Origin of the sequence: Gracilibacillus sp. D59 (genome assembly GCF_052246695.1) — a bacterium.
Classification (GTDB): domain Bacteria; phylum Bacillota; class Bacilli; order Bacillales; family Amphibacillaceae; genus Gracilibacillus.
This window is the reverse complement of the sequence record NZ_JBQQCK010000010.1, coordinates 115343-173013: the sequence shown is the minus strand read 5'-3', so window position 1 is coordinate 173013 and position 57671 is coordinate 115343. Positions and strand designations below refer to the sequence as shown.

Genomic DNA, 57671 nt, shown 5'->3' with positions numbered 1-57671 from the left:
TGAGGGCATCAAGTGATTATCCAGTCTGGAACGGCATAACAGTGGAACATACAGATACAACTAATGAGCAAGGAACATTACACAAGGTTTATTACTCGGGAGATTGGAGTTCCAACAGTCGCAATGCATGGGGAAATGACGGTGATTCTTTTGAAATTACCTTTAAAGGAAATGCTATCAGATTGTTTGGTGAAACAAATTCATCAAATGGAACAGCAGATATTTATTTAGATGGAGAGCTTGTCGGTGAAGCTAATTATTTGAATAATAGTTCCGTTGTAAAAAAGGTTTGGGAAGCAACAGGCCTAGAAGAAGCAGAACACACACTCAAAGTTGTTGCAAAAGAAGCTTATACTAGTTTTGTTCGCGCAGAAATAGAGACGGATGATCCTGTTGATTTTGAAGCTGTTACAACATTAGCTCCAAATGACTTTACTGCAATAGCTGATGATTCAGAAATAGGAAATGAAGAAAATACGGTGTATGCTTACCGTGAGAATGGCAACACATGGGGAGCTAATAGCACAAATGCTTGGGCGAACTTTAATGATAATCCTTATATCTTCATTAATTTCACTGGTACGGGAATTGATTATCTTGCAGGTGTAGAAAATGAAACAACTTACCATGTGGAATTAGATGGAGAAAGCGTCGGTAATTTTGATGTGGACGCTGATGGTATAAGATATTCTGTCAGAGGATTAGAAGAAAAACAACATACGCTAAAAGTTTCATTAGGTGACAATGAAGTAAAAGAACAATATATGGATTATCGTGGTGTAAATATTTACAGCACACCGAAAGAAAATGAAGATACGATTCTCTTTGATTTTAAGGGAAGTGGCTTCAATTTATTTGGTGCAACTCCAGATGCGTTAATCGATGTGTATATTGATGAGCAGTTGGTTGAGGAGGACTACCGGGTATATGCAAAAGGAGATAGACAAACTTCCTATAACATTCGAGGTCTGAAAAAGCAGAAGCATACAGCAAAAATAGTAGTGAAAGCTGGTAGCTATGTGTTGGATGGTATTGATGTTATAACAGGTGCTAGTCCAGCTGAAAAAAATAAAGATAAGGACAAAAGTAAAAAAGACAAGAACAAAGACAAAGATTTAGTGAAAGAAGCGGTAGACCTGTTACAAGTTTATAATATTGATGATGTCCGTGGTAATTTGACATTACCAACAGAAGGGGAGAATAACACTACTATCTCTTGGACATCAGAAGATCCATCAATCATTACAACAACAGGTGAAGTAACACGTCCTGAACATGGAGAAGGTGACGTAGAAGTAACATTAACAGCGACTATTGAGCTCAATGGTAAAAAAGAAACTAAACAATTTGTTGCAAAAGTAAAAGAAATGCCAGAGTCAATGGATTATAAAGGTTATCTGTTTAGTTATTTTACAGGTGAAGGATCTGAAAATGGTGAGCAAATTTATTTCGCCTTGAGTGAAGGAAATGACCCACTTCACTGGCAGCAACTTAATGATGGTGAGCCTGTCATTACATCAGAATTAGGTGAACAAGGTTTAAGAGATCCCTTTATAATCCGTTCTCCAGAAGGCGATAAATTTTACATGATAGCGACCGACTTAAAAATACATGGTAATTGGGATTGGAGTAGAGCGCAAACAGATGGAAGCAGATCAATTATGGTTTGGGAGTCAACCGATCTAGTGAATTGGTCAAAACAACGATTAGTTGAAATAGCTCCTGAAGAAGCAGGCAACACGTGGGCTCCAGAGATTTTTTATGATGAAACGATCGGTAAATATGTTGTTTTCTGGGCATCCAAACTGTATGAAAGTGAAGAAGACAGAAATTCAGGAGATAGCTATCAACGTATGATGTATACGACAACAAGAGACTTCCATACTTTTAGTGAACCAGAAGTTTACTTGGATTATGGTTATTCAATAATTGATACAACAATGGTAGAGCATAATGATAAGATTTATCGATTTACAAAGGATGAGCGCGGATACAATGAAGAAACTACTCCAAACGGTAAATTTATCTTCCAAGAGGTAGGAGATTCTGTACTTGATCCTGATTTTGAAATGATTACTGAGGGAATCGGCAAAGGAACAATTAGCCAGGGGGAAGGACCAGCAATCTTTAAGTCCAATACGGAAGAAAAATGGTACTTATTTATTGACGAGTTTGGTGGTCAAGGCTATGTACCTTTTGAAACAACAGATTTAGATTCTGGGGAATGGACATTAGCCGAAGATTACGATTTACCTAGTCACCCCCGTCACGGTACCGTTTTACCAATTACACAGCAAGAATATGATGCATTACTTGAAAATGTACCTAGTGAATTAGAGGAATAGTTCTTATGTTGTGGAAGAGGTTACTGTCGATCAACATGAAGTAGCGTTAAAGGTTTAACATTTTGAATCTCCTGATGCTAAGAATCAGGAAGTATAGTTTAGCAGTAAAGCTCCTAAGGATTTTCCTTAGGAGCTTTCTTAAGAATTATATTTAAATGAAAGAAATACAAAAAAATCGCAATAAATTAAAAAAATATTATATTCCATTTTACTATCTTGCTACCCATAATGATAAATATAACAGCTGTAAAGGAGGGATTTTTCATTAGTGAGTGTAAGCGTTTGCCTCGAGAGTGGTGTTAAAGCGTTACCTTTAGAAACAATCCTAATATATAAACAATAGGAGGTAAAAATGATTAGAAAAAGAAGTTTAGTTGTAATGGTGAGTTTCCTTATGCTGTATAGCTTTATTGTGTCAGAAGTAGAAGTTAGTGGTAAAGAAGAGCTAACAGATAAGGAAATAGTAGAAAGAGTAAAAGCCAGTCTCGACATACCAAATGCAGATAATATTAGAGGAAATATTACCCTACCGACAAGTAGTGATGAAGGCGCGTCAATCACTTGGGAATCAGACAATCCAGAAGTTATCAATGTGAATGAAATAGTAAATAAAAATTATAATAATACTCCACCAGGTATAGTAACAAGACAGAAAAAAGATACTTCAGTTATGTTGATTGCAACGATTCAATACGGTGAAGTAACAGATAAGAAGAAAGTCCAAGTCACTGTCAAAGCAAAACCAAAGAATAAAAAATATAAAGCTTATCTTATGACACACTTTACTGGTGAACATGATATAGGGGAACAAATATATTTTGCTAGTAGTGAAGATGGATTGAACTGGGAAGATTTAAACGATGGTTCACCTGTTCTCACCTCAGAAATAGGGGAAAAAGGTGTTAGAGACCCATATATTATTCGTTCTCCAGAGGGCGATAAATTTTATTTAATTGCCACCGATTTACGAATAGCAAATGGAAAAGGATGGGGTGAGGCGCAAACAAATGGTAGTAAATCTCTTATTATATGGGAATCAACAGATTTAGTTAATTGGTCAGAGGAGCGTATGGTAGAAGTTGCACCATCTAATGCCGGTAATGCATGGGCACCTGAAGCTGTTTATGATGAAAAAACAGGAGAGTATGTTGTATTTTGGGCTTCTACTACAGAAGATGAAAATGGTAATTTTAGTCCTCCAGACATTTACTATGCAAAAACGAGGGATTTTTATACATTTACAGAGCCTGAAATTTACATTAATCGTCCTGGTGATCAGCATATTATTGATACGACGATTATAAAAGATGAGGATACCTTTTATCGTTATTCCGCAGATGGTCAAATTACGATTGAAAAAAGTAATAAAGTATTAGGAGAATGGTCAGAAGTTGGAAACCTTGAACCATTGGGTTTAACAAATGATGATGTAGAAGGTCCGTTAATTTTTAAATTTAATGACCGTGAAGAGTGGAACTTGATGGTTGACCAATATGCAACAGGTCAAGGATATCTTCCGTTGTTAACAAATGACTTATCCAGTGGTGAGTTCAAGCAAATAGAGTCAGATGGGTATTCTTTAGGTTCCAGCCGAAAACGTCATGGTTCAGTATTACCAATCACAAAAGAAGAATACCGAGCAATTAAAGATAAATGGACAAATGAAGTAGAAAAACCAAAAGAAAAAGAACAGGAAGCCCCGATTTTAGAATATACTTTTGAGGAAACAACAATAGAAAAAATAATTCAAGATCAGTCCGGAAATGATTATCATGGAGCACTACATGGAAATGCAACTTATCAAGAAGATGAGGTCAAAGAATCTCAAGTATTATATTTGGATGGTACAGATGATACGTTTGCAGCATTTCCAACCGGATTCTTTGAAGGGAGAGATACTGTTACGATTTCGATGGATATAAAAGCGGAAACTGTATCTGGCAACTTCTTCACATTTACGATAGGAAAAGACAATCAACGATACATGTTTTTTAGAACGAGGGAAAATGAACTGCGAAATGCAATTACAGTAGACAGTTGGTCTAATGAACAAGAGGTTAAAGCAAGTACAGCTTCTATTGAGAATACATGGATGACCATTGACTTAGTGATTACACCGACAAGTATGAAAATGTATAAAGATGGAGTTTTGTTAGCAGAAAACAATGACGTATCCATTTCTATGTCAGATTTAGGTACTGATCTTTTAGCGTATATAGGAAAGTCATTTTATTCTGGAGATCAGTACTTTAAAGGGGCTTTTGACAATGTCCAAGTATATAATCGCGCATTATCGGAGGAAGAAATTCAAGATAAGTCCTTGTTATCCACTGGTATAGCATCATTTGAATTACCAGGTCAGTTTGGTTTAACGAAGATTGATTCTGTTAATCAATCGATACAAGTGTCATTTAAAGACAAAGATGTTGATTTAACAAACTTAACTCCCAGTATATCTTTACACACAGATGCAGAAATAACTCCATCTGCTAATGAACCGCAAAATTTTACAGAAGTTGTAACATATACGGTTAAAGATAAAGATGGAAATACAAGTGAGTGGACGGTTGAGGTAGAAGTATACCCAACTGCAACATTGCCAGGACTTTATGCAGATCCACAAATCTTTGTCCATGACGATACATTCTATTTATATCCAACAACAGATGGATTTGAAGGTTGGTCAGGAACGCAATTTAAAGCCTTCTCATCCAAAGATTTAATTAATTGGGAAGATCATGGTGTCATAATTGATCTTGCAACAGACGATGTAGAGTGGGCTACAGGGAATGCATGGGCACCAGGTTTTGCTGAAAGGGACGGAACTTTCTATCATTATTTCTCGGCAAATCAACAAATTGGTGTCGCGAAATCATCTTCTCCTACAGAAGGATTTGAAGATGCCTTGGGTGAGCCGCTTGTTGCTAGAGATGAGTATTCCGGCCAAGCTATAGATCCATATGTTTTTATAGATGATGATGGACAGTCTTACTTCTACTGGGGAAATGGATCACTATGGGGAGCAAAACTAAATGACGATATGGTTTCATTTGCTGAAGAACCACGAGAGATGACACCTTCAAACTTTAGAGAAGGGGTTGCTGTATTCAAACGTAATGGAACTTACTACCTCATGTGGTCAGAAAATGATACGAGAGAAGAAGATTACCAGGTGGCATATGCGACAGGTGATTCGCCCATGGGGCCATGGACGAAACATGATGTTATTCTAAGCAAGGATTTATCCCAAGGAATTAAAGCAACAGGACATCACTCGGTTTTAAACATACCAGATACGGATGATTATTATATCGTTTATCACCGATTTGCCATTCCAAATGGAAATGGATATAACCGTGAAGTAATCATAGATAAAATGGAATTCAATGACGATGGTACAATTAAAGAAGTACAACCAACATTAGAAGGAATTACGGAACCAGTCTATTTAGACACTACCAATTCCAATCTCATCAGATGACGAAGGTAAAATATAATCAAAAATAATATATTAATGACTAAAAAAGCTAGCTGAACAACCGTTTGGCTAGCTTTTTTTAAAATGGTTGTATATTTCGGTTTTGTGAGTGCCCACGAGGGAGAAATGTTCTGTACCTGTAAGTATGATAAGTTACTCTGTGATTCCATTATCAACTATGCTCTGCTCTTTTCTTACTAAAAGAAACATTGTATGATAAAATCGGTTTCATAGGCAACGTTACTTTAAGATAAGGTGAGATAAAATGAAAAAAAATGTTACCATTTATGATATCGCAAATGAGGCTGGTGTTTCGCCATCAACTGTGTCTAGAGTACTTACTGGCAAGGAGCTAGTAAAACCAGATACAAAGAAAAAAGTATTATCAGTGATTGAAAAATATAACTTCCGTCCTAACAGCTTAGCGAGAAGTTTACTGTATAAGCAATCGAAAATGATTGGAATTGTGTTACCCGATATTAATCATCCGTTCTTTTCAACTTTAGTTTTAAAAATGGAGGCGCATGCCTTATCATTAGGATATACATCATTTTTGTGTAATTCCATGGACGATTATCAGGTTGAATCTAAATATTTGCAGAACTTAGTTGATAAACAAGTAGATGGGATTATTTTTTTAGGTGGCCGTATTAATCAGGTCGAAACTAATAAAGAATTAGCAGAAGAAATGAATAGGGTAAGGGAACGTGTACCGGTCGTGTTTGTCAATGGAGAAATGGAGGGCGTGGATGCTCATATAGTGCAAACTGATGAACATGATGGAATATCAAAAGTGATCGATTTACTTAAAAACTTCAATCATCAAAAAATCGCATTTCTTGGTGGGGAAAAGGGGATTACCTCAAGAGAAATGAAATTACATGCATATACAGAGGCGATGAAAGATAAGCAATTACCGATTCATCCCAATTGGATCATGGATGAAGGTTTTGATATAGCATCAGGAGAAGAGCTGGCGAACCGACTTCTTTATCAAAGTGAGCGCCCGACAGCAATTGTTTGCGTCAATGATTTCGTAGCGATCGGAGTGATTAAAACGTTACACAAATTTGGTGTAAGAGTACCTGAAGATATCTCTGTCGTAGGTTTTGATGATATTTATTTAGCGAAGGATTATCCTCCGGGTATAACATCTGTCAGTCAAAATTATGATTTGTTAGGTCGCATAGCTGTAGAAGTACTTGTAAAATTAATTAACGGTGAAGAAGCTGAAAAACGATCTACAGTTCCTACAAAAGTCATGTTAAGAAATTCATGCCAGCTATTAAAAAAAGGAGGAAGTTGACAAAACGGAAAACATAACTTAGTATTGGATTTGTAAAGGTTTCCAATATTCTGAAACCCATTTCATAATAACAATTATAAATAGATATTGCATGAGGGGTATTTTAGGATGTTAGTAGTCAGTAAGACTCCTGATGATCATAGTATCACATCATCATTACTGAAACCCATTTCATATACAACTTAATATATAAATAATTAAATAGGGGGATATATAATGTTAACAACAAAAGATGGACAGTTTTTTTTGGATAATAAAGCCTTTCAAATATTATCAGGTGGCATTCATTATTTTCGAGTAGTGCCTGAATATTGGGAAGATCGATTACAAAAATTAAAAGCTTTAGGATTAAACACCGTGGAAACGTACATCCCATGGAATTTGCATGAACCGAAAAAAGGAACCTTTGATTTTTCTGGCTTGGCTGACATTGAAAAATTTATAGAAACAGCACATCAATTGAATTTATACGTAATCTTGCGCCCTGCGCCATATATTTGCGCGGAATGGGAAATGGGAGGTTTACCTTCGTGGTTACTAAAGGAAAAAGATATCGTGTTAAGAAGCAGTCATCCTGGTTATTTACAACATGTCGAAGAATATTATAATGTGTTACTGCCAAAATTTAAAAAGTATTTGTATCAAAATGGTGGCCCTGTAATTGCGATGCAAATAGAAAACGAATATGGTGCATATGGAAATGATCTGAACTATTTAGAGTTTATTAAAAAGCAATATGAAAACCATGGTCTGGATACATTTTTATTTACGTCTGATGGACCAGAATTCATTGAACAGGGGTCCTTACCGGATGTCACTACCACACTTAATTTTGGTTCAAAGGTGGAAAGTGCCTTTGCTAAATTGGAAAGCTATAAACCGAATTCACCAAAAATGGTAGCAGAATTCTGGATAGGATGGTTTGATTATTGGTCTGGGAAACACCATACAAGAGATGCACAGGACGCAGCAGATGTCTTTCGAGAATTAATGGAAAGAAATAGTTCTGTTAACTTTTATATGTTTCAAGGAGGAACCAATTTTGGCTTTATGAATGGTGCCAACCATTATGATATTTATTACCCTACCATCACCAGCTATGATTACGATAGTTTGTTGACTGAAAATGGAGAAATAACGGAAAAGTATACTAAGGTAAAAGAATTCCTATCTGATTACATCGAAACTCCAGATGATTATGTAAGTAAGATAGTAACTAAGAATTATGGGGAAGTTAAATTACAAGAATCAGTAAGCTTATTTGATACACTTTCTTCGATTGGTCGTAAAGTGGAACATGTTGCACCTTTGAAAATGGAAGAAATCGATCAATCATATGGTTATATTCTATATAAAACAACGATCAATAGAAAAGGTGAATTAACGTTTAATGCGGATGCTATTCAAGATCGGGCATTTATCTATATCAATGGTGTTTATGTAGATACTGTGTATAAAAATGATAAGCAAATGGAAAAAACACTTCATTTTCCGCATGAAGAAAACGTATTGGAAATATTCGTAGAAAACATGGGAAGGGCTAATTATGGTGAACATTTAAGTGATCCAAAAGGTCTCGTCAAGAATTTATGGCTAGGTAATCAATATTGGTTTAATTGGGAAATGTATGCGATTGAATTAGATTCATTACCTAATGATTACACAGGAAACGATACTAGATATCCGCAATTCTTTCGTGGGAATGTAACAGTAGAAGAGCAAGCAGATACATTTGTTGATCTGGAAGGGTTCACGAAAGGAAATGTTTTTGTTAATGGGTTTAATCTGGGCAGATATTGGAATGCTGTTGGACCGCAACGAATATTGTATTTACCAGGACCATTATTGAACAAAGGTGATAACGAAATAATAATTTTGGAGCTGGAACATACTGCATCCAATTCAATTCAGTTAACGAGTGAACCTAAGTTATCTTAAGAACTCTACTCAAAAGCTGATGACGAATAGAGCTAGCTAAACTATCTGTTTAGCTAGCTCTATTACTGTTCGAGTACAATTTATTAAAAGGTCCCACAGTCTTATGTTGTTAAACAGGCGCTCTACACTTTGCTTATAAGTGTTTATGATGAAAGTTATCTTGTGCAAGCCACCAGCTGCGGCTGACCGTTTCGCTTTCCAAGGGGCATGCTCTTCAGCTAACTTTTGCAGGAGGAGTTCGCTCCTGCAAAAGTGGATCTTCAGATCATGCTATTCCCTTAGGAGTCGAAACGGTCGGCCTCCGCTGTATAGTTTGCTCTGCAATGGTAATGACCGTTATCTTTTTGAACAGACTAAAAGGATAGTACTATATATAGCAAGAATAAGCGTCGAACTGCTACCACTTGTATTCAATGTATGCATTTTATGTAGCGCAGGCGTCCACTTCGACTCCAAGGGGATCAGCGCGATCTGAAGATCCACTTTGCAAAGTGATCTTCTTTGCAAAGTTAGCTGAAGACGCGCCCCCCTGGAAAGCGAAGTGGGCAAGCCGTAGCGGTTGTAAAGCCTATTATTCGTTTCAAAATGACCACTTTGAATCACCATTATACATTTAGTGAGTATCATCCGCCTTATATATCAACAACTAATCTTTGTCTGCTAAAATGACCGGGCTTTCCAAGTTTTTCTTAAAAGTCAAATATCTATTGATAAAAGTAAAAATAGTGCTATTTTTACATAAATGAAAGCGTTTATAATTTTGGTAAGGAAAGGGGGAGACCAGATGCAGTTTGATACATCAAGTGGTATTTTCAAAATTTGTGAATGGCTTTATCGTCTTGCGCTGCTTAATATGCTAGCTATTGGTTTTACCTTACTAGGAGGGATTGTACTAGGGGTTTTCCCAGCAATCACTGCCATGTTTGCATTAAACGATAAATGGATGAAAGCCGAAGAGTTTCCTGTAATAAAAGAATATTGGAAAGTATATAAGCAACACTTCGTAAAAAGCAATGTACTTGGAGGTCTCATTTTAGTCACTGCAGTAGCATTGTATACTGATTTTGCATTAGTTCAAAACTTTAGCGGAATCCTTTATTATTTAATTCTTAGCAGTAGCGCAACCGTATTAGTATTAAGCTTTATTGTTTTATTATATGTGTTTAGTTTAATGATTAAATTTCCGGACGATGGACTGATGAAACAAATCAGAAGAGCAATACAAGTAAGCACACTTTTTCCATTACAAACAATTTGGATGGGGTTATCATTACTTAGTTTCTTATTTATCTGTTGGGTGATGCCAGGCATTGCCTTTTTGTTCTTGGGAAGCGGCTTAACCTTTATTGCCATGTATTTTAGTAAGTTCGCTTTGAAAAGATTGGACAAATATAATAGATTACCATTCGACGGAAGACTTATAGAAGAAAGAGGTGTTCTTCATGGCGAGTAAATCATTTACAACAGCAGAGGAACTGCAAAAATCACCAAGAACTATGAAAAAAACAAGAAAATCAAAAATTGAAAAAAGTGAAAATTTTGTCGGTTTTTTATTCGTTTCACCAATGCTATTAGGGATATCCGTTATTGTGTTATTCCCAATTGTAGCAACATTTATCTTAGCATTTGCAGATTGGAAATTTGTCACAGGAATTGATCAGTTACAATGGGTAGGGTTCGATAATTTTGTCGCATTAGCCAGTGATGAGAAATTTATTAAATCGGTGATCAATAATGCGATCTTTATTTTAACCGTCCCGATTACCATGATGTGCGCACTTTTTTTAGCGGTTATTATTGATAAAAATGTCTATTTGAAAAGTTATTTTAAAGTAGCTTTTTTTATGCCATATATATCTAGTGTTGTAGCAATAGCTGTTGTATGGCAGGTGCTATTTCATCCTTCTCAGGGGCCAATTAATCAAGTGTTAATGACATTTGGAATTGAGAATCCACCAACATGGATATCAGATCCAAATTTTGCTTTAATTTCGTTAATGATTATTCACATCTGGATTTCTATAGGTTTTAGTCTAATCGTCTATATTGCAGGTTTACAGTCAATACCTAAAGAATTATATGAAGCTGCAGATATTGACGGCGCTAATAGTTGGTATAAATTCAGAAATATAACGTTTCCTTTGATATCACCTACTTCCTTTTTTCTACTTATAACAGGGATAATTGCTTCATTTAAAGTATTTGACTTAATTGCTGTATTAACAAAAGGTGGTCCATTGAACTCAACTACTATGCTTGTTTGGCATCTATATGAAAGAGCATTTTTAGAACTTGATGTCGGATATGCCTCTGCGATAGCGGTCGTTTTATTCTTATTCGTATTTTCAATCACGATTATCCAATGGATCGGCCAGAAAAAATGGGTGAATTACTAAGAGAAAGGATGTGTTTTGATGGAAAAGCAAAGAAAATGGGATACCAAAAAAATCATTAGTACAATTATTTTATTCTTTTGCAGTTTGGCATTTTTACTACCATTTATTTGGATGATTTCAACGTCCTTAAAAATAGAAGCAGATGTTTTTAAATATCCAATAGAATGGATTCCTACACGATGGAATGCGATTTCCAATTACCAGGAAGTATGGTTTGGTGAACATCCATTTTATTTATATTACTGGAATTCGATAAAGGTTGCCGTATGTACTACCGCCATTTCAGTAGTTGTTTCTTCATTAGCTGCTTATGGATTTTCTAAAGTACGATTTCCGGCTGGAGCTTGGTTGTTTATTATAGTGTTAGCAACTTATATGGTTCCGCCACAAGCAAGCTTGGTACCGCAGTTTATCCTCTACCGTTATTTAGGCTTGTTTGATACACATATAGGTTTAATTTTATTAGGTAGTTTTAGTGTATTGGGAACATTTATGCTACGTCAATTCTTCATAGGTATTCATAATGATTTTATTGATGCAGCAAAAATCGATGGGGCAGGACATTGGCGGATCTTTTGGAAGATCGCGTTGCCCATTGTACGACCAGCAGTCGCTACTTATGCGATTCTTCGTTTCATATGGACATGGAATGATTATCAAAATCCATTAATTTTCTTACGTACTGATGCACTGTATACGATTCAATTGGCGATGCAAAAATTCACAACGATAAATGGTAGTTTCTATACCTTGATTATGGCAGCAGCCGTATCAGCTATATTGCCTCTTTTAATTGTCTTTATATTAGGTCAAAAACATGTTATCGATGGCATTGCTTTAGGCGGTGTAAAAGGATAAAGTAAAACTTGGCTAGCCGTCAAGTACTGGCGAAATCCTACGATCTCCTTTAATTGATTTTTCTTTCTAATAGTGAAAAGTAAAAATTGTGTTGTCATAGGTAAAAATAGTGCCATGTATTCATGTTATTAATCTGTTAGCATCAAATGTGTAAGGGTTTTCAATAATATTAGGGGGTATGAAAATGAAAAGTAAGATGTTGCTCTTATTATTAAGTATGACATTATTCCTTGGCTTGATGGTAGCTTGTAGCAGTGGTGATGATGAGACAGCTGCAGGTACTGATTCAGAAGAAGGAGATAACACGGAACAACAAGAAAGTGAAAATGAAGAAGAAGCGAGTTCTGAGGAGCCTGTTAAAATCAAATTCCATACGCACGGGAATGAAGCGTCTTATAACTGGTCTGAAACCATTCCAGCATTTGAAGAAGCATATCCAAACATCGATGTGGAAGTTGTTATTTTAAGTGAAAAAGGAGATACAAACGAAGCATTACAGAAGTTAGACCTTGCTGCTTCTTCTGGTGAACAATTAGACGTTTTAATGTTTAGTGACCCTGCTTCCTATGCACAACGTGTAGATCTAGGAATGGTTGCACCAATAGATGAGTTTATCGAAGAAGAAGGATATGATGTAACAGAAGAATATAAAGTGAATACACAGTTGGGTGATAAGTATTATGCACTTCCAGGTAAATTCAATCCATGGTATGTATTGGTCAATAAGGACCATCTAGAAGAGGCAGGATTAGAAATGCCTACAGACTGGACTTGGGATGAGTTTGCTGACTATGCTAAACAACTAACAACCGACGAGCATTATGGAACTTTCTTCCACGGACCACAAAATGGTGGCTGGATGGAATTCTTAAAGTTAGCATTAGCAAGTAAACCTGAAGGAACTGAATTATTAAAAGCAGATGGAAGCTCGAATTTTGAGGATCCTATGTTCAAGAAAACATTAGAGCTCCGCTGGCAAATGGAGAAAGAAGATAAATCAGCCACACCTTATACAGATATTATGTCACAACAATTACATTATCGTGATACGTTCTTTAATCAAGATGCAAGTCTTGTTATGATCGGAAGCTGGATGAATACAGAACTTGGTGGAACCGATCAATTCCCTCTAGAGTTTAATGTAGGTATTGCGCCATATCCGAAAAATAATTCGGATGATGAAGGCGGCTATACACCAGTTACAACAGACTATATGGCTGTAGCTTCTAATTCTGAACATAAAGAAGCAGCATACAAGTTCATTCGTTGGTATACAACAAAAGGGCAAGTAGTTCAAGGTAAAAATATACCATCCTGGAATGGTGTAGGTGATGATGAGTTAGAGAATATTGTTAATACTATTTTAAGTGATACTAATAATCCGGAAAAAGTAGATAAAGAAGCCTTAATTTCTGTACTGAAAAACTCCAAGGCATCTAAACTAATTGCACCAGCTCCATATCAAGCTGAGATTTATCAAATGGCAAATGATGAATATGAAAAATTAATTTATGAAGAACAGAATATCGATGAAACGATTAAAGCGATGCATGAGCAAGCGCAGGAAATTATCGCAAATAATCAATAAATCTTGAATTGATTTAGTTGAAGCGTTTACAATTACGATAAGGGACGTTAATTTCGTTATCCCCTGACATTCTTTAAATAAGGAGGATGATTATGTGGACTAAATACCGGAGATTAACGTCTCCTTCTTTTCGTTCAAAGGTATTCCTCGCATCTTTTATTTGTATTGGAGTCCCAGTATTACTGACATTATCTATATATAGCTACTTAACAAGGGATGCGGTAGAAGAACAGGCGATGCAGAATGCTAAGAAAGAACTAGATTTAACTGAAGAAAACGTTTCAAGAGTCATAGATGATGTGATCAATGCATCTAATTTTGTGCAGATTGACTCTGAACTAAATACGATACTGAAAAATAAATCGAATCTTACACTAGATGAAATCGATAATCAGAGTTATGCGGAATATTTAGAAGACCGTCAAGTTAGGAAAACAATTGAAAATATTACACTGTTAGGCGAAAAATCGTATGTAACGATATTGTTGAAAAATGGCCAGTATTATACGAATTATTCTACTGGTCAGTATGATCCTAATTCGCTTTATCAAGAGCAATGGTTTAAGGAATTGTATTCTTTAAACGGATTTGAATCTTACTGGTCTGGCGTGGAACCAACAATGCTGACATATGAACGAATCCAGAGTCCATACCAACTCTCTGTCGCAAGAACATTACGTGATAGCAATAGTGGAATTTACGGATATGTTATTGTCACATTACTGGAAACGAAAATTCGAAATATCTTAAACAATCGAAATCCATCAGAAGAAATTATGCTTGTAGATGATCAAAATCAGGTATTATCACACAAAGATCCTGAGCTAATTGGTGAGAAGGCACCTATTTTGGCCGATATAAATCTAACTGATAGTTCGCAAATTGCTGATTGGAATGGACAAAAATATGTGATTACTAATCAATCATTAAGCTTTAATGATTGGAAACTTGTGTCTGTTATCCCATATAAACAAGCTACTTCCAATATTAATTCGATCTTTTCCGAAGTGTTTTTGTTATTAGCTGTTTCTTTTGCAATATTTTTTGTTATCTTAGCTTATTTAATGAACAGAATCACTAGACCGTTAAGACATTTAGATAAAGTAGTGAAGAAGGTACAAACAGGAGATTTAAGTGTTCGATCGAAAGTAAATAGTAATGATGAAATAGGTCAGTTCTCTCATTCATTAAATCATATGCTCGATCGAGTTAACACGATGATTGATGAAGTAAATCAAACCCATAAAAGAAAGAGAAAAGCAGAATTGGCGATGCTTCAGGCTCAAATTAATCCACACTTTTTATTTAACGTGTTAAATTCGATAAGAATGAAAGTTTTTAAGTTTGGTGACAAGGAAAGTGCTGGCATGATTCAGTCACTTTCAAAGCTGTTACGGTGGACAATCGACTATAAAGAAGATCAAATCACTTTATTTGATGAAGTAAGCTTAATGAAAGATTATGTTAATTTGATGAATATGAGACAAAAAAATAAAGTGGTTTTAGAGGTAGATGTTACAGCAGAAGCCTATCAACAATTAGTGCCAAGATTTTTATTACAACCCTTGATTGAGAATTCGATCATTCATGGCCTGAACCAAGGAGAAGGTAATATTATCATAAAAGCAAATATTAATGATGAGGTGTTTCAACTTAGCATACGTGATAATGGAGAAGGTATCGGCAAGCAACAATTAGATAAGTTGAATGAGGCATTAAGTTCATCCAAAACGACTAAACGTTCCAATAAAGGGTTTTCCAGTATAGGTATGAACAATGTATACGAACGTTTACAGCTTTCTTATCAGGTTAGTCCGGAAATGATCATGGAAAGTAAGCCGAATGTAGGTACAATCATAACAATTAAGATTCCTTTAGGTGGTGAAGGTCATGTACAAAGTCATGTTAGTTGATGATGATTATCCAACGATTGAGTTTTTATCTGAAGCGATTCAGTGGGAGACACTAGGTTTAGAATTAGTGAGTACACATGAGAATGGACTACAAGCCTTTCATTATGCGAAAAAAGAGCTTCCAGACATCTTAATCACGGATATAGGTATGCCGAAAATGGATGGAATTGAACTAACAAAAGAAATCAAACAATTAAAACCAAATATACAAGTAGCGATTATCTCCTGTCATAACGAATTTTCGTATGCCCAGCAAGCTATTAAATTGGATGTAAAGGACTATATTTTAAAGGAGTCACTTAATCCAGAAGACTTAGAAAACATTCTAATGTCTTGTAAAAGGCGATTAGACAATGATACCTCCAAAGTGGTAGAAGTAAAACAATTAAGACATAAAGTAAAAATGAATTATGATATGGAAAATCAAAAGCTTTTACGTGAGTTTGTTCAAGGTTCATCCAATAAATTGTTGGATATTTTGGATCAGCGTGTACCTTATATTCCAGTTTATTTTTATATAAATAACTATTATAAAGTGAGGAAAAACTTTATATCTGATGATACTTTGCAATTCGCAATCTATAATATTATGAGAGAAATAATAGATAAGAAGGCAATTGACAAGCTTTTATGCATCCATTATGAACAAAATAAAGGTTTTCTTTTTTATCCTGATTACTTAACGATAAAATATGATATTTTTGGTGAATTACGTGCATTATTGAAAGAATTGCAACAATCATTGAATTATTATTTAAATATACAAGTAAGTTATTTGATAGGTGATAAAAGTGAGGTATCGTTGTTACATTCAGAAATTATGTCCTTACTTAATAGTGAAAAACAAACTTTTCTCACGCAAAATAATTCGATTAATGATCTAGAGAAAAAAACGTCAGCTTATCATGGACAAGAGATTTTTAATTATTATCAGGATGTGACAAACGAATTAAAAAAAGCGATGTTTCAACGTGATCTGTTATTGTTTAAGGTAAATCTGTCCAAATGGATAGACTTTTGTATTTCGAAGCAGTATGAGCCAAAGGTTGTTAAAGAATGGTTTCTTCGAATGATTTTAGATTTAAATATGCGATTACGGACGATTCCGTATTTTCAATCAAATTATCATGTCGAATCGATTCAAGAAGAGGTTTTTTTGTTAGATACCATATATGAACTGCAAGAATGGCTTAACAATTATGCGGAAAAATGTTTGGAAGAAACAACACAACAATTGAAAAACAATTATCATAAAGATGTCGTTAATGCATGTTACTATGTTGCGGATAATATCGAGAAAAAACTATCCTTAGATGAAGTGGCAGAATATTTATATTTAAATGCTAGTTATTTTAGCAGACTTTTTAAAAAGGAAATGCAGATAACTTTTGTAGAATATGTTAAGCAAAGAAAAGTAGAAAGAGCCAAAGAGTTATTAGAATTAACCAATGATTCCGTTGGTCATATATGTGAGCAGCTCGGATATGATAACCAAAGCTATTTTATTAAAATATTTAAAAAGCTGGAAGGATGTACACCCCTTGAATATAGGGGACTTAAATGGAATGGGGCAAATGCTAAATGAAGTCGAGTTGGAAATGTAAGGTCATAGCACAATTGGAGAAGGATGCGGAGCAGTTTCTCAACACACCCGCTATCAACATCAACTTCGATACTTACCGCGAATTTATGCGCAATGGTGATCGACAAGCATATGAAGCACAGTATTTTTTACGGCGAAAAAGATTAACGACATTTGGTTTGCTCCAACATCTTTATCCGTTAAAGAAATTGTATTTAGATGCGATAGAAAATGAAATATGGCATGTGTGTAATGAATTTACTTGGTGTCTACCTGCACATCTGGATCACCTATTCGAGGAGCAAGACTATAAAACTTACAAACAAACGAATCAACTGCAATATACTGTTGATCTTTTTGCTGCAGAGACAGCTTTTACTTTAGCTGAAATCATCCATTTGTTTGGTGAACAACTGGACGATTTTCTAGTGGAAAAAGTAAAAATCGAGATCGATCGACGAGTGTTCACACCTTTTTTAGAGCGTACTTTTCATTGGGAAACGGCGACACATAATTGGGCATCAGTGTGTGGCGGATCGATTGGATCAGCTGCATTATATTTATTAAATAAAGACAGGCAAAGTCAAATTATCGACAGAGTGATGCAGACAATGGGATATTATCTAGCAGGTTTTGAAGAAGACGGGGCTTGTACTGAAGGTTATGGTTACTGGAAATATGGTTTTGGTTATTTTGTTTATTTTGCTGATCTTTTAGAGCGTTACCGAAACATCAATTTATTCGAAGATCCGAAGATTAAAGCTGTTGCATTGTTCCAGCAAAAGGTCTTTTTAGCGGGTAATGATGTGGTGAATTTCTCTGATGCAGAACCAACTGCCACTCCGACGCTAGGATTTACACATTATTTGCATAAAAAATTCCCCGAAGTACATCTTCCATTGGAGAGGGTTGCTTCAGCGAAGATTGTCGATCACTGTGGCAGATGGGCACCCGCAATCCGCGAATTATGGTGGTATGATCAAGAGCTGAAGGGAAGAAATTGGCCGACAGATAGTTACTTTATGGAACATTCGTCTATCTTTCTATCCCGTATAGAGCAATATGCATTAGCTGTGAAAGCAGGACATAATGATGAACCACACAATCATAACGATGTTGGCCATTTTATTCTGTATGGTCGTGGAAATGTTTTCTTACGGGATTTAGGATCTGGCCAATATCATAAAGACTATTTTAATGACAAACGTTATCAGTTTATTTGCAATAGTGCAGAAGGTCATTCAGTGCCTGTTATTAATGAATCCTATCAGCAAGAAGGTAAGCAATATTCTGGTAAAATCACACAAGTGAACCAAAACAATGATCATGATGATATCGAATTAGATTTAAGCAGTGCATACTCGGAACAACTGGAGTACGTTCGAAGGCTTCAATGGTATAAGAAAGATAGACCGAAGTTAGTGTTGATCGATAATTTTGCATTTAATGAATCACCAACGTCCTTGGTTGAATCTTTTATTGCAGAGGATCTTCCTTTTGACTTGCAAGATAATAAGATTTGTTTAAATGGTGATGAGGAAACATTGGAAATATTATACGAAAAGGATAAAGTAATCCCTAGTGTGGAAAGAAAATGTTTCCGAAATCATCAGGGGGAAATCGAATATTATTTACATATTTTATGTGAAGTTGTTGGCGTCAATCAAAATTTTTCGCTAAGATTCGAATTTAATTTCGAGGAGGGACATGATGGAGCAGAATCCATTACAGACGAAGAAAGATATTGAGAGATTACTGATGGATATGTGGGAACCACTAGCACCTTACTATGATGAAACATGTTCACGCATTCGGGTTGGACAGACAGCTGCAGCTTATTCTGAAGATGTAGCTGGTTTGGAATGTTTTTCAAGAGTCTTATGGGGAGCGGCACCTTTATTAGCATCTAATGGCAGTACAGATTTATGGCCAAAACATTTGCAAGGAATCATTAATGGTACAGATCCACATAATGAAGGGTACTGGGGGGAAATCAAGGACTATGACCAACGAATTGTTGAAATGGCAGCTTTCGGGTACACCTTATGTTTAGCACCAGAACATGTTTGGGAGCCACTCACCAAAGTGCAAAAAGCAAATTTGCTTAACTGGTTATCGCAAATAAATAAACACCTTGCTCATGATTGTAACTGGTTATTTTTTGCTGTGATCGTTAATATCGGTTTGAAACAGGTTGGAGCACCATATGATCAGGCAACCATCGAACAAAACTTAAACAGGATAGAGGATTTTTACTTAGGTGATGGCTGGTATAAGGATGGCGAAGTAGCCCATGTAGATTATTACACTCCTTTTGCATTGCATTATTATGGACTCTTCTATGCTGCCATGATGGAAAAGGATGATCCACAACGTTCGAAAGTATATAAAGAAAGGGCAACTTTGTTTGCGAAAGATTTTCTTCACTGGTTTAGTGAAGATGGTCGTGCTCTTCCTTATGGTCGTAGTCTAACTTATCGCTTTGCTCAGTGTTCATTTTGGAGTGCTTATGTCTATGCAGGACTTGATGACATTCCTTTAGGTGTAATAAAAGGAATCATTCTCAGACATCTTCGCTATTGGTGTAAGCAGGATATTTTTCTGGCAGATGGCACATTGTCGATTGGCTATCAATATCCGAATCTATTAATGGCTGAAAACTATAACGCCCCAGGCTCCCCGTATTGGGCATTTAAGGCGTTTCTTATTCTAGCATTGCCAAACGAACATCCTTTTTGGCAAGTGGAAGAAGCCAGATTACCACCATTACCGTCGAAGGCTTTACAGGAAAAATCTTCACTTATATTGGAACGTGATCTAACGTCTGACCATGTGGTGGGTTTTACTCCAGGATATAAACACACAAATGGCCACACACACACCTCAGCTAAATATGAAAAGTTTGCTTATTCTAATCATTTCGGGTTTAGTGTTCCCAGAGCGGAATGGGGATTAGACCAAGGAGCATATGATAGTATGCTTGCCGTTAGTGAACAGGATGAACTTTATCGAGTGAAACGATCGGTGATTGATAAAGGATGGAATGATGATGTGATTTATTTTAAATGGAAGCCATGGCACGATGTTGTGATAAAAACATGGCTTATTCCTGGGGTTCCATGGCACATTCGTATTCACCAATTGGATACAACCAGACCATTGGATATTGCTGATGGAGGATTTGCGTTAGGTTTAGCAAACCAAGATCAGGACAATAAAATTACATTGAAAAATGCTCAAACCCCATTTGGAAATGTTGCTGCAAAGTCGTTAGCTGGAAAAGGAGAAGAGGTACAACTATTTCCGAACGCTAATACTAATTTGATGGCCAAAAGAACAGTGATCCCGACGATTAAAGCAAGAATCGGACCAGGTCAGCATCAGTTCATCCATGCGTTTTTTGGTTCACCTAATATATGGGATGAAAAATCACCTGTTTTAGAAAATGGTGTTATTCATTACAATAGTAAAAAATGGGTAGTAGAGGAATTGTTACAACAGCAGCCATAACTAACTGTGTGGTTGCTGTTTTTGATTGATTTGATAGAATGAAGGACAGAAATAGAGGGAAACAAGAAAAATTGTTCTTCATAAAGCCGATGAGGGACAAAAGAAGTGGAAAAAGAAAAAAACTGTCCTTCATAGAGTGAATGACGGACAAAAGTATCGGGAAATCACAAAATTTGTCTTTCAAAAAACAAATGCCAAAACTAATATGTTGATATTCTATTATTTAAACTGTTCGTAATGAACGATTTCTTCTCTTGGTATGTGCTTTTTGGGTGGTTTTGTCTCATCAGGGTATCCAAGGCCGATTATGGCAACTACTCGACGATCCTCAGGAATAGATAAGACTTTTCTGGCGTGGCTTTCACGTCTCTCTGATTCTTCTGCATCCTCTGCATGATATATTGCACCAAAAGCACCAACTAAACCTTTCTCCACTGCTTCAAGCCAGCAATATCCGGCTGCAATGGAACTATCCTGTAACCAATATTTGCTTATATCAGGTCGACCGGTAATAGCGATTGCTGCTTTTGCTTCGGCAATCCATGGCATAAATGGGGTTGTTTCTTTTAAAGTAACTAATTTTTCTGGGTCTGTCACAACGATAATATCTTTAGATGGTAGATTATTTCCTGTAGGTGCAAAATAAGTAGCATCAACAACTGCATCCAGCAATTCTTGTTCAATCTCACGATCTTTGTATCTTGTAATTTCTCTTCTGTTTTTAATTGCTTCTAATACATCCATGAAACCCCTCCTATTTCCATTTATTACATTTTATCAATAGGTTGATAGAATATCTATTCATCTGATTGAAATAGGAAGGAATTATTTATTCTTCATACGTTCCGATTAAATCGAGCACTTCTTCAACTAGAGACATATCTATAATTTTATCAAAATCTAAATCACCTTGAATTGCACCATTATCTTTATAAAATTGATACTGTTTTTTTACATCCTCTTCAAAAATGTAGCCATTTGGATTTAACCCGGTAACACCAACTTCTTTCCAAAGTTCCTCATCTTTTAGTGCCGTGTGATTGGCCATGATGGAGACAACTTCACCACCGTCATCTTTTCCTTTAACAAAGACATCATGGTAATCGCGCACTCCTCTTAAATATGCTGCCATGAAACGAACTGCTACATCTCGGCGTTCTGTTAAGAACTTTGGTGAACCTAAAACCATTGCTATTTGCGCTTCTGGAGCATAATCTGTTGCATCCAGGAAACGTTTGTGGATGCCTTTATTTTCCCCTTGTGTGATCAGAGGTTCAATTTGTAAAGCTAGATCAATTTGTTTATTGCCCATCGCTGCCATCATATTGGCAAAGTCACTCATTAAGACAAATTCCACTTCATCTGGGGAAACTCCACCATGTTTCAGCATTTCATTGTAAATATAGTGATCAACAGCATTTTTAGTTGATACGGCGATTTTTTTCCCCTTTACATCAGGATAGTCAGTAATTTCATCCTTTAAATCATCTCTTACGACAAAGGTGAAATAAGAGTTGCCTTTATTGTTATGTCCTTTATCTGCTATAAAACGTACATCAATACCTTGTGCGATAGAATTGAAGAAAGAAGCGGAAGATACCCCACCGGCTACATCAACTTCACCAGCTGCAACAGCAGGTAGCATTTCATCACTATTACCAAAAGTCGCAAATTCAACATCAATATTATATTCTTCAAAGTAACCTTTATCTTTTGCAATGTAAAAACCAGCTCCAGATGCAGATCCATCTTCTGCTATTACTACTTTTGCTGTTTCTTCTAGTGGAGATAGCGGATCGGTATTCTCGTTGTTACCTTGTTGACTTGATTCAGATGATTGACAACCACTTACAACCAAAAACGCAACAACTGTCATGATGATTAAAAATAAATACTTTTTCATCGTTATTCCTCCATTAAAATTACTCACTTTAACCTAGATTGCTTTACTTCACTTTGTAGATGCTCCCATACATCTAAGAAAATGTCAGTCATGGTTGAATCTGATCGAACTTTTTCAATGGACCGTGGTCGTTCCATCTCGATGGTAATGTCTTTGACAATTTTTCCGGGTTGCGAGCTCATCAGTAATATCCGATCACTCAGTAATAAGGCTTCGTCAATACTATGGGTAATGAATAAGACGGTTTTTTTCGTTTCCTGCCATATCGACAGTAATTCTTCCTGTAAAATAAATTTATTCTGTTCATCAAGGGCAGCAAACGGTTCATCCATTAATAAAATTTCCGGATCATTTGCGAAAGTACGCGCAATACTGACACGTTGTTTCATTCCGCCTGAGAGTTCTTTAGGGTAAAGGCGTTTGAAATTTGTTAGACCAACTTTGTGTAAATAATACGCTGTACGATCCTTAACATAAGAGCTTGGTAAATGTCTCATTTTTAGTCCGAAGGCAACATTTTCTTCAACAGTTAGCCACGGGATAATACCATTTTCCTGAAAAACCATGGATTGTAATGGTTTTTGTTTATCTGTTTGGTGAATGAATACATCTCCTGTACTCGGTCTTTCTAAATTAGCTAAAATTCTAAGTAAGGTTGTTTTTCCGCAGCCACTCGGACCTAATAAACAGACGAATTCTCCTTGTTGAATCGATAATGTGATATCTTGTAATGCTTCAATATACTTATTTCGTTTGATGAATTTTTTCGATAATTGATTAATCTCAATTTTAGACAACTTAATCCCTCTTTTCTACATTATTTCCAGGGCAATAATTTTCGTTCTATTCCTCTTAATAATAAGGAGAAAAAGTAACCAAAAAACGAAATAAGCAATAATCCAACATACATCTGCGGCAGTAAAAAAGCTTTGTAGTTCATCCAGATTAGATAGCCGATTCCTGAAGTAGCACCAATCATTTCTGCTGCCACTATTGTCAGTAATGCAATCGCCTGACCCATTTGAATACCTTCCAACATCACCGGTAATGAACCTGGAAGGGCAATTTTGAAAAAGAAGTCTTTTGCGTTGGCTTGATAATTTTTTGCAACGTCCAAGTAGATTTTATCGATATTGGCAACCCCTGCAGCAGTATTAATGGCTACTGGAAAAAAGACACTAATTGCAATTGTAATCATTTTCGAAAATTCTCCGATACCAAATAAAATCAGGATAATAGGAAGCATCGCTATTGTAGGAATTGGCATAAAAATCATAATTATAGGTGAGAAAAAATGTCGAAAATACCGATACATCCCCATTAACAGCCCAATACAGATCGCAGGAATAACCCCTAACAAGAACCCAAGTGCAATCCGAGTTAAACTAACAGTGATGTGTGTGAAAAGCTCCCCAGACTCTCCCATTTGTATAAGTGTTTGTATTATTAGAGTTGGTGCTGGAAAGAAACGTGGATCTAGTATTGCAAATTGAGATAAAATCTCCCATATTAAAAGTAAACACAATGGGGAGGAGACGGTAATCAATTGTGGTATAGATACTTTTTTTCGCATGACATCTCTTCCTCTCTTTATATGGCTATCATATGTATTCGCCCAGAAGGTGTGCAAAAAAAGTGTGTATGATAAACTGGCAAGAAAGAGGAGGGGGCCGATGAAAAAAGTAATAGTTTTTCTTATTACTATCGTGCTAACCGGTTGTCTTTCAAATGTGGAGCAAGGAGAGTTATATCTTAGTGAGCAAGTAGGTATAGATGGAGAAAGAGATATAGATGTTATTACAGATCAAGAGGTATTGAACGAAGTATGGGAAAAGGTAGAGTTTCAAAAATCTGTACCTACGATAAATGATGGTGAAGCTTTTATAATCGCTTATACAATGGAAAATTCTTGTGCGAAAAGTATTGATCACACTACTATAACAGAAGTGGAAATATTTCATATTGAAACGAAAAAGCGAGGTACCAATTGTAATGATATAGGTATCGAGAGGACTTTTGTCTTTGAAATAGACAAAGAAACGTTTACTAAATTAGAATCAATTGAATGGGAAGAGGAGCCATTTACTATACATTGAAAATTTAAGGCAATTGGGATACAGAATTCCCAATTGCCTGATAAGTTACTATTATTTAGTTATACAATGTGCTGATGGATTGTTGCTCATATAAGCGAATAATCGCTTCTGCAACAACAGGACCAACTGTTAATTGAGTGATTTTATCGATTTGTTTTTCTTCGGATAGCGGTATGGTATTGGTTACTATTAATTCTTTAATATCGGACTCAGCGATTTTATTGACGGCAATACCTGAAAGTACAGGGTGAGTAGTGCATGCATAAACCTGCTTTGTACCATGATTTTTTAACGCCTCTGCACTTGATGTAATACGACGTCCAGTATCAATAATATCATCAATAATAATGGCTGTTTTGTTTTCAACTTCTCCAACGATATTAATAGTGGAAGCATTATCTCTTGGACCACGGCGATCCACAATTGCTATCGGTGCTCTCAATTGATCAGCCAATTGTCTGGCACGTGATACACTACTGTGATCAGGCGCCACTACGACGATATCTTCTAAATGTTTTGCATCTAAATAGCTTCCGATGATCGGAACAGCTGTAATAGGGTCTACGGGAATATCGAAAAATCCTTGTGCCTGAGGTGCATGCAAATCGATGGAAATAATCCGGGTTGCACCAGCTTTTTGAATTAAATCAGCAATTAGCTTTGCTGTAATTGGTTCCCGAGCACGAGATTTTCGATCTTGCCGCGCATAACCATAATAAGGAATCACGACATTGATAGATGCTGCAGAAGCCCGTTTTAATGCATCAACCATAATTAATAATTCCATAATATGATCTTCTACAGGATCACAGGTGGATTGGATGACAAATACATCACAACCTCTGATACTTTCTTCTATATTAATTTGTATTTCTCCGTCACTAAATGTTTTAACAGATGACTTTCCTAAATCAATCCCAATATGATGTACAATCTCTTCAGCTAATGACAGGTTGGAGTTTAGGGAAAATACTTTCAATTTGCTATTATTGTATGTATCATTCAAGCAAAATACCTCCTAATAGATGTATGTTTCTTTTATTATCGCAAAAAGCGACAAGTGAAACAAGTTATCTATCTTTGTTCATTGTTTGAATCAGTGTCATAATTTGCATCGTTTGTTCTTTTAGAAGTGTAGAGGTATTGTCCATGCATTCAGCGAGACTTAATGGCTTGTTAACAATCGAAAAACAGCCTGCAAATTGTTCTCTTAATTTTGCAGTATTACCACCTAAACTACCGGATAACAAAATTGTCGGCGTATCGTATTTATTTGCTAATTCAGCAACGAATCCTGGTGCTTTTCCATACAATGTTTGTTCATCACTTTGACCTTCACCAGTGAAAATAAGTTCGGCTTCTTTAATATTTTGTTCGAGATTAATGGCATCTGCTATTAAAGAGGCCCCTGATTCCAGTTTTGCTCCAAGTGTCAAGAATGCGAACCCAAGACCGCCAGCAGCTCCGGCACCAGGTGTCTGTTGCCAACTGTTGTCTAAGTGTGTTTCGATCAGGTTAGCGAAATGGTGTAAAGCTTCATCATATAAACGAATTTGCTCAGGAGTTGCTCCTTTCTGTGGACCGTATATGGAACTTGCTCCAAGTTTCCCACATAAAGGGTTATCGACATCACAGGCAATTCGGAAATCAACATGTTTTAAACGTGGATCCAAATCATCGAGCTGAACAGAGTCGGTATGTAATAGGTCCTTGCCAAATTTATCTAATTGCTTGCCATTTTTATCAAATGCTTTTAGACCAAGTGCCTGTAGTAATCCTAAACCACCATCATTTGTGGCACTGCCACCGAGACCGATAATTATTTGCTGACACCCTTTATCTAAGGCATCTAAAATGGCCTGTCCCATCCCGTAAGTGGTAGTCAAATCAGGATTTTGTTTTTCATGAGGGACTTGATATAATCCTGCATGCATCGCTGTTTCAATTACTGCAGTTGTTTTATTAATTATGGCGTAGCTTGTTTCTATCGGATTACCTAATGGACCTAGTGTGGAAATTTCAACCTGTTCTCCTGAAGTAGCCGATAAAATGGCTTCTATCGTGCCTTCACCACCATCTGCCATAGGTTTTGTGATAACGTCGTGGTCTCCGCATGCCTGGATTGCTATCTTTATCGTATATGCCACTTCCGTAGCGGATAGACTTCCTTTATAAGAGTCAGGTGCAACAACAATTTTCATTATATTTCCTCCATTAAACAATATGCTTTTCTGTAAATTATAATGTAGATATCGCTTACATTCAATCAATAAACCGAACAAAACCTCCGGTATCCCTCTGTTGTCTGATTAAGTAGATAATGTGAACCAATGAATTCTAGTCTTTTTATAATCAGAACACTAAAATAAGCGGAGCATTCTGCCGGAGCGAATAGCAACACTCATCAAAATTCAGAATGGATGAAAGTAAATCTAACTGCTCAGTTTACGTGCATGATTATATGCTTTTTTTGTTCAAAAAAAAGACGATGTTCTAGTGACATCATCTTTTGACTAATTATTTTGTTCTACCATTGGTTGGCGTACTTTGATAGACTTTCGCATCTCTAGTAATACGATCGTAAAGGCAACATGACCGTATATCAGATTTGCGATGAAAAGCCCCCATAAATACATTTCTCCAGGTGCGATTCCTACTGTTACATATTTTACAAAGGTAAACCAGGCACCAATAACAAAAGGTATTTGACCAATTGCGGTTTTTTTCCAATTATCTCCCCAAAGTAGAAAGGGAGTGAAACTAAAAATCAACAAGAAAATTAATAATATATCCATACTGAGTCACCTCGAGTGTATAATTTATTCTGTAAGTGTTTTCAAGTGTAGTATAACATAATGTTCATATTTTTGTAACAATTAGTTCATATTTTAGACACAAAATTTTACCACGGTGCTAATCGTATGTAAAACCCCCACTTATGGAAGTCTCACTTTATATGACCAATTCTTTGATTATCCGAAGTTTTTTTATAAGGTAGGAAAGTATATAACCGTTGGTATCTTTTTGTATCTTGTTTACGGTTAAAAAGTGTAATAAATAAAGATTTACTTGACTAGTCATGTTGTTTATGATGAAAGTTAAAGTGTGCAAGCCACCCGCTGCGGCTGACCGTTTCGCTTTCCAAGGGGCATGCTCTTCAGCTAACTTTTGCAGGAGGAGTTCGCTCCTGCAAAAGTGGATCTTCAGATCATACTATTCCCTTAGGAGTCGAAACGGTCGGCCTCCGCTATACCTTTTTCTACAACGAATATCAGAAAAAGCATATTGGTTTTATAACCATATGAGTGATGCAAATGCCATATTTTTGCACTTTCACAGGGATAATCACCCAAGTTGCTAGATCTGACAAATGTTGTAGCGCAGGCATTAAACGAAGGCGCCCACTTCAACTCCTGTGGGACTCGTTTGCCCTGAAGATCCACTTTTTTGAGCGTTTTTTGCTCGAAAAAGTTAGCTGAAGGCAAACCTCACGGAAAGGGGAGTGGACAGCCGGAGTGGTGTCAAACGGTCGATATATTTCATAATGACTACTAATAACAATATCCACAGGCCTACTTAGCATATAATTATAAGACTGGGCGGGTTTTGCCCAGTTTTTCTTAACAATGTACTTACTATGCTTATACCTTGATCACTGGAATGGTAAACATCCGTCTAATGAAAAAAGCCTTTAAGCAGATGCTTAAAGGCTTTTCGATCATTTTATTAACCTGTATTACGTAAACCAGCAGCGACACCATTAATTGTAAGCAGAGCTTCCATTAACAGTTCGTTATATTGATCGCTTTCTTCTTCTTGGCTGCGTAATTGTGAAACAAGTTGAACTTGTAACAAATTTAACGGATCTACTATAGGGTTACGCAGTCTGACAGAATCTTTTATGTTTTGGCGGTTATCAAGTAATTCTTCTTGTCCTGTGATTTTTAAGACGATTTCTTTTGTATCCGTATATTCCTCTTTAATAGAGTTAAAAATACGGGAACTAATTTCGCTATCTTGCATCATATCGGCATATTCTTGAGCAGTTTGAATATCTGCTTTCGTTAAAGCCATTTGTAAGTTATTAATGGTTGCGTTAAAGAATGGCCACTTATTATACATTTTTTGCAATAATTCCAGCTTACCTGTTTCATCAAGATATTTCTTGAAGCCAGTACCTGCAGCATACCAAGCTGGTAGTAATTGACGACTTTGGGTCCAAGCGAATACCCAAGGGATCGCACGTAAATCCTCAAAGCGGTCACTACCTTTACGTTTCATAGGACGAGAACCAATGTTTAAGTCACCTAATTCATGTAAAGGAGTTGCCTGGTTAAAGTATTGGATAAATCCTGGATCTTCAAAGACTAATGATTGATATTTCTTCAAGGCATATTCAGAAATAACACTCATTGCATCGACTTCTTCTTGAGAAGGTTTCATATTGGTATTGTCATCATTTAATCCCATGATACCTGTAAGTAGGGTAGAAGTAGCTTGTTCTAAACTACGATATGCAATATCTTCTAATAGGTACCGAGAAGATAATACTTCTCCTTGCTCGGTAATTTTAACACCATCACCAAGCGTTACGGCAGGTTGTGATAGAAGACTTGAATACAATGGTCCACCACCACGGCCTAGCGATCCACCGCGTCCATGGAAGTATTTTAACTTTACACCATAGCTAGATGCAATGTCATGAATTTCTTGTTGTGCTTTATATAGCTCCCAATTTGCTGTGATGTTACCACCATCTTTACTACTGTCAGAGTATCCAAGCATAACTTCTTGTAGATCTCCGCGTGCTTCAAGATGCTTACGATATAATGGAATATCGAATAATTTTTTAATCATTTCTGGCCCGTTTTTCAAGTCATCAATGGTTTCCAGAAGTGGTGCCACATGGATTCGACTGACTACTTTTCCATCAGGATATACACGATACAGTCCAGCTTCTTTAGCTAGTACTAAAACTTCTAAAAGGTCACTTACGTTGTCCGTCATACTGATTAAGTAAACTTCAATCGCACGTAAACCGAATGTGTCCTGTGCACGCTTGATCATGCGGAACGTATCAATAACCTCTAACGTTTCAGGGCTGAACTCATCATAAATAGAAATCAGTGGACGAGGATTTTCTAGAACGGAAATAAGTGTTTCCACTTTTTCCTTTTCATCTAAAGATGTATAATCATCAGCTATACCTACTTCATGTAAAACTTCGGTAAGCGCAGATTCATGCTCACCACTATGATTTCGAATATCTAAAGATGCAAGGTGGAACCCGAATAAATCAACTTGGCGAATCACTTTACGTAAAAGCTTTACAGGATTATGATTTGGATGATGCACCTTCATGCTTTCGCGGATAATATTTAAGTCCTCTAATAATTCTTCCGCTTTCGCATAACCACGTTCATCATCTTGCTCCGTATATTCAAGTTTCTTAAGCATGAGTGAAAGTTTAACTCGATATACTTCATCTTCTTTATACCAGCCATTAATCGCTAATTCTTTACGATCTTTTTCAATAGATGATCTTAACTCTTCACTAACTTCTATTTTTGAATCAGAATGACTTAGACGGTCTTGTAATGTAGTAAGTGCTTCTTTATATTTTCTCAATACTAATTCTCGCTGGCGTTTTAGTGTTTCGTATGTTGTCGTAGCTTTGACATTTGGATTACCATCACGATCACCGCCGATCCAAGAACCAAAGCGTAAGAATGATGGAATCTGCCAACGTTGATTATAATTTTCAAATAATAAATCCTCAAGATCGTCATGGATTTTTGGTAAAACATCAAATAATACACGATCAAAGTAGTATAGTCCGTTAGAAACCTCTTTCATAACAGAAGGTTTTTTCTGTCTAATTTCTTGTGTTTGCCATAAGAAAGTGATTTCATTCGCAATCCGCTCTTTAATCATTTTCTTCTCATATCTTGTATAGGAATAATCCCACTGTGTTAATAAACGAGCGATTCTCTTATGAATTTGTAAGATGCTTCTTCGTGTTGCCTCTGTTGGGTGTGCTGTCATAATTAATTCTAATGATAGTTTCCCAAGTAAGTCTGTAATCTGATCTGGACTAACATTGTTATCAATTAATGTTTTTACTCCAGCCTCTAGTGAACCAGGTTGAATAATATTCGCATCTTGTGCTTGATACTCACGACGTCTTCTTGAACGGTAGTTTTGCTCGGCAATGTTTAATATGTGCAAGTGAATAGAGAACGCACGAATAACATTTTTCCGTAAGCCTGGCTCTAGCGCATTGATTTTTTGTTTGATTTTAGCCTGAGTGGATGCTTCTTGTGTCTCTCTAAATTCTGTGGAAAGAACTCGAATCTCTTTGACCGTATTTAACAGTGTATCGCCACCCTCGTGAAGCAATACATCGTCTAAGATTTTTGTTAAGTATTCGACATCTTTAAGCAATGATACATTGATTGTTTCCTCTGATGTTGTTGCCATATTGTCCCACTTCCTTTCAAGGTTTCATTTAAATAGGATGTTTTGAATTATAAGTATGCATTTAATAGTGTCGTACTTTGAATAGCTTGCAAAAATAGATAGTTTGGCTGGAATTGGTTAGAGGACTTAAACTGGACGAACGATTCTACACTGCCTTAGAATCGTCATAAATAAAAATGAAAAAAAGTACATAAAATAGACACACCTATAATCATAACATGAATTTGACAAAATGAATAATGATTTCGCTTTATTGTCGTAATTATCTGAAAATCTTACATAATATATGTAAAATAGTTGTGTCTATTTCTATTATAAGTTTATGCTAAATTCAAGATAATCGCAAATTATTCAGAAAAAGAGGGGAAAACATGAAACTAGAAGGGGTTCTACCAGCAGTACGAAATATGAAAGATTTTGATTATATCTTAAAAAGTGATCATGAATTATTTATTATATTAGAAACAAGAATTGCCCAACTACCGCAAATAGCTCAATACGCAAGAAAATTTAATAAGAGGGTTTTAGTCCATGCTGATTTAATAAATGGGTTAAAGGTCGATCAATATGGCATGGAATTTTTAGTGAGACATGTAAAAGTAGATGGTATTATTTCAACTAGAGCAAATGTCATTTCCATGGCAAAAAAGAGTAATATAGTAGCTATTCAACGATTATTTGCGATTGATAGTTCGGCAATAGATAAAAATATTGAGCTAATAGAAAAAACAAAGCCAGATTATATTGAAGTTCTTCCGGGCATTATTCCATCTGTGATTAGGAAAATTGCCGAACGGACCGGCATTCCTGTGATAGCTGGTGGCTTAATTAAAAAGGAGGAAGATATCAGAAATGCCTTAAATAATGGTGCGGTCGCAATTACAACATCAAATAAAGAACTTTTTGATTTGTAAATAGACAAGTTTGTTTAGACAAAAAGTGTGTTTTCTCGACAAAAATACAGTATTCAGTTACCTGTTTCCAAAAATTATCGTTGACAGCGTTTTAGTAATGGTATATTATTTAGCCATAAGTTAATACTATTATTGTGGAGAGATGGAGATCCAAACTATATTCGGTATAGCGTTAATGCTTTTTGAAAACGTGTACCTTATTTTAGTGATGGGTCTTTTTTTATTGCTTTGGAGGTGAATGAAGAAATTTCGACAATAATTAGTTTATTAAGTCATTTAATAAAGTTTTTGTGTGATAACAACAAGAAATCAATTAGGAGGATACATGATGAAAAAGTTTAAAATAGGGATTTTGTTTTTATTATTAGGAATACTAGTAGCATGTGGCAACAATGAATCGGGTGATAACGATTCTGCATCTAACAAAGAATCAAAAGAATTACGGTTAGCACACAACTTAAGTGAGGATCATCCAATCCATAAAGCGTTGACAACGTTTGTTGAAAGTGTTGAGAAAAAAACAGATGGTAATATTACCTTTGAAATCTTCCCAAATGGTGTATTAGGAAGTGAATCAGATGTATTGGAACAAGTTCAGAATGGTAGTGTTGATATGACTAAAGTTAGCGCTGGAGCGTTAGAGTCTTTCTCAAAAGAATATTCTGTATTTTCATTACCTTATATTTTCACAAGTGATAAACACTATAGAAATGTAATGGAATCTGATGTTGTAGATGAAATATATCAATCGACTGAAGATGAAGGATTTGTAGGTATTTCTTATTTTGATTCAGGTGCCCGCAGTTTCTACACTGTAGATAAGCCGATTGAAACTCCAGAAGATCTTGAAGGTTTAAATATTCGTGTGATGGACAGTCAAACAGCAATTGATATGGTGGATCTTCTAGGTGGTACTCCGACACCATTAGGCTACAATGAAATTTATACATCCTTACAGCAAGGGGTTATTGATGGTGCCGAGAGTAACCCAACAGCATTAACAACAGGACAGCACGGAGAAGTGGCTAAAAACTTCTCATATTCAGAACATACAAATATTCCGGATATCTTAGTTGTTAGTACAGATTTATGGGATAGTCTTTCAGATGAAGAGAAAGAAATCTTTAAAGAGGCTGCGCATGAAACAAGAAAAGAGCACACAGAGTTATGGAATCAAGCTATTGAAGACGCGGTAACAGAAGCAAAAGAGATGGGCGTAAAATTTAACAAAGTGGATAAAGAGCCATTCATTGAATTAGTACAACCATTACATGAAGAATATAAAAAAGACGAAAGATTAGCTGAGATTATTAACTCGATCAACGAACTTGACAAATAAATTTTAGTAATTGGCTGTCTCATAAGAAAATATAATACGCAAGCATTGAGGATATACTTGAATGTTGAGTGATATAGTGTAAATATCTTATGAGACTAGCCTTACTTATTCATACGTTAATAAATCATGATAAAGAAGGAGAAGTTACTTCATGATGGTAGATAAAATAAAAAAGATGTTGGACCGCAGCATTTTATTTGTAGCTTCCTCATTACTGATCATATTAGTATTAGGAGCCCTGTGGCAGGTTTTTACACGTTATGTATTAAACAATCCAAGTACTTTCACCAATGAATTATTAGGATTCTTATTAGTGTGGACTTCCTTATTAGGGGCAAGCTATGCTTTTGGTGCGAATAAGCATTTAGCATTAACTTTTATCACAAGTAAATTAACAGGAACGAAAGGAATGATTATTACTGTTATTAATGACATCTTTGTCATTTTTTTCGCCGTCGTTATTTTATTAAATGGTGGTATGGAAGCTGTTACTATGACAATGTCACAGACTACACCAATATTAGGTGTGCCAAAAGGGATTGTATATTCCATTTTGCCAATCAGTGGTGTGATTATTATTTTATATAAATTACTAGGCATTAAAGAGTATAAAAATATCAGTCAGGAAGAAGGTGTATAAGGTGGATGCGAATTTATTGGCAACAATTGTTTTATTTGGTTCCTTTTTATTACTATTAGTCATAGGTGTACCAATATCAATAGGAATTGGCATTTCTTCCGTATTAGCTGCATTAACCTTAGTTCCTTTAGATATGATTTCTTTTACGGCAGCCCAAAAGTTGTTTCAAGGTATTGATAGCTTTACATTACTAGCCATCATCTTTTTTATGTTATCTGGCAGTATCATGAATAATGGTGGAATTGCTATCCGGTTAATTAATTTAGCAAAGCTTTTTGTTGGTAGAATGCCTGGAGCCCTGGCACATACTAATGTTGTAGGGAACATGTTATTCGGTTCTATTTCCGGTTCAGCCGTTGCATCTGCAGCTGCTATAGGAAGTGTTATGAATCCATTGCAAAAGAAGGAAAAATATGACCCTTCTTTCTCTGCAGCAGTAAATATAGCTTCAGCACCTACTGGTTTATTAATTCCTCCTACCACTGCATTTATCGTTTATTCTTTAGTGAGTGGTGGTACGTCGATATCGGCCTTGTTTATGGCTGGTTATTTACCAGGTATTTTAATGGGTTTATCCATTATGGTTGTGGCATATTTTATTGCGAAAAAAGAAAATTATCCTATATCAGAAAAGGTTACATTTAATCAAGGAGTACGTGTTGTATTAGATGCTATTCCAAGTCTTTCATTAATAGTAGTTGTTATTGGCGGGATTGTAGCAGGGATTTTCACTGCTACAGAAGGTGCAGCAGTTGCGGTATTATATTCTGCAATACTGGCAGCTTTTTACCGTGAAATAAAGATTTCACAAATTCCGGGAATTTTAAAAGAGGCTATTGTGATGACAGGGATTGTATTGTTTTTAGTTGGAGCTTCTTCCATTATGTCATGGGTAATGGCATATGCAGGAATTCCACAGCAAATAACGAATATTTTATTATCAATCTCAGAGAATCCGATTATCATTCTTTTATTAATGAATATTATTTTACTAGCAGTGGGAATTTTTATGGATATTACACCTGCTATTCTAATCTTTACACCAATATTCCTTCCTATTGTTACAAACATAGGGGTAGATCCAGTTCACTTTGGGGTTATATTAATTTTTAATCTTTGTATCGGTATTACAACTCCACCGGTGGGAAGTGCATTATTTGTGGGTAGTAGTGTTGCCAACGTCTCGATTGAATCAATTATAAGACCATTGTTTAAGCTATATATACCACTAGTTATTGCATTGTTGTTAGTAACTTATTTTGAATGGATCAGTTTATTCATTCCTAGGTTATTTGGTTTGATGTAAATTTCAGAAGCGAGGTTTAGTTATGATAAAAGATATTTATTTCAATATGGATGCGGTTGAAAATAATACAATTATTTTACGTGGGGATGATACGGTCGCCCATGTGTATATTTTAGAAGAAGATGTTTTTAGAGTATTTATCCCAGAGGAACAACATCCATTATTAAACAAAACATGGACCATTACACCAGAAGCCGAAGATGTTGCTAAAGAAGGTAGAGAAAAATCAGATTTATCACCATTTACGCTACCTGATTTTCATCTTCATGAGTCAGAAAATGAAATAGAGATTTTTACAGACAAATTACGTGTTGTGATTGAATTAAACGGCTTGAAATTTCATTGGTTTGCAAAAGTTAATAAACAATGGATTAATATTGCCAACGACAGACAAACGCAAAATTATAACTTTAATAAGAGCTTAGGTACAGGTATTTATCATTATTTGGAAAGAAGCCCAAATGATTATTATTATGGACTAGGTGAAAAAGGCGGTCCTTTAAATAAAGTCGGTAAACGGTATCGAATGAAGACGATAGATGCGATGGGATATGATGCTGAGCATACAGACCCATTGTACAAACATATCCCTTATTATATAACCTATAATGACGATACAGAAATTGCTTACGGGTTATATTATGATAATTACAGTGACGCCATTTTCGACTTAGGAAATGAACTGGATAATTACCATGGTTTATATAGATATTACCATGCAACTAAAGGTAATTTAGATTATTACTTTATGTTAGGTCCACGAATAAAAGATGTCGTGGAGACTTTTTCAAGATTAACTGGAAAGACAATCATGCCACCTAAATGGAGCTTAGGTTATTCAGGTTCTACGATGACATATACTGATGCTCCAGACGCACAAGAGCAGTTGAAAAAATTTGTGGAGTCCTGCAGAGAATATGATATACCTTGTGATTCGTTTCAACTGTCATCTGGTTATACAAGTATAGGGGATAAGCGTTACGTTTTTAATTGGGATTATTCCAAAATTCCATCACCCGAAGAAATGATAGAAAACTTCCAGGATAATGGTATTAAACTATGTGCAAATATTAAACCAGTATTATTAAAAGACCATCCATTATATAACGAATTAGCAGAGAACAATTATTTTATTATGTCTAAAGATCTTGATGAACCTGAAATTTCGCAATTCTGGGATGACATAGGATCTTACTTGGATTTTACTAACGATCAAACCTTTAACTGGTGGAAAGATAAAATAAAAACGCAGCTACTGTCATATGGCATCGATTCGACATGGAATGATAACAATGAATATGAAATATGGGATGAGAATGCGAATGCCTTTGGATTTGGAGATCATATTCCGGTTAGTTATATTAAACCGATTCAAACGATGTTAATGATGAAAGCTTCTTATGAAGCACAACGTGAATTTTATCCTGATGTAAGACCTTATTTAATCTCTCGATCCGGAGCAGCTGGTATGCAGAAATATGTGCAAACATGGTCTGGCGACAATTTCACAGAATGGAAGACAATCCGTTTCAATATTAAGATGGGGTTAAGTCTAAGTATGAGTGGTGTCTATAACTTTGGACATGATGTTGGAGGTTTTTCAGGTAAAGCTCCTGATCCGGAATTATTAATTCGCTGGATTCAAAATGGCATCTTCCATCCGCGATTTACGATTCACTCTTGGAATGAAGATAAAACAGTAAATGTTCCTTGGATGTACCCTGAATACCTAGATCTTATCAGAGGGTTAATGAAAGAGCGTGTTAAATGGATTCCATTCCTATACCAAGCAATGCATAAGGCACATGAATATTACAAGCCTATTTTAACTCCTACATTCTATCAGTTTGATCATGATAAAAATACTTTCAAAGAAAATGATGATTTTATTGTAGGTGATCAATTGTTAATTTGTAATGTAGTAGAAGAAGGGGCACGTCACCGGGAAGTTTATTTACCTGATAACAAACATGGCTGGTACGATATTAATTCAGACACATTTTATCCAGGTGGAACAAACTTAACGACTGACGCACCACTGGATACGATTCCTATGTATGCTCAAGCAGGATCTATCCTACCGATTAGAGATGGAGAAATAAGTTTCCATGATAATGAGGAAGAGAGAGGCGTGCTACTTTTCCCGTATAAAGATAATGGAGTAACAGAAGAATATATCTATGAAGATGATGGGCATACAATCCATTATAAAGATGGAGAATATACGTATATCAAGATTAAGATGGTATGTACTGATGAAACTATTGATATTAACACGAAAGTAGAGGGAGAATACAAACTCCCATACGACAAATTGACCTTTTACTTACCAAAATTAGAACAAAGAAAAGTAAAAGTTAATGGTGAAATCATCACTAACCATCAACAATTTGTATTGAATATTTAATCATATCTGAAATCAGTCGATATTGACATGATAATTGGTAAATATTACAATATTATTAAAAAGTTAACACAAGTGAGGAGATCTGGAGTCCACTCAACTATGTATATATTCTTCAAAGAGAAGGGTGTAATTAGTTGTGTGGACTTTTTTATACACTGTTTTAGTTTAAGGTGTAACATGGAAGTGTTAAGAAAAAGAGGAGGGGTCTCATGGAGAAGTTTATATTATCGATCGATCAGGGCACTACTAGTTCACGAGCAATTATCTTTAATCAACAGGGTGAAATTGTAGAGGTGGCGCAAAGAGAATTTGAACAGTTCTTTCCGAAATCAGGTTGGGTAGAGCATGATGCTAATGAAATCTGGACGTCTGTTTTAGCGTGTATTGCAGAAGCTCTAAGAAAAGCTGATATAGAAGCGTCTCAAATCGCAGGAATTGGTATTACTAATCAACGGGAAACGGCAGTAGTCTGGGATAAAGAAACGGGAAAACCGATATATAAAGCAATTGTTTGGCAGTCAAGACAGACAGAAGATATTTGCAGAGAATTACGAGACGCAGGTTATCAAGATACATTTCGAAATAAAACTGGCTTGTTAATTGATGCATACTTTTCGGGAACAAAAGTGAAATGGATTTTAGACAATGTGGAAGGTGCTAGAGAAAAAGCAGATCAAGGTAAACTATTATTCGGTACGATTGATTCGTGGTTAATATACAAACTGACAGGTGGTAAAGTCCATGTAACAGACTTCTCCAATGCATCAAGAACCTTAATGTATAACATCTATGACTTAAAATGGGACGAAGAACTATTAGATATTCTAGGTGTACCGAGGAGTATGCTGCCAGAAGTTAAATCATCATCAGAAGTATATGGTAAAACAGTTGATTATCATTTCTTTGGGCAAAATGTGCCAATTGCTGGAGCTGCAGGGGATCAGCAAGCAGCATTGTTCGGGCAGGCATGTTTTGAGAAAGGAATGGTTAAAAATACTTATGGTACAGGATGTTTTATGTTAATGCACACTGGTGAAGAAGCTGTTAGATCTGATCATGGACTGCTTACTACATTAGCTTGTGGTGTTGATGGAAAGGTGGAATATGCATTAGAAGGAAGTATTTTCGTTGCAGGTTCTGCGGTACAGTGGCTAAGAGACGGTTTACGAATGTTTCAAAGTGCCAGTGAATCCGAACAATATGCATCCAAAGTAGAATCTGCAGACGGTGTATATCTGGTACCAGCATTTGTAGGTTTAGGTACGCCATACTGGGATAGTGATGCACGTGGAGCAGTATTCGGTTTAACACGTGGAACGACAAAAGAGCATTTCATCCGCGCTACATTGGAATCCATTGCTTATCAAACAAAAGATGTACTTGGTGCTATGATTGAAGATTCCGGGATTGAAGTTAAATCATTAAGAGTGGATGGCGGCGCAGTAGCGAATAGTCTATTAATGCAATTCCAAAGTGACTTATTGGATGTACCTGTTGAAAGACCAGAAGTAATCGAAACAACGGCATCAGGTGCAGCATATTTAGCAGGCTTAGCTGTTGGCTATTGGGATAATAGAGAAGAGATAACAAATCAATGGAAAGTGAATAAACGTTTTGAAAGTGAAATGGACGAAATAACCAGAAAAGAATTATATGTAGGCTGGAAAAAAGCAGTAGAAGCAACCAGAGTATTTAAGTAAAAATATGGGGGACTAATCGATGACATTCTCAAGTAAAAAACGTACAGAGACATATCAACAAATGAAAAAGGATCCTTTAGATATGGTTATTATCGGTGGTGGCATTACAGGTGCAGGTATTGCTCTTGATGCTGTCTTAAGAGGACTAAAAGTTGCCGTTATTGAAATGCAGGATTTTGCAGCAGGTACGTCAAGCAGATCCACCAAGCTTGTTCACGGTGGTTTACGCTATTTAAAACAATTTGAAGTGAAAATGGTCGCTGAGGTAGGGAAGGAAAGAGAAATTGTTTATGAGAATGGTCCTCATGTGACAACACCTGAATGGATGATGTTGCCGTTTTATCAGGAGGGCACATTTGGTCCTTTTTCAACTAACATCGGATTACGCGTGTATGATTTCCTCGCAGGAGTTAAAAAATCAGAGCGTCGCAAAATGCTTGATCGTGAAGAGGCTTTAAGACGTGAACCTTTATTGAAAGGTGAAGGATTAAAAGGTGCTGGGTATTATGTTGAATACCGTACTGATGATGCTCGCCTAACGATGGAAGTAATGAAAAAAGCGGTTGAACAAGGAGCACTTGCTTTAAACTATGCAAAAGTTTCAGATCTTCTTTATGAAAACGGTCGTGTCAATGGTGTGGAAGTAGTCGATCAATTGACAGATGAAGTCCACGAAATCACGGCAAAATATATTGTTAATGCAGCAGGACCTTGGGTAGATACAATCCGGGAAAAAGATAACTCGAAAAAGGGAAAAACATTGCAACTGACCAAAGGAATTCATCTTGTTTTTGATCAATCTCGTTTTCCTTTAAAACAAGCGATCTATTTTGATACACCTGATGGTCGAATGGTATTTGCCATTCCTAGAGAAGGTAAGACGTACGTAGGCACAACAGATACGGTCTATCAAGGAAATATCGCACACCCAACCATGACGGAATCTGACCGGGATTATGTGTTACAAGCGATTGAGTTTATGTTTCCAGATCAGAAAATTACAGCGGATGACGTTGAATCTAGTTGGGCAGGCTTACGGCCATTAATTCATGAAGATGGAAAGGACCCTTCCGAAATTTCACGAAAAGATGAAATTTTCGAATCAGATTCTGGTCTTATTTCGATTGCCGGTGGTAAATTAACAGGTTACCGAAAAATGGCGGAACATGTTGTTAATGTAATTCGCGATAAAATGGTGCAGGCAGAGCAAAAAGTCTTTTATCCGAGTGATACGAAACATTTACCAATTTCAGGCGGTGATGTTGGTGGATCAAAAGGCTTTAAAGCATATAAAAAAGAACAAATCATGAAAGGGATAGAATTGGGATTATCGGAAGAAGAGGCAGCAATCCTTGTTCAGCGTTATGGCTCTAATATTCCGGTTGTCTATAATTACTACCAGCAAGCATTAGATAATGGAAATTCCCTTACGCCAATAACATATGCTATGCTTTATTACAGTATAGAGCATGAAGCTGCCTGTAAACCGGTTGACTTTTTCATTCGCAGAACAGGTGCACTATTCTTTGATATTCAGTGGGTAAAACAAGAGCAAGATGCTGTCATTCAGGAAATGGCACAACTGTTCCAATGGTCTAATGAAGAAACAGAACAATATAAAGAGGAATTAGAGCAATTGATGTATGAAGCAGTACATCCAACTAAAAAATAGAATTTTAATCAAAAAATGGACTCTGCCTAACAGGTTGAGTCCATCTTTAGTAAAAACACACTAATTTTCTGTTTAGTTATACCTAAAAAGTGGAATTATCAAATAAAGTTCGGTAGTATGAAAGTAAATGAAGCAGAGGTGATAGGTAGATGAAAAAAGTGATAAATGATGCCAATCATGTGGTTCATGAAATGTTAGACGGATTAGTAGCTGCTTATCCAACGTTTTTGAAAAGGCTTCCAGATACAACTGTCATTACAAGAAGTGATGCACCAATACAAGGGAAAGTAGGTATCGTCAGTGGTGGTGGAAGTGGTCATGAACCCGCTCATGCAGGATATATAGGCAGAGGTATGTTAGATGCAGCTGTAGTAGGTGAAGTATTTACCTCTCCAACCCCTGATCAAATTTTAGAAGCGATTAAAGCGGTGGACAGTGGAAAAGGTGTTCTTTTAATCATTAAGAATTATACTGGCGATGTAATGAATTTTGAAATGGCACAAGAGATGGCAGAAATGGAAGGTATTAAAGTAGAGGGTGTCATTGTCAATGATGATGTTGCAGTAGAAGACAGTACGTTTACTGTTGGGAGAAGAGGCATAGCTGGCACTCTTTTTGTTCACAAAATAGCAGGAGCTAAGGCAGATACAGGGGCATCGCTTGAAGAAGTCAAAGCCGCTGCAGAGAAAACGATCGCAAATGTTCGATCCATGGGTGTAGCATTATCCTCTTGTACTCTACCTGCTGCTGGAAAACCAAGCTTTACATTAGCGGATAACGAAATGGAAATTGGCATTGGTATCCATGGTGAGCCAGGCATAGAACGGGTTCCATTGGAGGAAGCTGATAAGATTACGACAATTCTAGTCAACAAGATTTTGGCAGATATTGATTATAATCAAAATGAAGTCGCAGTAATGATAAACGGTTTGGGGTCAACACCAGAAATGGAATTACATATTGTGAATAGAAAGGTTTCTGAAATTTTACAGAAAAAAGGGATTACACTATACAAAACCTGGGTAGGGGAATATATGACTTCTCTTGATATGGCAGGATTCTCCGTATCATTATTAAAATTGGATAGTGAAATAAAGAGTTTGTTAGTTGAAGATGTTAAAACAATTGCATTTCAAGTGTAGAAGGAGAATTTGATGATTATATTAACGGTTGATAAAGCAAAAGATTGGATGAAAGAAATCCAAAAAAGATTGTCTGAAAATAAAGATCAATTAACTGCACTGGATCAAGCGATCGGAGATGGCGACCACGGGATTAATATGGAACGTGGATTCCATGAAGTGGTAGCAAAAATAAATCATGTAACATATGATTCCGCCTCCGATGTCCTAAAAAGTGCAGCAATGACTTTAATGGCAAAAGTAGGTGGGGCTTCAGGTCCATTGTATGGAACTGCTTTTCTAAAAATGTCTTTAGCTATGCAAGGAAAAGAAGTAGATCAAGTCGTCTTTAAACAATCGATAAACGATGCAGTGGAAGGTCTTCAGGATCGTGGTAAAGCAGATTTTGGTGAAAAAACATTGTATGATGTTTGGAAGCAAGTAGCGGATTTCTTAGAAGCAGAAGACGTAGAAGATTGGCAAGGTATGCTTGAGGTTTGTCAGGCAACCATTGAAGATACACGTGAATTGACTGCCACGAAAGGTCGCGCTTCCTATCTTAAGGAACGTTCTAAGGGACATGTTGATCCAGGATCGATGTCGTCATTCTATATTTTTGAAGCATTAACCGAAGTTCTTGATTTGGAGGAGTGAAAAATGCCACAAAAAGTAGGAATCATTATCGTTTCTCATAGTCCAGAAATAGGCCAAGGAGTTAATGCGCTGATTAATCAGGTTATCGAAGATGTGCCAGTTTCGCTTGCTTGTGGAACGGATGAAAATGAAATTGGTACAAGTATTGAAAAAATTCAAGAAGCAATCACACAAACTGACGGTAATAGTGGTGCTCTGTTGTTTTATGATTTAGGAAGTGCAAAAATGAATGCAGAAATGGCGATAGAGCTATTGGACACTAATCATATACGGATAGCTGAGAATATTCCAATTGTTGAGGGCTCCTATATTGCAGCAGTTGAATCAAATATAGGTAAGTCTTTAGATGAGATTACGGAAAGTTTATCGAAAATCAAGATTAATATGTAGAATGGTTACTCAAATAAAAAGTAATACTGCAAAAATCCCCCTTTCATGCATGACAGGGGGATTTTTGATATTAAATTACATATAGTTATACAATCATTTTAATGGATTTACTGTAACGTCATCAATATAAAATGAATCATCCGGGTCGGAAGTTTCTATATATAATTTTATGGAAGAAATATCCTGGTTGATTACATAGTTTCCTTGTAGTTGGAACCATTCACTGTTATTGGTTTCTATCTCCTCAAGTGGTAAATAAGTAGTTCCCCCAAAATCGGTTAACTCAAGCATTAATTTGACCGTGCTTGGAGTTTCTGGCGCATCAAGGAAACGAAAATAGGATGAGAACTCATACTCTTCTCCTTTTACAACCATATCCGTAATATCAATAGAAGGTCCGTGCCAAAAAGAAGTTCGATTAGTAATTTTTAAACTATATTCACCTGATTGCTTCACTTCGTGTGTAGCTTCTAAAATTTCTGCCCCGCCTCTTCCTTTCCAACCTTCTGTTGTGCCATCTTCAAAACCAAATAGAAGCTTTTTTAATTCGATAGGTTCATCGATGCCGTCACTGAATGTAAATTTATCTACAGCAAAAAGTTTTTCTCTGTCATTTCCTTTAAATACCAGATACATATCATGAAAACCATACGCGCCTTGGGACGGATTCGTATCAATCATGGTAGAAACTGTTTCCCATCCACTAGCGTTTTCGCTAGAAACGATCATTTCTCCTACTACTGGACCGTTTACAGGATCATCGAGATGTATTTCAATGGAACCTCCGTTTATTGGCTTCACAGTAGCAGTCATAGATAAAATGTGTTCCATTCCAGGTTGTCCATTAGCTGTACCATCTGCAAAATTAACATTTTCATACTTGATATAGTCGCCGTTTCTTACATGTTTAATGTATGTTTTTTCTTTGCTTACTGTATTTTTTGAAATACCATTCGATTGACCGTCATTTTCTTCCGCCTCATAACTTGAAAATACATCCTTCATATCTTCGAACGCGGGTAATTCATATTCTTTTGGAATAAAGGTGGTTACACTATTGCTTCGTAAATTTACTGTAATAGAATTGCCATTATTAGTGACCTTTAAATCGTCTAATTTTTTTAAATTCTCATTACCAGAGGTTCGGTATGGGACTAGTTCTTTTATTTTGTTAGGGAACTGATCCAGTTTTAAAGTAATTTCTTGATTGGAATCATTATTATTGATAGCAACGATACTAAAATTATTTGTTTCAGGATCTTTATATGCAGTGATCTTTACATCTTCAACAGGGGATGTGTCTGACCCAATCATGATATAGCCAGGACGAATAAATCGACTATAATTTCCAAATGCATAATACCTTTTGAAAACTCTAAACATTCCATTTACCTCACTGTCATCATCAGTGGTCAAACGTATTAAATCAGAACCATCTGCACCATTAACAGCAGCTGGCCACCACCAGAAGTATGCACTAATGCCAGTTACATCAAACATATCTCCAATCAAATTAGCATGACGAAGTCCATCTTTTATCGTATTGAATTCATAGGGTTGTTTGGATTCCCCTTGGTTCATATATTCAGTCTGCCAAATCGTTTTACCTTTTTCTGTGGATACCGGAAATTCTGGTACATCTGTTCCAATACCATAGGCGTGTGAAGCAACGACATCAATATAATCCGCCGTAACAGGATCATTTAATGCTGGAAGTGCATACTCTTCAGTAAAATGCATATGTTCAGGCATTACAATTTTAGCAGGAACATTCTTTTCTTCGAAGGTTGGTCCCAAATAATCTCGAATAAATATATTCATTTCTTCTGGTGTCCAAACTGCTCCAGAATAACTCGGACCATAATGTGGTTCGTTAGCAATCGAAATATAAGATATATCAAGATCAAAATGTTCCTTATAGCCAAGCACATACTCAGCTAGATAATTGGCGAAATCCTGGTAATTTTCTCGCTTTAATTTTCCTTCTCCGGTTCCATTTACACTATCGTTTGTCTTCATCCAAGCAGGGGGACTCCAAACGGAACTAAAAAATGTGGTAACTCCTCGTTTTTTGGCCTCTCTCATAAACCAAATTTGATCCTTATCAAAATCATCTTTCTTTGATTCCCAATCTGGTTCATCCCACACAAATTTCCCGGGCTCCGGTTGAATCGTTGAAGCAGCTACACCATCACCAACTAAGTTACGAACCATGGATAATCCAATGCCATTCTCCTGAGAAAAAATCATGTCTAAAATTTTCGTTCTTTGAGGTTCGGGAAGTTCCATAATATAAGCTGGTTTCTGAAAAGCTCCTGATCCACCAAACCCGTCTATATGCTGTCGATTTTCATTCCATTCAATAACACTAGTTGGTGAATCAGCTTTTAATTGCGGTACCCAAAGATTAGTTGAAACGAGACTAATTGTTAATACTAAAATGGAAAAAAGATAAAGCCCTTTTCTGCTCATGATAGACACATCCTTGTTATTTATTTTAAGTTAGCGCTTTCAAAAGACGTTATTAAATACCTCCTTTCACATTCAAATTGCATGGAGATATTCTAGGATGTCTAGTATGGTAATACACATTAACATTATTATCATCAAAACAATTAAAAATCAAGCATTTGTAAAAAGAAAACACTCACAGCAAATTTTGAAATAAAATTTGCCACTACTAGTTATTTTCCTCCAGTTTATAATACACTAAAATAAAACTAAATAGCTTAGGAGTGAGAATAATAGTGGACAAATTGTTCTCCGTAAAGTACCAATTAAGTGGAAATCCGGATCATCAAAAACTACATTCCCATGAAGATTTTGAAATTTTTATGTTTCACAAAGGCGTTTGTCGTTACCTTATTAATAATCAAATCTATGATTTACTACCTGGTGATATTTTGTTAATGGATGGACTTGCCCTTCATAAACCAAATATCCCCGAAGAGAGTGAATACATTAGAAGTCATATCCATTTCATGCCAGAAGTGATGGAACCAGTATTACATTCCATGAAGGCAATAGAATTACTAAATGTCTTTCATAATTCTCATCATTATCTGATTCGTACAAATAACACGCAAAGCATTAAACAGATAGAAGAGATTTTTAAAAAGCTGGATCATGTCGATCGATGTAAGAGTAGAATGTACTCCGAGAAGGAATGGGAGATGAAACTTTTATTAGGCCAATTGCTGGTACTGATTAATTCTCTTTTTAGAGAGGATTGTTCACATGTAAATAAGGAATCAAGCTGTAAAACAGAACATGCTGAAAAAATCGCATCCTATATTCAGCACCATTTTCAAGATAAAATTACTATTTCAGAAATAGCATACAACCTTTGCTTAAATAAATCATATGTATCACACGTATTTAAAGAAATGACAGGATATACGATCATGGAATATGTAATGGCGTGTAGGTTGAAACAAGTTAAATATTTATTAGAAGCAGAAGAAAAGAAACCAGTGCAGGAAATCGCGTACGAGAGTGGTTTTGAAAACATTTCACACTTTAGTCGATATTTTAAAGAAAAGATTGGCATGCCCCCTAGAGAATACCGAAAAAAACGACTTGCAATTTATCATAATGCGAATGATTATAATTCTTTTAATTTATAAATGTGATTAATCTTACTTAGAAAGGTTTTTTTCACCGAGGATCCAGTAAATCTCATTGTAAATCTTGTGAAAGGAGTTTTAGCGAAATGAACTTGTTGAGGTTGGGGATTGTTGGCTGGAATCAGGAAGTTAATGACTATATCTCTTTTATCAACGATGGTCTTATCGAAAACATAGATGTAGTTGCAATCTTTGATAAAGACATCTCAATGAAAAGAATAGTCAACTACCATTATCCAGATATTCCATTCTACCATAACTACAAAGAAATGATGGATTGTGAAAACATAGAAGCGGTTTTAAGCTTTCATCCTTCACTTCTCCATTCCAGATAAGTTTAAAGCCATGGTGTAATTTACACCATGGCTTTAAAGGCGAGCATCTGAAAGTTTTCACATTAAAACTTTACAATGTTTCCTGGATTGCTCCATTCGACACCTAAATCATTTGGCAGACAAAATTGTTGATAGCATTGTTTTAATGTCTCATCTAATCCTTGAACAGTTGTCAATTTTCTTTCTTCCTCATAAGCAATCCAATGTTTTGGGAATTTTGGTATATCTTTAACAGACTGGTGTATTCCGTAAATAGCGTGAACGTGTGCACTTGCAGCTTCAGGGCCACATAATATACTCTGGTTTTCATTACGTAACGCTTCGATCATTACTTCTAATTTAACTACATGAATATTTTCCGGATCTTCATACACTTTTTCCCGTCCATCATGCCATTTTGCTACGATATCACCGCAATCGCCTTCAGGGTGATAAGTGATCGTCGCCTCTTCGAATTCTAATGTATACTTAGGTCGATGTTCATCAGCGATTGCATGTGAAGCGAGATAGATCATTTCAACATCATTCTTTGTATGGAGATGAATCGCACAAGTATCAAATGTCTCTATCGGATTTGCCCGGTATAATTCAGCCGAAACTTGGTCAATTTCCGCACTTGTTTCGATGGAATCTCCGGATAGATAGAGAAGATTATGCAGGAAGTGTGCCGTTGCATTATTGGCTACACTATCAAAAATCATTTCGCCATCCGGGCTATATTTTTTGCCAGCCCATCCAGTCCGGTTAAAATAATCAGCATTTCTTGGCCACAGTACAAGACTTTTCATTCTGATTGGACGACCGAACTCCCCAGCTAAAATATCCTTTTTTAACGATTGAATAGAATCAGTAAACGACCAGTTAAAGCCAATTGCTAGTTTTTTATTGGTACGATCTTTTGTTTCAATCATTTGCTGCAAATGCTCTAGGTTAGCTGTAGCTGGCTTTTCACAAAGTACATGACTGCCCTTTTCCATTGCAAGACATGTTTGTTCTTTATGTAGGTGTATAGGTGTTGATATAATCGCAAGGTCAGCTTGCTGCTCTTGATAGAATTGGTCCAGTGTATCATAGATTGGTATATTTTTATCCTTAATTTCCTGATAATAATTAGAGCGTTCAGGTGCAACATCAACCGCACCTTTTACGAATACGTTTTCATAATTTCCTTGGAAAATATTTCTTAAATAAACGTTACCATAACCACCAATACCAACTAATACAATGGAAATCTGTTTATCCATAAGATAAATCTCCTCACTTTTTGCTTTTTTTTAAATCGATACTATATAATAGCAATATATCATAACTTCCATCTTTTCGCAGTAGATGATTATGAATTACTGGAAAACTGAACAAAAAAATCTGAAATGTGGAGGAAGTTTCATGCTAAAAGATATTCGGATCGATCCATTTGGTATACAACTATATGAAAGTAAGCATCATGCTGGTGACCGTATTGAAGAACATCATCACCAAGTTTATCAACTTCTTTATGCACTTGAAGGGACAGGCAAAATTATCTTAGATGGTAAAGAATATCTTCTTGAACAAGATCATTTAACTTTTATTACACCACTGACACCACATGCCATTATCTCAGATCACAAATTAACTGTCTTGGTGCTTGCCTTTGACAGGCGGATTAAGGATGGAACGAATACAGACTTATTTGAGAAAACATTATATGAATCTAAATTTATAGGTTTAAATCCTTTTAATAGTAGTGAAGTTCGTCAGTTGCTACGTACAATACTCTATGAACAAGCTCATCAAAGCCTTCATCAGGAGACAGCCTTACGAACATATTTATCTCAACTTCTACTATTAATAGCACGTGGTGAAAAAAATAATGAAAAGGTCGATGCGAATAGCCTGAGGGCAGAGAGATTAAAGGATTATATTGATTCACACTATTTTGACTGGATCCATGCAGAAGACTTGGCATCACGGCTGGGAATAAGCACGAGACATATGAATACTATTTTCAAAGATACATACAAAATGACACCGATGCAATACTTAACCGAAGTACGAATAGGTTTGGCTAAGAAAATGTTAGTCGAGACAGATAAAGACATTGCCTCGATCTGTTTTGAGGTAGGATTTGAATCAATCTCCACTTTTTATCGATCTTTTAAAAATAGTACGGAAATATCCCCCCACAAATATCGAACAAAACAACAACACATTGATAAGCTTCCGGAAAAAGGATGAAGTTGATAGAGAAACCACTGAAGTTGATAGAGAGCTTACTATAGTTGATAGAGAAGTTGTCAAAGTTGATAGAGAACATACCAAAGTTGATAGAGAATCCACTGTAGTTGATAGAGAACATGCCAAAGTTGATAGAGAATCCATCGAAGTTGATCAGCTCATTCCAAATTCATTTCCGATTTTAAGAAATTCGTTCTTAGATTAATAAGACGAATTTTTTTTATTGCGCTAAACTAAGGGTAATTAAGCAACTGAAAGGGGAAAAGAGAATGGCAGAACATAAAATTGGAATTATTATGAATGGAGTAACAGGAAGGATGGGAACGAATCAGCACTTAATTCGTTCTATTAAAGCAATCAGAGAACAAGGTGGCGTTCTATTAAAAAATGAAGATACATTGATGCCTGACCCAATTTTAGTTGGTCGTAATGAAAAGAAATTGAAAGCGTTGGCAGAAGCACATGGAATTGAGCGTTATTCAACAGATTTAGAAGCAGAACTTGCGAATGATTACAATGAAATCTATTTTGACTCGCAAACTACCGTAAGACGTGCAGAAAGCATTAAAAAAGCAATAGCAGCTGGGAAACATATCTATTGTGAAAAGCCAACTGCTACTAATTTAGAAGGTTCAATCGAATTAGCAAAATTAGCGAATGAAGCAGGCGTAAAAAATGGTGTCGTACAAGATAAATTATTTTTGCCTGGTCTATTAAAATTAAAGCGCCTTATCGATTCCGGATTCTTTGGAAAAATGTTATCAGTAAGAATGGAATTCGGTTATTGGGTATTTGAAGGCGACTGGCAAGAAGGTCAACGTCCATCATGGAACTACCGTAAAGAAGATGGTGGTGGTATTATCGTTGATATGTTTGCTCACTGGCGCTATGTTATTGATAACCTGTTTGGTAATGTCAAATCAGTATCATGTTTAGGTGCTACTCATATCCCAGAGCGTGTCGATGAAAATGGTGAAACCTACAAAGCAACTGCAGATGATGCAGCATATGGAACATTTGAGTTAGATAATGGTGTTATTGTTCAAGCAAACTCTTCTTGGGCAGTACGTGTGAACCGTGATGACTTACTAACGATTCAGGTTGATGGTACAGAAGGTAGTGCGGTTGCAGGACTTCGTGATTGTAAAGTACAGCACCGTGTAAATACGCCTAAACCAACATGGAATCCGGATATTGAAAACCCGTTTGATTTCCAGTCTCAATGGCAGGAAGTACCAACGAATGATGTGTTTGACAATGGTTTCAAAGTACAATGGGAGTTATTCCTGAAGCATGTATTTGCAGATGAGGAATTTCCTTGGGATCTACTTGAAGGAGCGAAAGGTACACAGCTTTCTGATCTTGGTTTACAATCTTGGGAAGAAAGACGCTGGGTAGAGGTACCAGATATCAAATTGTAAGGAGGTACACAAATGACAAAGTTAATTTTGCCGAATAAGCAACGTAAACTATATACTTATGAACCTAGTAATTTTACACCTTTTGATATTCCAACGGATAAACCTTTTGAAAAAAGAACTGCATTTTCAGCTGCCCATGTGGTTGCTGATCCATTAGCAGATGCTGATCCAACTCTTAATTCTCAGATTGATTGGGATAAAACAATGGAATATCGCCATTATTTATGGTCACTCGGACTATCCGTTGCAGAAGCAATGGATACCGCACAACGTGGAATGGGGTTAAGCTGGGAAGGTGCAAAAGAATTAATTTCACGCTCGATGAAAGAAGCAAAATCGGTTGGTGGTAATATCGCGAGTGGTGTTGGAACAGACCATTTAGAACCATCTCCTTCCGTAACACTAGAAGACGTGGAAAGAGCATATGAAGAGCAGGTTTCATTTGTCGAGGGTGAAGGTGGAAAAATAATTTTAATGGCGAGCCGGGCACTTGCTGCTTGTGCAAAAGGGCCTGAGGATTATCAGCGTGTGTACAATAAGATTTTGCAAAATGTATCACAACCGGTTATTTTACACTGGTTAGGTGATATGTTCGACCCAGCACTAAATGGGTACTGGGGACATGAAGATTTGGATGAAGCGATGAAAGTTTGTCTACAAATTATCCGTGATAATGAAGCAAAAGTAGATGGAATTAAGATTTCCCTTTTAGATGATCAAAAAGAAATCGAGATGCGTCGCCTCCTACCAGAAAGTGTAAGAATGTATACTGGGGATGACTTTAATTATCCAGAGTTAATCAAGGGTGATGAACAAGGATACAGTCATGCTTTGTTAGGAATTTTTGATGCGATAGCTCCGGCAGCAGCGGCAGCTATGCATGCTTTAGACGCAGGTGATATCGCAAAATATGATCAATTGTTAGAAAAAACAGTACCATTATCCCGTCATATTTTCCAAGCACCAACTTTTTCTTATAAAACAGGTGTTGTCTTTATGGCATATCTAAATGGTCATCAAGACCATTTCCGAATGATAGGTGGCAAAGAAAGTGCGCGGTCGATCATTCATTTATCTGATTTGTTTGTTATGGCAGATGAAGCTGGCTTATTAAGAAATCCGGAGTTAGCGACAGAAAGAATGCGTCTGACGTTAGAATTAGCAGGTGTCAAGCAGGAGGGTACACGATGACAGATGAGAAATTAATGAGTCGTCTCAGTTTGAATCAAATCACAACGGAACAGTGGAATTTACAGGAAGCGATAGAAGGTTGTGTTCGTCATGATGTCCCTTGGATCTCTGTTTGGCGTCATAAAATAGAGGAAATCGGATTGAAAAAATCTAAGCGATTGATTAAGGATGCTGGTTTACAAGTATCCAGTGTATGCCGAGGCGGTATGTTTCCGGCAGCAACTGCAAAAGAAAGAGCAGAAAGAATTGATGACAATAAACGAGCAGTAGAAGAGGCAGCTGAATTAGGAACGGATACTCTAGTATTAGTCTGCGGGCCAAGTGCCGACAAAGATATTGATATGGCAAGAGAACAAGTAGCAGAGGGGATTGACACATTAGTACCTTTTGCAAAAGATCACGGTGTGAAACTTGCAATTGAACCATTACATCCGATGTTTGCGGCAGACAGATCAGTGATCAACACGATGAATCAAGCAACTACTATCGCTGAAAAATATCATCCAAGTGAAGTAGGAGTAATTGTTGATGTCTACCATGTTTGGTGGGATCCTAATCTCTATGTTGAAATCGAACGGGCAAAAGGAAGGATTTTAGGATTTCATGTATCTGACTGGAAAGTACCGATGGATGATATGTTTAAAGGCCGTTTCATGATGGGAGACGGTGTGATCGAAATCAACAGAATGAGAAAAGCAGTAGAAGAGGCAGGGTACCATGGTCCGATTGAGGTTGAGATCATTAATCAATCATTATGGGATCGCGATGGGAATGACGTATTAAAAGAGGTCAAGCAAAGCTTTGCAAAACATGTGTAAAAACAGATAAGGATGGGGAGAAGGAGTGTATCTTTTATAAAGGTACACTCCTTCATTGTAATACAGAGATTATGATTGGTTCTACCAATATAAAGATCGAATATTACAATTGACCTAGAAGTGAAAAATATTTTTGTACAGGTCTTCATTAGATTTATTTACATTTTTATCTTTCAATGGTAATTTAGTAGTATGAATGATGTAACGTTTGGAGGGGAGAGCCCTGAGAAATAGTCAAGATTCAATGGCCGTATACATTACAATTGCACTAGGAATTACCTTACTAATTGGTATAGGATGGTTTGTTAAAAGTTATTTTGATGGCAAAACAGTTTTTAATAACAATTCTATTCAGCAGCATGATTATACTCTTCATCAATCAAAAACTTCCAATTTAATGAATATGTCTTTACCAAATAAATTAGAAATAATAAGTCAGGAAGAGAATGAAAGTGAAGAAGATGAAGAGGTGGAAGATGAGGAAGAAATTGATGATACAGCTGAACAAGAAAATGAAGACGAGCAATTTGAAGGAACCGAGCAAGTAGAACTAGGCGATAATAATAATTACAATTATCAAGATAATGATGAAAGCTCCGACAGCAATGAAAATAACACCGATACTGTTCGTCACGATGTATATGGTGGATAATAATAGCAAAAGGCAAGAACTTCGCAAAAATGAAGCTCTTGCCTTTTATCTTTTGTCATCTCGCTAGTGGATGAGTTTCTGAAACAATATCTAAATCAGCTGCTTTCGCGTTAGAAATCACTTGATCTGGATTTTTGCATCCAGGGATAACAGTAGTCACTGCATCGTGTTTTAAACACCATGCAAGTGCCCAACTTGCCATATTTACATTATCAGGAACTTCATACCGAGCTATTTCTTCTACCATTCTTAATAAACGGTCTGTTTTTTCACGATCATGTCTGGAACGTACGTCATTTTTATCAAATGTAGAGCCTGGTTTATATTTACCACTTAAGTAACCACTGGCTAAAGGAACTCGCGCTAAAACTCCTAAATCCTGCTTGATGGCAGAAGGATATATCTTTTCTTCTGGAGAACGGTCTAGACGGTTATAAACAACTTGAATCGCTTCAGCTCCGACCTCTGTTGCTTTATCAGTCTGATAGTTATCTTCATTTCCAGCTAATGAAACGGCCAAGTGTCTTATTTTACCTGCCTGTTTCTGTTTATCCAGCATTGTCCATAGTTCATCATTATTAAATTCTTCGTCAGTACAAGAATGTGCTTGATAAACATCAATGTAATCTGTTTTTAATGATTTCAAGGAATCATCTAATTGTTTCAACACTTCTTCAGCAGACCAATGGCGTGTACGTTCAAAATTACGATGAAAATGGTGACCGAATTTTGTTGCAACAATCCATTGTTCACGATTGCTTCGACTTAAATAATCACCGATAAATTGTTCAGATAAATGATCTCCATAGCATTCTGCAGTGTCAATCAGGTTGATCCCTTCTTGTTTTGCTTGGTCAAGAATAAGATCAACTTCCGTTTGAGTAAAGTCTTTTCCCCATTCACCACCGAATTGCCATGTGCCGATACCGACTACAGAAACATCTAAACCTGTTTTTCCAAGCCTGCGATATTTCATTTTCTAACACCTCATCTCTCTTTCGTTATAAATGATAGTTTATCCCTTGATAATGAAAGCATGTATCTTTAGCATAACCGAAAAAGGAATCAATGTCACAAGTCTGACACAAAAATTTGACCAAAATGTGAAATGGTGAACAATATTGTTGAATAGGGTTAAGAAAATGATATGATGTAAGTGTAATAAAGATAAACAACACATCAAATAATGTGAATCATTGAACAAAAAGGAGTGGGAAAAATGTTTTTGGAATTCTTAAGAAACAATCGTTATGTCTCAGCTTTTCTAGCAATTATTCGTATTTATTTAGGGTACACTTGGATGACATCTGGTTGGGGTAAAATAACAGGAGGTTTTGATGCATCTGGTTTTTTACAAGGAGCAGTTGCCAAAGCAGGTGGTGATCATCCTGCAGTCCAAGGCTGGTGGGCAACATTTCTCGAAAATGTGGCAATACCGGGAGCAAATGTATTTAGCTTCTTAGTTATGTGGGGAGAATTCTTAGTAGGTGTAGCACTTATTCTTGGAATCTTCACAAATTTCGCTGCAATGTTGGGAATTGTGATGAACTTTGCATTTGTATTTAGTGGTACAGTCAGCACAAATGCTCAAATGATTTTATTGACAGCATTTTTATTAGCAGCAGGCTTTAACGCAGCTAGATTTGGTTTAGATCGTTTTGTAATTCCGTTTATTCGTCAAATGGCACAGAAAAAAAGAAATCAAATGAAGCAAGTAGTAACAAATTAAATTTATTTATGTGAAGTATTGAACAATAAAAAGGAGTGTTGAAAATGTTTGTAAACTTATTAAGAAATAACAAAGTCGTTGCTGGACTGTTAACTTTTATCAGAATGTATTTAGGGTATAACTGGATGACAGGTGGATGGGGTAAAATTACAGGTGGAGAATTTGATGCAAGTGAATTTTTACATGGTGCTGTTGCAAATGCTACTGGTGAGCATCCAGCTGTTCAAGGCTGGTGGGCAGCATTTTTAGAAACAGTCGCGATTCCAGGAGCAGACATATTTACATTCCTCGTAATGTGGGGAGAATTTCTAGTAGGTATCGCGCTTATACTTGGTTTATTTACTAATTTTGCTGCATTAATGGGAATCATGATGAACTTTGCATTCTTATTCAGTGGTACAGTCAGCACAAATGCTCAAATGATCTTACTTACTTTATTCTTACTTGTAGCTGGCTATAACGCAGGTAGATTTGGATTAGACAGATATGTTATTCCATTTATTAAAGAAAAAGTTTTCCACCAAAATGATGAAAGATTTATTAAACCAGTAGAAGCACACTAAGAATAACTCAGGATCACTTGCTTGAAAACGTAGTTCTGTTTAGGTGTTTAAACATTAACAATGTTATAGGAACGGAGCATTGAATTTTACAGAATTTGATGCTCTTTTTTGTTATAATATAGATAAAAACTATGAATATACAAGAGATAAATAGTGAAAGGAACGAAAACTTCTTATTTTACAACGCAAGATTGCTTAAAAAGGTCTAAAGTTCTTTTTATAAGGTAAGGGGGGTTTAAATGATAAAAAGAATATTATTCCTTTTTGTATTCATCATTTCTGTTCTTGGTGCTTGTAGTCAACATGAAGCAGAAGAACCATCTGTCGTCAAAACTTCTGAAATAACGTTAGATGAGGTTAAAACTGCTATAACTGAGCAAGGCTTAGAATTAGCAGCAGGAGATTTGCCAAGTGTGAATGCTTTTATTCAAGAATTAAATGGCGTGTCACCAAAAGCATATTTTATTGATGGCACAACTCTATCTATTTAACAATTTCCAACAGTCAATGCAAGAGAAAAGGGTATGGATGATTTTGAAGAAAAGACAGCTAAAGTATCGTTAGAACAACACAAATGTTTCCTATTCAAAACGTGTTAGTCTTTTATGTAGAAGGTAGTGAAGAAAACAATAACAAATTGGTTAAGGCAATGGAAACGTTAAAATAAGTCATTTAATTTAAGAGTTAAACATGGCGATTATCAAATGATCGTCTTTTTTTATGACTTACTTGTGCAATTTGTAAGGTTAGTTTAATATAGTTATGGAAAAATCAAGAAAAAATGGAGGAGAAAATGGATAATCGCAAGTTTGATGAGTTTATTAAAATTGCAAAAAAACTAAATGATATTGAAATTATTCCATTGTTAATGGGTTCGGTTGGATTGGAGGTCATTACAGGAAAGAACTGGGATGCCCAAGACTTAGATATTCATGTACCTGGTAATAAAAAAGGGTGGGAAGTGCCACCTGAATTATCTATACATAACTGGATTGATATTGTGACAATCATGAATTCAATGCAATATAAACTAATTGATTTACATGAACATGAGTTTTCTAGAGAGGGGTTATCTGTAGAGTTTGGTATTATTGATACTTTACCAAATTTCGCAGGAGTACAATTAGAGGATTTAGAAATGCATCATGAGGGTGGCGTAAAGTATTACTTATTAAATTCTGAGCAATACTTAAGTGTTTACCAGTCTTCTTCTAAGGATAGTTATCGAGCAGATAAAAATAATAATAAAGATATTAAAAAAATAGATTTTTTAAAAAGTTTAAGTAGTAAATACAGTTCTTAATATATACTAACGAATGACTTTGCTTCAAGAAACATAAGAATGCCGATCTATAAAAATTAATACCAACACAATTCAGTAGTAAAGCCTTATATGAAATGTTTTAAGGTAAAATGGTGATGAATTTGAATGAGGTCGATCATTACATGTTTAACAGTTAGAAAGTTGGATAACATATTAAGTGCATTTATTTACTCAAAGGGGTGGAAAGCTTTGAATGAATTAGATTTACATCATATATTTGAACTTGGTCTTATTTTAGTTATGATTGCTGCTGGAATTA

General features: G+C 36.1%; 46 protein-coding genes and 1 pseudogene (2 of these 47 running past the window's edge). 35 read left to right on the top strand and 12 right to left on the bottom strand.

What is annotated here, in order from left to right; genetic code table 11:
- The 12 genes from ACTWP4_RS16670 to ACTWP4_RS16615 form a co-directional block, all read left to right on the top strand.
- On the top strand, positions 1-2345 hold the end of the coding sequence (locus tag ACTWP4_RS16670) for an immunoglobulin-like domain-containing protein (RefSeq protein ID WP_443129918.1). It extends 2524 nt beyond the left edge of the window; the window shows 2345 of its 4869 coding nt (coding positions 2525-4869); its start codon lies beyond the left edge, outside the window; it ends in the stop codon at positions 2343-2345.
- 352 nt (positions 2346-2697) lie between these two features.
- Complete coding sequence (locus ACTWP4_RS16665) at positions 2698-5826, top strand: family 43 glycosylhydrolase (protein WP_443129917.1); 3129 nt, start codon at positions 2698-2700, stop codon at positions 5824-5826.
- A gap of 262 nt (positions 5827-6088) precedes the next feature.
- Positions 6089-7129, top strand: a complete 1041-nt coding sequence (locus ACTWP4_RS16660) for a LacI family DNA-binding transcriptional regulator (RefSeq protein WP_443129916.1) — start codon at positions 6089-6091, stop codon at positions 7127-7129.
- A 216-nt stretch (positions 7130-7345) separates the two neighbouring features.
- A complete protein-coding gene (locus ACTWP4_RS16655; RefSeq protein WP_443129915.1) occupies positions 7346-9067 on the top strand; it encodes a glycoside hydrolase family 35 protein in 1722 nt (573 codons plus the stop codon).
- A 784-nt stretch (positions 9068-9851) separates the two neighbouring features.
- Positions 9852-10520 carry a YesL family protein gene (locus tag ACTWP4_RS16650; protein WP_443129914.1) on the top strand — a complete coding sequence of 223 codons (669 nt, stop codon included), beginning with the start codon at positions 9852-9854 and terminating at the stop codon, positions 10518-10520.
- Positions 10510-11463 (top strand): carbohydrate ABC transporter permease, encoded by a 954-nt coding sequence (locus ACTWP4_RS16645; RefSeq protein ID WP_443129913.1) that lies wholly within the window; start codon positions 10510-10512, stop codon positions 11461-11463. Before ACTWP4_RS16650 ends, ACTWP4_RS16645 begins: the two co-directional genes overlap by 11 nt.
- Before the next feature lie 18 nt (positions 11464-11481).
- Positions 11482-12321: a carbohydrate ABC transporter permease gene (locus ACTWP4_RS16640; RefSeq protein WP_443129912.1), complete on the top strand. Its 840-nt coding sequence runs from the start codon at positions 11482-11484 to the stop codon at positions 12319-12321.
- 184 nt (positions 12322-12505) lie between these two features.
- On the top strand, positions 12506-13909 hold the full coding sequence (locus tag ACTWP4_RS16635) for an ABC transporter substrate-binding protein (protein ID WP_443129911.1): 1404 nt from the start codon (positions 12506-12508) through the stop codon (positions 13907-13909).
- A gap of 92 nt (positions 13910-14001) precedes the next feature.
- The gene (locus tag ACTWP4_RS16630; RefSeq protein WP_443129910.1) at positions 14002-15822 is read left to right on the top strand and encodes a sensor histidine kinase; all 1821 of its coding nucleotides are present in this window, start codon (positions 14002-14004) and stop codon (positions 15820-15822) included.
- Complete coding sequence (locus ACTWP4_RS16625) at positions 15800-17407, top strand: response regulator transcription factor (protein WP_443129909.1); 1608 nt, start codon at positions 15800-15802, stop codon at positions 17405-17407. The genes ACTWP4_RS16630 and ACTWP4_RS16625 overlap by 23 nt, the downstream gene beginning before the upstream one ends.
- The gene (locus ACTWP4_RS16620; protein ID WP_443129908.1) at positions 17404-19152 is read left to right on the top strand and encodes a heparinase II/III domain-containing protein; all 1749 of its coding nucleotides are present in this window, start codon (positions 17404-17406) and stop codon (positions 19150-19152) included. The genes ACTWP4_RS16625 and ACTWP4_RS16620 overlap by 4 nt, the downstream gene beginning before the upstream one ends.
- Positions 19115-20914 carry a DUF2264 domain-containing protein gene (locus ACTWP4_RS16615; RefSeq protein ID WP_443129907.1) on the top strand — a complete coding sequence of 600 codons (1800 nt, stop codon included), beginning with the start codon at positions 19115-19117 and terminating at the stop codon, positions 20912-20914. The genes ACTWP4_RS16620 and ACTWP4_RS16615 overlap by 38 nt, the downstream gene beginning before the upstream one ends.
- 219 nt (positions 20915-21133) lie before the next feature.
- Here ACTWP4_RS16615 and ACTWP4_RS16610 read toward each other — a convergent pair whose 3' ends face one another.
- The 4 genes from ACTWP4_RS16610 to ACTWP4_RS16595 all read right to left on the bottom strand — a co-directional run bounded on the left by ACTWP4_RS16610 (position 21134) and on the right by ACTWP4_RS16595 (position 24390).
- Positions 21134-21658 carry a nitroreductase family protein gene (locus ACTWP4_RS16610; RefSeq protein ID WP_443129906.1) on the bottom strand — a complete coding sequence of 175 codons (525 nt, stop codon included), beginning with the start codon at positions 21656-21658 and terminating at the stop codon, positions 21134-21136.
- Positions 21659-21743: 85 nt separating this feature from the next.
- Positions 21744-22817 carry an ABC transporter substrate-binding protein gene (locus ACTWP4_RS16605; protein WP_443129905.1) on the bottom strand — a complete coding sequence of 358 codons (1074 nt, stop codon included), beginning with the start codon at positions 22815-22817 and terminating at the stop codon, positions 21744-21746.
- A 23-nt stretch (positions 22818-22840) separates the two neighbouring features.
- Positions 22841-23614, bottom strand: a complete 774-nt coding sequence (locus ACTWP4_RS16600; RefSeq protein ID WP_443129904.1) for an ABC transporter ATP-binding protein — start codon at positions 23612-23614, stop codon at positions 22841-22843.
- Positions 23615-23634: 20 nt separating this feature from the next.
- A complete protein-coding gene (locus tag ACTWP4_RS16595) occupies positions 23635-24390 on the bottom strand; it encodes an ABC transporter permease (protein WP_443129903.1) in 756 nt (251 codons plus the stop codon).
- 100 nt (positions 24391-24490) lie between these two features.
- Between ACTWP4_RS16595 and ACTWP4_RS16590 the strand changes: the two genes are divergently transcribed.
- The gene (locus ACTWP4_RS16590; RefSeq protein ID WP_443129902.1) at positions 24491-24913 is read left to right on the top strand and encodes a hypothetical protein; all 423 of its coding nucleotides are present in this window, start codon (positions 24491-24493) and stop codon (positions 24911-24913) included.
- Positions 24914-24968: 55 nt separating this feature from the next.
- Here the strand turns inward: ACTWP4_RS16590 and ACTWP4_RS16585 are convergent, their stop codons facing one another.
- The 4 genes from ACTWP4_RS16585 to ppc all read right to left on the bottom strand — a co-directional run bounded on the left by ACTWP4_RS16585 (position 24969) and on the right by ppc (position 31393).
- Positions 24969-25919, bottom strand: coding sequence for a ribose-phosphate diphosphokinase (locus tag ACTWP4_RS16585; RefSeq protein ID WP_443129901.1), 951 nt, complete (start codon positions 25917-25919; stop codon positions 24969-24971).
- 64 nt (positions 25920-25983) lie between these two features.
- Complete coding sequence (locus tag ACTWP4_RS16580) at positions 25984-27114, bottom strand: glycerate kinase (protein ID WP_443129900.1); 1131 nt, start codon at positions 27112-27114, stop codon at positions 25984-25986.
- 312 nt (positions 27115-27426) lie between these two features.
- Positions 27427-27708, bottom strand: a complete 282-nt coding sequence (locus tag ACTWP4_RS16575) for a spore morphogenesis/germination protein YwcE (RefSeq protein ID WP_443129899.1) — start codon at positions 27706-27708, stop codon at positions 27427-27429.
- 931 nt (positions 27709-28639) lie between these two features.
- The gene (gene ppc / locus ACTWP4_RS16570) at positions 28640-31393 is read right to left on the bottom strand and encodes a phosphoenolpyruvate carboxylase (protein WP_443129898.1); all 2754 of its coding nucleotides are present in this window, start codon (positions 31391-31393) and stop codon (positions 28640-28642) included.
- A 371-nt stretch (positions 31394-31764) separates the two neighbouring features.
- Here ppc and ACTWP4_RS16565 point away from each other — a divergent pair, with 371 nt between their 5' ends.
- The 5 genes from ACTWP4_RS16565 (at position 31765) to ACTWP4_RS16545 (ending at position 37999) form a co-directional block, all read left to right on the top strand.
- Positions 31765-32307, top strand: a complete 543-nt coding sequence (locus ACTWP4_RS16565; RefSeq protein ID WP_443129897.1) for a glycerol-3-phosphate responsive antiterminator — start codon at positions 31765-31767, stop codon at positions 32305-32307.
- 328 nt (positions 32308-32635) lie between these two features.
- Entirely contained in the window at positions 32636-33646 is a 1011-nt protein-coding gene (locus ACTWP4_RS16560; protein WP_443129896.1) for a TRAP transporter substrate-binding protein, read from the top strand.
- 151 nt (positions 33647-33797) lie between these two features.
- The gene (locus ACTWP4_RS16555; RefSeq protein WP_443129895.1) at positions 33798-34286 is read left to right on the top strand and encodes a TRAP transporter small permease; all 489 of its coding nucleotides are present in this window, start codon (positions 33798-33800) and stop codon (positions 34284-34286) included.
- A 1-nt stretch (position 34287) separates the two neighbouring features.
- The gene (locus ACTWP4_RS16550; protein WP_443129894.1) at positions 34288-35592 is read left to right on the top strand and encodes a TRAP transporter large permease; all 1305 of its coding nucleotides are present in this window, start codon (positions 34288-34290) and stop codon (positions 35590-35592) included.
- Positions 35593-35614: 22 nt separating this feature from the next.
- Positions 35615-37999: a TIM-barrel domain-containing protein gene (locus ACTWP4_RS16545; RefSeq protein WP_443129893.1), complete on the top strand. Its 2385-nt coding sequence runs from the start codon at positions 35615-35617 to the stop codon at positions 37997-37999.
- Between the two features lie 44 nt (positions 38000-38043).
- Here ACTWP4_RS16545 and ACTWP4_RS16540 read toward each other — a convergent pair.
- Positions 38044-38184, bottom strand: a pseudogene (locus ACTWP4_RS16540) (hypothetical protein); the annotation flags it as partial.
- Positions 38185-38208: 24 nt separating this feature from the next.
- Here ACTWP4_RS16540 and glpK point away from each other — a divergent pair.
- From glpK to dhaM, 5 genes are all read left to right on the top strand, one after another.
- Positions 38209-39699, top strand: a complete 1491-nt coding sequence (gene glpK, locus ACTWP4_RS16535; protein WP_443129892.1) for a glycerol kinase GlpK — start codon at positions 38209-38211, stop codon at positions 39697-39699.
- A gap of 19 nt (positions 39700-39718) precedes the next feature.
- Complete coding sequence (locus ACTWP4_RS16530) at positions 39719-41371, top strand: glycerol-3-phosphate dehydrogenase/oxidase (protein WP_443129891.1); 1653 nt, start codon at positions 39719-39721, stop codon at positions 41369-41371.
- 149 nt (positions 41372-41520) lie between these two features.
- Entirely contained in the window at positions 41521-42513 is a 993-nt protein-coding gene (dhaK, locus tag ACTWP4_RS16525; RefSeq protein WP_443129890.1) for a dihydroxyacetone kinase subunit DhaK, read from the top strand.
- 12 nt (positions 42514-42525) lie between these two features.
- A complete protein-coding gene (gene dhaL, locus ACTWP4_RS16520; protein WP_443129889.1) occupies positions 42526-43146 on the top strand; it encodes a dihydroxyacetone kinase subunit DhaL in 621 nt (206 codons plus the stop codon).
- Positions 43147-43149: 3 nt separating this feature from the next.
- Positions 43150-43536, top strand: a complete 387-nt coding sequence (gene dhaM / locus ACTWP4_RS16515) for a dihydroxyacetone kinase phosphoryl donor subunit DhaM (protein ID WP_443129888.1) — start codon at positions 43150-43152, stop codon at positions 43534-43536.
- 93 nt (positions 43537-43629) lie between these two features.
- Here dhaM and ACTWP4_RS16510 read toward each other — a convergent pair whose 3' ends face one another.
- Positions 43630-46008, bottom strand: coding sequence for a carbohydrate binding domain-containing protein (locus ACTWP4_RS16510; RefSeq protein ID WP_443129887.1), 2379 nt, complete (start codon positions 46006-46008; stop codon positions 43630-43632).
- Between the two features lie 275 nt (positions 46009-46283).
- Here ACTWP4_RS16510 and ACTWP4_RS16505 point away from each other — a divergent pair, with 275 nt between their 5' ends.
- Together ACTWP4_RS16505 and ACTWP4_RS16500 are read left to right on the top strand one after the other, a co-directional pair.
- A complete protein-coding gene (locus tag ACTWP4_RS16505) occupies positions 46284-47162 on the top strand; it encodes an AraC family transcriptional regulator (RefSeq protein WP_443129886.1) in 879 nt (292 codons plus the stop codon).
- An 86-nt stretch (positions 47163-47248) separates the two neighbouring features.
- Complete coding sequence (locus ACTWP4_RS16500; protein WP_443129885.1) at positions 47249-47497, top strand: hypothetical protein; 249 nt, start codon at positions 47249-47251, stop codon at positions 47495-47497.
- Between the two features lie 62 nt (positions 47498-47559).
- Here ACTWP4_RS16500 and ACTWP4_RS16495 read toward each other — a convergent pair whose 3' ends face one another.
- On the bottom strand, positions 47560-48741 hold the full coding sequence (locus tag ACTWP4_RS16495) for a Gfo/Idh/MocA family protein (RefSeq protein ID WP_443129884.1): 1182 nt from the start codon (positions 48739-48741) through the stop codon (positions 47560-47562).
- Between the two features lie 142 nt (positions 48742-48883).
- On the opposite strand from ACTWP4_RS16495, the gene ACTWP4_RS16490 reads away from it, so the two are divergent.
- From ACTWP4_RS16490 to ACTWP4_RS16470, 5 genes are all read left to right on the top strand, one after another.
- The gene (locus tag ACTWP4_RS16490) at positions 48884-49714 is read left to right on the top strand and encodes an AraC family transcriptional regulator (protein ID WP_443129883.1); all 831 of its coding nucleotides are present in this window, start codon (positions 48884-48886) and stop codon (positions 49712-49714) included.
- Positions 49715-49983: 269 nt separating this feature from the next.
- Positions 49984-51135, top strand: coding sequence for a Gfo/Idh/MocA family protein (locus ACTWP4_RS16485; RefSeq protein WP_443129882.1), 1152 nt, complete (start codon positions 49984-49986; stop codon positions 51133-51135).
- A 12-nt stretch (positions 51136-51147) separates the two neighbouring features.
- On the top strand, positions 51148-52326 hold the full coding sequence (locus ACTWP4_RS16480) for a dihydrodipicolinate synthase family protein (protein WP_443129881.1): 1179 nt from the start codon (positions 51148-51150) through the stop codon (positions 52324-52326).
- The gene (locus ACTWP4_RS16475; protein WP_443129880.1) at positions 52323-53144 is read left to right on the top strand and encodes a sugar phosphate isomerase/epimerase family protein; all 822 of its coding nucleotides are present in this window, start codon (positions 52323-52325) and stop codon (positions 53142-53144) included. Before ACTWP4_RS16480 ends, ACTWP4_RS16475 begins: the two co-directional genes overlap by 4 nt.
- A gap of 244 nt (positions 53145-53388) precedes the next feature.
- Positions 53389-53796 carry a hypothetical protein gene (locus tag ACTWP4_RS16470; protein WP_443129879.1) on the top strand — a complete coding sequence of 136 codons (408 nt, stop codon included), beginning with the start codon at positions 53389-53391 and terminating at the stop codon, positions 53794-53796.
- 55 nt (positions 53797-53851) lie between these two features.
- Here the strand turns inward: ACTWP4_RS16470 and ACTWP4_RS16465 are convergent, their stop codons facing one another.
- Positions 53852-54772: an aldo/keto reductase gene (locus ACTWP4_RS16465; protein WP_443129878.1), complete on the bottom strand. Its 921-nt coding sequence runs from the start codon at positions 54770-54772 to the stop codon at positions 53852-53854.
- Positions 54773-55015: 243 nt separating this feature from the next.
- Between ACTWP4_RS16465 and ACTWP4_RS16460 the strand changes: the two genes are divergently transcribed.
- From ACTWP4_RS16460 to ACTWP4_RS16440, 5 genes are all read left to right on the top strand, one after another.
- Positions 55016-55525: a DoxX family protein gene (locus ACTWP4_RS16460; protein WP_443129877.1), complete on the top strand. Its 510-nt coding sequence runs from the start codon at positions 55016-55018 to the stop codon at positions 55523-55525.
- Positions 55526-55569: 44 nt separating this feature from the next.
- On the top strand, positions 55570-56088 hold the full coding sequence (locus tag ACTWP4_RS16455) for a DoxX family protein (protein ID WP_443129876.1): 519 nt from the start codon (positions 55570-55572) through the stop codon (positions 56086-56088).
- A 239-nt stretch (positions 56089-56327) separates the two neighbouring features.
- Positions 56328-56579, top strand: coding sequence for a hypothetical protein (locus tag ACTWP4_RS16450; RefSeq protein WP_443129875.1), 252 nt, complete (start codon positions 56328-56330; stop codon positions 56577-56579).
- Positions 56580-56881: 302 nt separating this feature from the next.
- The gene (locus tag ACTWP4_RS16445; RefSeq protein ID WP_443129874.1) at positions 56882-57391 is read left to right on the top strand and encodes a phosphoribosylanthranilate isomerase; all 510 of its coding nucleotides are present in this window, start codon (positions 56882-56884) and stop codon (positions 57389-57391) included.
- A gap of 210 nt (positions 57392-57601) precedes the next feature.
- On the top strand, positions 57602-57671 hold the start of the coding sequence (locus tag ACTWP4_RS16440; protein ID WP_443129873.1) for a Na+/H+ antiporter. It continues 1502 nt past the right edge of the window; 70 of the gene's 1572 nt are visible here — the first part of the coding sequence; its start codon is at positions 57602-57604; its stop codon lies off the right edge, out of view.

Excerpts from the sequence above, each read along its gene's own strand:
- ACTWP4_RS16455 (WP_443129876.1), top strand. The coding sequence starts at position 55,570 with ATGTTTGTAAACTTATTAAGAAATAACAAAGTCGTTGCTGGACTGTTA.
- ACTWP4_RS16565 (WP_443129897.1), top strand. The coding sequence starts at position 31,765 with ATGAAACTAGAAGGGGTTCTACCAGCAGTACGAAATATGAAAGATTTT.
- ACTWP4_RS16560 (WP_443129896.1), top strand. The coding sequence starts at position 32,636 with ATGAAAAAGTTTAAAATAGGGATTTTGTTTTTATTATTAGGAATACTA.
- ACTWP4_RS16485 (WP_443129882.1), top strand. The coding sequence starts at position 49,984 with ATGGCAGAACATAAAATTGGAATTATTATGAATGGAGTAACAGGAAGG.
- ACTWP4_RS16465 (WP_443129878.1), bottom strand. The coding sequence starts at position 54,772 with ATGAAATATCGCAGGCTTGGAAAAACAGGTTTAGATGTTTCTGTAGTC.
- ACTWP4_RS16595 (WP_443129903.1), bottom strand. The coding sequence starts at position 24,390 with ATGCGAAAAAAAGTATCTATACCACAATTGATTACCGTCTCCTCCCCA.
- ACTWP4_RS16475 (WP_443129880.1), top strand. The coding sequence starts at position 52,323 with ATGACAGATGAGAAATTAATGAGTCGTCTCAGTTTGAATCAAATCACA.
- ACTWP4_RS16635 (WP_443129911.1), top strand. The coding sequence starts at position 12,506 with ATGAAAAGTAAGATGTTGCTCTTATTATTAAGTATGACATTATTCCTT.
- ACTWP4_RS16510 (WP_443129887.1), bottom strand. The coding sequence starts at position 46,008 with ATGAGCAGAAAAGGGCTTTATCTTTTTTCCATTTTAGTATTAACAATT.
- ACTWP4_RS16555 (WP_443129895.1), top strand. The coding sequence starts at position 33,798 with ATGATGGTAGATAAAATAAAAAAGATGTTGGACCGCAGCATTTTATTT.
- ACTWP4_RS16625 (WP_443129909.1), top strand. The coding sequence starts at position 15,800 with ATGTACAAAGTCATGTTAGTTGATGATGATTATCCAACGATTGAGTTT.
- ACTWP4_RS16655 (WP_443129915.1), top strand. The coding sequence starts at position 7,346 with ATGTTAACAACAAAAGATGGACAGTTTTTTTTGGATAATAAAGCCTTT.
- ACTWP4_RS16490 (WP_443129883.1), top strand. The coding sequence starts at position 48,884 with ATGCTAAAAGATATTCGGATCGATCCATTTGGTATACAACTATATGAA.
- ACTWP4_RS16665 (WP_443129917.1), top strand. The coding sequence starts at position 2,698 with ATGATTAGAAAAAGAAGTTTAGTTGTAATGGTGAGTTTCCTTATGCTG.
- ACTWP4_RS16645 (WP_443129913.1), top strand. The coding sequence starts at position 10,510 with ATGGCGAGTAAATCATTTACAACAGCAGAGGAACTGCAAAAATCACCA.
- ACTWP4_RS16445 (WP_443129874.1), top strand. The coding sequence starts at position 56,882 with ATGGATAATCGCAAGTTTGATGAGTTTATTAAAATTGCAAAAAAACTA.
- ACTWP4_RS16500 (WP_443129885.1), top strand. The coding sequence starts at position 47,249 with ATGAACTTGTTGAGGTTGGGGATTGTTGGCTGGAATCAGGAAGTTAAT.
- ACTWP4_RS16590 (WP_443129902.1), top strand. The coding sequence starts at position 24,491 with ATGAAAAAAGTAATAGTTTTTCTTATTACTATCGTGCTAACCGGTTGT.
- ACTWP4_RS16460 (WP_443129877.1), top strand. The coding sequence starts at position 55,016 with ATGTTTTTGGAATTCTTAAGAAACAATCGTTATGTCTCAGCTTTTCTA.
- dhaM (WP_443129888.1), top strand. The coding sequence starts at position 43,150 with ATGCCACAAAAAGTAGGAATCATTATCGTTTCTCATAGTCCAGAAATA.
- glpK (WP_443129892.1), top strand. The coding sequence starts at position 38,209 with ATGGAGAAGTTTATATTATCGATCGATCAGGGCACTACTAGTTCACGA.
- ACTWP4_RS16530 (WP_443129891.1), top strand. The coding sequence starts at position 39,719 with ATGACATTCTCAAGTAAAAAACGTACAGAGACATATCAACAAATGAAA.
- ACTWP4_RS16630 (WP_443129910.1), top strand. The coding sequence starts at position 14,002 with ATGTGGACTAAATACCGGAGATTAACGTCTCCTTCTTTTCGTTCAAAG.
- ACTWP4_RS16580 (WP_443129900.1), bottom strand. The coding sequence starts at position 27,114 with ATGAAAATTGTTGTTGCACCTGACTCTTATAAAGGAAGTCTATCCGCT.
- dhaK (WP_443129890.1), top strand. The coding sequence starts at position 41,521 with ATGAAAAAAGTGATAAATGATGCCAATCATGTGGTTCATGAAATGTTA.
- ACTWP4_RS16450 (WP_443129875.1), top strand. The coding sequence starts at position 56,328 with ATGATAAAAAGAATATTATTCCTTTTTGTATTCATCATTTCTGTTCTT.
- ACTWP4_RS16650 (WP_443129914.1), top strand. The coding sequence starts at position 9,852 with ATGCAGTTTGATACATCAAGTGGTATTTTCAAAATTTGTGAATGGCTT.
- ACTWP4_RS16640 (WP_443129912.1), top strand. The coding sequence starts at position 11,482 with ATGGAAAAGCAAAGAAAATGGGATACCAAAAAAATCATTAGTACAATT.
- ACTWP4_RS16610 (WP_443129906.1), bottom strand. The coding sequence starts at position 21,658 with ATGGATGTATTAGAAGCAATTAAAAACAGAAGAGAAATTACAAGATAC.
- ACTWP4_RS16615 (WP_443129907.1), top strand. The coding sequence starts at position 19,115 with ATGGAGCAGAATCCATTACAGACGAAGAAAGATATTGAGAGATTACTG.
- ACTWP4_RS16495 (WP_443129884.1), bottom strand. The coding sequence starts at position 48,741 with ATGGATAAACAGATTTCCATTGTATTAGTTGGTATTGGTGGTTATGGT.
- ACTWP4_RS16545 (WP_443129893.1), top strand. The coding sequence starts at position 35,615 with ATGATAAAAGATATTTATTTCAATATGGATGCGGTTGAAAATAATACA.
- dhaL (WP_443129889.1), top strand. The coding sequence starts at position 42,526 with ATGATTATATTAACGGTTGATAAAGCAAAAGATTGGATGAAAGAAATC.
- ACTWP4_RS16575 (WP_443129899.1), bottom strand. The coding sequence starts at position 27,708 with ATGGATATATTATTAATTTTCTTGTTGATTTTTAGTTTCACTCCCTTT.
- ACTWP4_RS16620 (WP_443129908.1), top strand. The coding sequence starts at position 17,404 with ATGAAGTCGAGTTGGAAATGTAAGGTCATAGCACAATTGGAGAAGGAT.
- ACTWP4_RS16470 (WP_443129879.1), top strand. The coding sequence starts at position 53,389 with ATGGCCGTATACATTACAATTGCACTAGGAATTACCTTACTAATTGGT.
- ACTWP4_RS16480 (WP_443129881.1), top strand. The coding sequence starts at position 51,148 with ATGACAAAGTTAATTTTGCCGAATAAGCAACGTAAACTATATACTTAT.
- ACTWP4_RS16605 (WP_443129905.1), bottom strand. The coding sequence starts at position 22,817 with ATGAAAAAGTATTTATTTTTAATCATCATGACAGTTGTTGCGTTTTTG.
- ACTWP4_RS16660 (WP_443129916.1), top strand. The coding sequence starts at position 6,089 with ATGAAAAAAAATGTTACCATTTATGATATCGCAAATGAGGCTGGTGTT.
- ppc (WP_443129898.1), bottom strand. The coding sequence starts at position 31,393 with ATGGCAACAACATCAGAGGAAACAATCAATGTATCATTGCTTAAAGAT.